This window comes from Pirellulales bacterium (genome assembly GCA_019694435.1).
In the GTDB taxonomy this organism is placed as follows: Bacteria; Planctomycetota; Planctomycetia; order Pirellulales; family JAEUIK01; genus JAIBBZ01.
This window is the reverse complement of sequence record JAIBBZ010000009.1, coordinates 115,343-173,013: the sequence shown is the minus strand read 5'-3', so window position 1 is coordinate 173,013 and position 57,671 is coordinate 115,343. Positions and strand designations below refer to the sequence as shown.

Below are 57,671 nucleotides of genomic sequence, written 5' to 3'. Positions count from 1 at the left end.
CGGCGATCGGCTCGAAGCGGCCGTCCATGCGGAAACGGAAATCTTGTCCGCGAATTGATTGCGCAGCCTCGGGCGGCTGATCGGGGCGGCGCACGGCACCGTCGCTGCGGCCGTTCGCACCATAAATCCAGTTATCCAGGCCCCAGGTCAACCCGTTGGCGCGAAGCTGTTGATTGCCCTCGGCGAACCCGGTGAACACGACGCGGCGCTCTTCAGCGACGCCGTCGTCGTCGCGATCGGCGAACCAGAGCAGATCGGGAGCCGCCGTCACGAGCAGACCGTCTTGCACGGCCAGCAAGCCGTTGGGAAAGGCGAGGCCCTCGGCGAACACGCCGGCGTCTTCGTAGCGACCATCGCCATCGCGATCGGCGAGCCGGCGAATGCGACCGGCCGCCGGCCCCAGCGGGTAATCGCGCATTTCGGCCACGAACATTCGGCCCCGCGCGTCCCAGCAGATGGCCACAGGGCTGTCGACGTCCGGCTCCGCGGCCACCAGGTCGATCGCCAGCGTCGGGTCGGCCAGTTCGAACGTCGCCCGCTCTTCATCCGGTGTTAGCGGGCCCGCCGGCAAAACCGCTGGGCAGAGCAACGCTACGGCGCAGCCCAGCAGCCAACTAACGCCTTGCTTGGCCCCACTCATCGAGACGCCGCCAGCGATTGAAGCATGGCCACCACTTCGTCGACCATTCGCTCGCCGGTGCCCGGCTCGGCATAGCTGTGGTGTCCCATCCACGTCTGATACCCGCCCAGCTGGTAGGCCTCGCGGTCGGGAATGTAGCCAATCCAGTCGTTGGCCAACTCAGCGACGTAGGTGTGCTCAAACGGCGAGCGATTCTTGATATCGACACCCAGCACGGTGAAGAATTCGGCCGGCACACCCACCAGCGCCACGTCGCCGATCAAGATCACCTGCAACCAGGTCGCACGGTCCTGGCCCATCAGCGGTTTCAACTCTTTGCGCTGCGTACGAAAGACCTCGATCACTTCCTCGGCATTTGCCGGAATGCGCTTGCGGCAGTAGGTGGCCACCTTCGCATCTTCGACTTCCTCGTCGACCGTGCGAATCTTGAAAGTGAAGGGCCGCATGGCGGCGCGGATGTGATCGACCTGGACCGGCTGCGCGGTGGCCAGTGTCTGCCGCACGGCCTGCTTCATACGCTCGACGGCCTCGGCCGTAGTGACGGTGCCCAGGTTGTGCGTCGAACCGGATGCCCCCTCCAGAAAACTGACCGGACAGTGCAGCTCCTCTTCGAGCTGCTGTGCGGCCAGACCGTAGAACGACGGCGAACGCACCAGACCCTTGATCGTGCCGATCGTGTGGGTCGAGTGATTGTAGATCAACGCCAGGGGCCGCCCATCGGCTCGCGTGAATTGCCACACGGGCAACTCGGGATCGAAGGGTCCCGTGGGCCGAACCACATCGTCGTGCGGGCCGACCCAGAAAATCGAACCATCGCTCAGCAGCAGCCGGCTGTTCTGTCCGACCGACTTTTCCTCACCCTGGACAAACGCAAACCGGCAATCGTCGCGAAGATTGTTCACTCCCGCCTCGACGGCCGCGACAATGCCGGCGGTGACGCGCTCGACAAACACCGGCTCCGGCCCATAGCCGTGCACTCGCACCGTACTGGGAGCCGAATGCGTGTGCGTGGCATTGATCAGGATCTGCGCCGCGGGAATGCCCAGCCGCGACTCGATCGCCGTCTTGGCCTTCGTCACCATCTCGCCGGTAACAAACAGCACGTCGCACGCCACGATGGCAAAGCGACCATCGCCGGGCCGCTCGAGCACGACCGCGACTGCACGGAGCAGTCCCTCTTGGCCCATGGGCTTCCAGGGGCCAATACCGCCGGCAATGACCATCGAGTCGTCGGCCTCGAATTCGGCTACGCCGGCCCCCACGCGCAAAGCCTCTGCCTGGGCCTCGGCCAGCGGCATCCACCAGGTGACCGCAACCACCCAGGCAATCCACCGCACTCGCCCCGGTCGTGATTCTACCGTCGCCGTTGGCATGGCCGTTTCCTCCCGCAAAGTCGTGGCGATTGTAAGAGGGCCCACGGCACAGGGCAAAAACTTCGCCCGGCACGACGGCCCATCGCGCGGGCCGACGGTTAGTTTGCGGCGTTCTTCGCAGACAACTATAGTCAGGACATGTCTTCCTCCAGTCCGCAGTTGGCCGCGCCGGCGGTGGGGCAGGCGGCTGATCATCAGGCCACCGAGCGCACTTTGGAGCTTGCTCGGAATGGCATCTCTTCGACCGCGGCGGGCCGCCTTCGCCCGGTGCGCCCCTGGGTCGAGTCCGCGTGGTACCCGCGACCCCTGCAGGTTGCCGCCGCGTTGCTGGCCATTGCTGCCGGGTTCTACTTTGTCGGCACCCAGTCGATTTACCTGGCCTTTGGCGTCTTTATCCTGCTGCCTGCCGAACGCGTGTTTCAGCGCCATGCGGCGCCGATCTTGTGACCGGGAATCGTGACCGACATGATGCACGTGTGGGTCTCGCCGCTGTTGGCGATGGCCGTGATCACCGTGCTGAACAGGCTGTTGGCCCCCTACCGCATCGAATTTGTATCGAGCTGGGTGGCCGGCCTGCCGGGGCTCGTGCAGATCGCGCTGGCGTTTTGCTGCCTCGACCTGAGCGACTACTGGACGCACCGCATTAGCCACACGGTTCCCTGGCTGTGGCGATTCCACGCGGTACACCATTCGAGCCGCCATTTGGACTGGTTGGCCAGCCGCCGTGGACACCCCATCGACATCACTTTCGCCACCGCCGTGTCGTCGACGCTGGCCACGCTCTTCGGACTCGATGCCATCGAGATGGGCATCGCGATCCTGCTCATCGAGTACTGGGGATTTGTCATTCACGCCAACGTGAGTTGGCGCCTGAAGTGGCTCGATCGGCTCTGGGTCACGCCGGAGTATCACCACTGGCACCACGTGCGCGACCGCGCCGCATACGACAAGAACTTCGGCAATACGCTGGTCCTGTGGGACCTGCTGTTCGGCTCGTATTACATGCCGCAAGATCGCCGCCCAGCCGACTACGGCATCGACTACGACCTGCCGACCGACTATTTCGGCCAGATCGTCGATCCATTCCTGCCACGGCGCAAGGCCGCCGCACCAACGCGCGAGAACGAGCCAACCTCGGCGGGATCGGAAACTTCTGCGACACCCCCCCCGACCGAGGCAGAGGCCTTTCAGCGGCAGCCAGTCGCAGCGGGGCGCTCGGCCTGACTCACAGCGGGCCCGTTTGCGCCGTCCCAAGCGTCCCGTGGGGCTGGGCGCTGCAAATGCGGTAGGAACTGTCCCTGCGGCAACTGTGCGGTGACATTCCAGCGCCCGGCGCGTGATAATTCAAACAGGAACCGAGCCTGGAACGTAGAGGTGCCGTAGGTGCACCGGCGGTTTGCTCGGCCAGCTCGCCCGACCGGCAAACCTGTCCCGACCACGACCCTGGCGAGTTCGCAGAAAAGGAGCCCTCACGATGTCACGCCGCATTGGGCCGCTCGCATTGATCGCACTGGTTGCCGTCCTGCCGTCGTGCGTTTCCGAGTTCGAACAACCGTTGGTCGACCCGGCCCAGGCGCAGCTCGACACGCTGCTGTCGGGCAATTGGACGGTCAAACAAGCCAACGGCAGCGTGCAAACGCTGATGATTGGAATTGAGCCCAACGCGCCGATCACCCCCGGTGCCGAGGCGGTCGAACCCGGGACAGCAAAATTCGTGATGGTTTCGCGCGAACCCGACAACAAGCTCGGCGACCCGCTGACGATGCGATTCGTCAGTACCACCATCGGGAATCAATCGTATGCCAGCCTGGTCGTGCCGGCCGATCCGGAGCACGGCAAGTCGCAGCGCTATTGGCTGGTCAAATACCGCGTCAGCGGCGATCAACTCACCACCTGGTACTGCGACTTCGAGGCCACGGGCCGGATGATCGAGGCCGGAAGACTGCGGGGCAAGGCCGTCCGCGAGGGCGCCAACCTGAAGAGCGTCTGGGTGACTGACTCGGCCGATTCGCTGGCCAAATTCCTGCAAGACGGCGGCGATGCGATCTTGTTCCCAGAAGCGGGCAAAGTCGTCTATCAGCGGATGCACTAGTCGCCTGAGCCGCCAGGGGGCGGCTTTGATTCGCTGTCCACGCGAGGCGCCGCCGAAAGGGGCGCCTTGCGTGCGGTCCCTCGCGCGGGTAGAAGGCCGATCGGTTTTCATCAAGACCGCGCCGATCGGCACGGTACCAGTCGGCCTTCCGAGGGATTCAACATGACGGTCAGTTTGCAGGGGAGAGTCGCCCTCGTGACGGGCGCATCGCGTGGCCTGGGGGCGGAGATCGCCAAGAAGCTCGCCGAACGAGGCGCCCAGGTCGGGGTCAACTACTTCGCCAGCCCCGCGAAAACGGAGCGGCTGGTGGAAGCCATTCGCGAGGCCGGGGGCACGGCCGAAGGCTGGCAGGCCGACGTCCGCGACCCGGAGCAAGTGGCCTGGCTCTGCGCTCAGGTCAAGCAGAAATTCGGACCCATCGACATTCTGGTGATCAACGCGACAGGGCCACAGCCCTTCATTCCGATCGAGGAGCTGACCTGGGAAGCATGCCTCGATCAGCTCGAGTTTTTCGTGAAGAGCCCGATGCTGTTGGTCCAGCAGGTCGTGGGCGAAATGAAATCGCGACGCTCGGGGCGGATCATCAATATCGGCTCCGAAGTTTTCGAGCGCGGCGTGCCTAAGTTCTCCAATTACGTTTCGGCCAAGGGAGCCCAACTCGGGCTGACGCGTAGCTGGGCCCTGGAATTGGCTCCCTGGCAAATCACGGTCAACCATGTGGCCCCCGGCTGGATCCCCACCGAGCGGCACGCCAACGACCCACAGACGGAAAAGGACGCCTACGCACAGGCCGTCCCGATGGGCCATATGGGGCTGCCGGTCGATGTCGCCGAAGCCGTGGCGTTTCTCGCTTCGGACGCGGCCGGCTTCATCACGGGTCAGAAGATCTCGGTCAACGGCGGCAACACGCTCGAATAATTGATCGCAGCTTCCGGCACGTCGGGCACAGCCGGAAAACTACGCGAACAAAAAAAACGGCCGTCCTTCGACAAGAAGGACGGCCGTCTGCGTTGATCCAGGGAGCGTTTTCGGCTCGCTAGAAAATCTACTTGCGGCGAATCCGGGCGACGATCAGGCCCAGGATGCCCATGCCGGCCAGCACGATCGTGCTGGGCTCGGGCACCGCGTTGTATTCATAGGTCACCGTCAGCAGGCCGTCGGTCAAACCCGGGACCGGGTTGATCGGGCCGAAACCGCCGGAGGTCGACAGCGAAGTCGCGATGTCCGGATCGACGCTCGTATTGAACGTCTCGCCCAGGAACGACGCGATGAACAGCGCCAACACGGCGGGAGCCGTGCTCATGTCGCTGTCGCTGTCGAAACCCGAACCACCCGTGACCGAGATCGCGTCGGTGCCGACAAAGTCCGGAGCGCCGTCGGTGTCACCCGACACGACTCCCGCATTGCTCTGCAACGGCACAGCCGTCACGGCAAGCGTACCAGGACCGGTGGCAACGACCGAGGCACCGACTTTCAACGTGACGCTGGTCGAACCAGCGGCTTCGTTGTCGAAGTCCATCGAGCCGGCGTTGGTGTTGGCGTCCAAAGTCAGAGTGACCTTGGTCAGGGTGCCCAGAGCGGGGTCAAACTTCGGCAGGGGTACGTTCAGCGTAGGTCCACCGACGGACGACGGCCCGTACGTGTTGTTGTACGAGACGCTTGCGGCCTGCGCTACTCCTGCTCCCAACAGAGGAAGCACTAACAAGAGTGCACGAACGGGGGATGTTGCCATTAGCTTCCCTTTCAAAGATGCAGCCGAATCAATTGGATCTAATCAGTTCAAAGTTGTTGCTGGTGGTTGGTTGCGGCCGCGCTTCCCAGCTCACGCACCGCCTCCTCTCGCACAGACTACCCAAAACGGGTTGTCGCGCGAGACTCGCCACACAATTGGAGGATGGTAGAGACACCCCCCAGACAATTCAAGCAAATTTTTTGGCAGCTAGCGATTTTTCCTAAAAAAGCCTTGAATCATTGCCAATTGCGGTCAGCCCAACAAACCATATTAGCCGCCAGAACTGCGACATTTCCCGGACAATCACGGAAACATCGGCCGCAAGCCGCTCAAAAATCGGGTAACAAAGCATATAGCCAATTTCCGCCAGATGGTTCGCAGTTCATGCCCCCAGATCACCCTTAGGGCAACCCCCCGGCATCCTCCAACAGAAAAGTGAACAGGTCGACTACCTCTTGCTCCGACAGCTGCTTTTCGATGCCTTCGGGCATCAGCGACAGGGGGCTGATCTCGACTTGCTCAACCTCTTCGCGCGCGATCGATTCGAGTTTGCCGCCTTGCAGCTTGAGCACGACGCGCTGTGGATTGTCTTCCACCGCCAATCCGGTGATGGCGCGGCCATCGGTCGTGATGACCGTGCGCGCCTGGTATGCCGCGCCGATCACCAGGCTGGGATCAAACACGTTTGACAAAAGCTGGTCGAACGAGCCGCGGCCGTTGGACGTTAGATCCGGGCCGACTTCCTGACCTTCGCCTCGGAACTTGTGGCACTGCGCGCACAGCTTTCGATAAACCGTTGCGCCGCGCTCGACATTGCCCGAGGCGTTCTCCATCAGCCGGCGCATCGAGACGAGCACCTGCTCGCGCGCGGGGTCACGGCCAGGACGCACGGTCCCCCAATGAGCGGCGATCAGTTCCGACAGTTGCCGATTGTCGAAGATCAACAACCGGCGCACCTGCGTCGAGCTGAGCGATTGAGACGGTACCGTGCCGGTGGCGATCGCCTCGAGAAGCTCGAGCGCTCGGTCGGCACGTTGCGTTAACAACTCGATTGCCGCAGGCTGGACATCGGGTGAAAGCTGCGCATAGACCGCCAACACCTTGGCCGCCAGCGCAGGATCGTTGAGGCCGCCGAGTCGCGCTAAGACGCCACGGACGAGGTTCTTGTCCGTCGAATCCAGCAGGGCGAGCCCCGTATCGCGCGCCAGCGCCGTGTCGCCCGCCGCGAGTGCAGCGAGGGCCTCTAAGCGCACCGCCACATCCTGGCCGGCATCGGCAACGATGTCTTGGGTCATACCCAGCGAACGTCGATCTCCCCAAGAGGCCGACAGCCAGGTCGCTTCCCGGGTCAGCATGCTTGTCGGTTCGCGGTCGATCAAGGCGTTCAACTCCTGCGAAAGCCGCCCGCGCAATTCTTTGTGCCAGGCTGCGGTGGAATCCGTCGGTGGCTCGAGCATCCGCATGGCGAAGAGCGCGTGCTGAGCCGGGCCCTCGACAAACGGATCGCCCAGCAGCGGCTTGAGAACATCGACCAGGCTGGCCGGCGCGACCTGTGCACGCGCCAACCGATCGACCACACGCCCCGTGAGATCGCCGACACCCCGCGAATGCCGAACGGGCTCTTGTTGCAGTCGGCGCGCAATCTCGTCGACGCGCTCGACCAGTCTGGGCTGAAGCTGGCCCCAGACAACGGCCAACAGCACCTCTTCGGTTTGCGCGTGCTGGAGCACGTTCCACAGCACGTCGTCGACGGACAGACCAGATACTTTGCGCGCCGCGATCGCAACCTGCAGTTGCACGCCTGGTCGATCATCTTTCGCGAGCGTCGCCACCTGGGCCGCTACCGCAGGCGATACCGCCGCTTGGTTTCCCGCGGCGCGCACGCCCCAGGCACACAAATCGGCATCGGCATGCGCCAACAGCCCAAGGTAGAACGCGTCGGAAAGCGGTCCCATGGACACCCTGGCGAACAGCGCGTGCATCCGGGTCTTGCGTGGCTGGGTCTCGTCGAACACGAGCGATTCGAGGCGCAGGGCCGTCGCGGCGTCGCCGCGCTCGGCCAGCAATCGCTGGGCCAGATCGCGATAGAACACGTTCGGATTCGCGAGACGGCCGATCAATTGCTCATCGGTCTCGACAGCTAAGTCGAACGCGGAAGCGCGCGGCACATCTTGATAGCGAACGCGGTACAGCCGGCCGCGTCCGCGGTCGAGTCCGTCGGGATCGCGGCGCGCGTCCTGATAGCAGTGGTAACGATCGTACCAATCGAGGATGTAGAGGCAGCCGTCCGGGCCGGTCTTTTGCACGATGGGCATGAACCAGGCGTCGTGGGCCGTAAGAAAATCGGGCTCGGCAGAGGCCCGATAGGTCGCGCCTCGATCGACAAGGCGATCCACATTGATGCAGCCGCCATGAATGTTGCCCATGTAGAGGCGCTCGCGATAGGCCTCGGGATACGCATCGCTGTCGAAGAAATGGAGCCCGCAATAGGCGGCCTTCTGGTGGGCGTGATCGACGATCGATTGAATTTCCCAGGTATAGGGCGGGTAGGCGCCCGCCTGGCGGTGATAGTAGCCCGTTTCGACCAGGTGCCAGAGGTGATCGATGACACAGGCGCTGACGAACGCGCTGCCGCGGGTGTCCCACGCGATGCCCCAGGGATTGCTGGTTCCCTCGGCGAACAGCTCGAAGCGGCGCGTCCGGGGATGCAACCGCCACATCGCGCAATTGAACTTGTGTTCCACGCCTTGATGCACGACGCGGCTGTGATTGAACACGCCATTGAGGCCGTAGAGCCAGCCATCGGGGCCCCAGGTCAGCGAATTGGGCAGTTCGTGGGTGTCGCTCCGTCCGAAACCGGTGAGCACGACTTCGCGTGCATCGGCGCGCAAGTCGCCGTCCTGGTCGCGCAGCAGCAGAATATCCGGGCTGTTCGCAACCCAGACGCCGCCATAGCCCACGGCGATTCCCGAGGGAATGTTCAATCCCTCGGCAAAGATGGTCGTTTGATCGACGCGGCCGTCGTGGTCGGTGTCTTCGAGCACCTTCACGCGATCGCGCCCCTCGCCGGGCGACGAGCGTGGGTACTCGACGCTCTCGGTCACCCAGATCCGGCCCCGCTCGTCGAACGTCATGCTCGTCGGATTGATCAGGTCAGGCTCGGCAGCGACGACTTCAACCTTGAAGCCTTCGGGCACGGTCATGCGCGCGGCTGCCTCTGCCGGCGAAAGGGCCGGCCCAGGCGCAGCGTCCTGGTTGTGGGGGACCAGCTCGGGCGCACGGTCGGCCGCACGCACCAATGGGCTGCCCCCCAGGACCGTAGCCAGCACGACGACCATCACAGTTCGGTTTTCCACGAGGACCCTCGCGACGACTTGTTTGGTTCGACTCGGTGTGTATTGTGGGCGGAGCCGGATTGGGGAACAACGTGGCGACCGTCCCACCGCTCCATGGGGAGTTGGTCCTAGACGAATGCCCGGTAGCCTCGATCCTGACCTCTTGGCAACCTCACGAAGCGTCACCATGCCGCGGCATTTCAGTTGGACCCTGACCTTTGCGACTTTGGCGATAACGCAATTCACCGCTTCGCGAAGCGGCGCGGCCGAGTTGACCGCGATGACTTACAACCTGCGCTATGCGTCACCCACGGGTGAGAATGCCTGGCCCAAGCGGCGCCCCGCCGCCAAGGCACTCATCGACGCCGAAGCGCCCGACGTGATCGGCACCCAGGAAGGGCTCTACGGGCAGCTACGCGACCTCGAGGCCGACCTGCCCGACTATGCCTGGGTGGGCCTGGGCCGCGAAGGGGGCAGCCGCGGCGAGTTCATGGCCGTGTTCTATCGCCGGTCGCGACTGCAGCCGCTGGAATACGATCATTACTGGCTGTCCGACACGCCCGAGACGATTGGATCGGCCTCCTGGGGCAATCGCGTGCGCCGGATGGTCACCTGGATTCGCTTTGTCGATCTGCAAACCGATCGCGAGTTCTACTTCATCAACACCCACTTCGATCATGAATCGCAGCCATCACGGGAAAAAAGCGCGGCGCTGCTGCTGGAACGCGCACGGCAACTCAATGCCCGGCTGCCCGTAATCCTGGTTGGCGATTTCAACTCGGCGGCCGGGGCGAACCTCGTGTATGACGCACTCGTCGGCGAAGGACGATTTGCCGACACCTGGTCCACTGCGCAGCGGCGAGGCGAGCAGATCGGCACGTTTCACAACTACCAGGGGCCACAGGCCGGCGGCGCACGGATCGACTGGATCCTGACGCGCGGAGAGGTCGCTTGCCTGGAAACGCACGTGGCCACGGCCTCGCTTTCCGGGCAATATCCCAGCGACCATTTCCCGGTCGTGGCCCGGCTCGATCTGCCCTAAGCGCTCAGCCGGCCGTCAGCACGCTGCCGTCGCCGAACAAAGAGCGCCCGACGGCGGCGGCGAACGACGGGCGCACGACACCGGGGAAGTGCCGCTCAAAACGGCTCGAATCGAGCGCTGTATCGCGCGGCCTTGGCTCCGGACCGCCCACCGTCAGCCGCGACGTCGCCTCGAGCAAAGCCCGGCTCGCGCCGCACGCATCTGCAATCTGCTGGCCCATCTCCAGCCGACTCAAACGTTCCCGGCCACCCAACAACAAGATGCCGCGCACGTCGCTCTGGGCCGCGGCAAGAATGCCGGCCGCGGCGCTGTCGAGATCGAGCGGCGTGCGCCATTCGTCGTCGAACAGTCGCAGCGTGCGCCCCTCGCGCAGGGCGGCTACTTGATGATCGAAAAACGTGGGACGGTCGATCAACGTCGGACCGAACAACAAGCTCACGCGGATCACCAGGCCCTGCGCATCGTCAAGCACGACCGGTTCCGCCAGCAGCTTGGTCCGGCCGTAGATCGACAACGGCCGCGGAGGTGTCGTCTCGCGGCAGGGGCTTTCCTCGCCGTCGAACACGAGGTCGGTCGAGATATAGACCAGTCGCGCGCGGCGAGCCGCAGCCAATTCGGCCAACAGGCACGTACCGGCAGTGTTCACCGCATGTGCCCGATCGGGATCGGCCAGGACGTCGGCAATGGCCGACATGGCGGCGGTGTGAATGACGACGTCGGGTGCGGCATCGTCAAACGCCGCGCGGACTGCCGCTTGATCCGCCAGATCGATCGAGCACAACGGCGTCTGGAACAGCGTGCCGGTGCCGCGTCCGCTCCAAGCGACGGTCGCTACGCCACGACGCGTCAATGCGCGGAGCAGATACGCTCCGAGTTGGCCGCTGGCACCGGTTAGCAGGACGTGCATGTTGCCCAATTCATGGCTCGACAAACTCCTGGTCAGGGCACGAAGGTCCTGGCACGCTCGGCCGCTTCGCGCCTGCCTTGCTCGGTACGGCGAAACGCGGCCATGTCGACGTACTTGCCCGCCGCCCACAACGGCATCAGGTCGTCGTAGTGCGGGCTGGTTGGATCCTCGCTTTGGCCGCCCGGGTACACGCCCAGACTTGCGTCCGGCTGGCTGAAATCGACCAGCATCCGCCACGATGCTCCGCCGCCGACATGGCCGACGTTGCTGCCTGGATTGAGCGTAAAGGCCGTGCCGGGAACAGGACCACCCTCGCGGGCCAACTCGGGCTGCTCGGTCAACGAGCCGATTCGCAAGATGTTGATCTTGCCCCAAACCCACTGGTTGACATCGTCGCCAAATTGCATTTTCAGTTTGCCGACGGCGCGCCCAAACGCCGCGCGCGCCACGTCGTCGCGGGTTTCTTGCGCGGCGGTGTCGGCAACGTCGAACCACGGCGAATTTGGCTGCTCGAGCGTCAGGAACTCCAGCACTTCGAGCATCGGCTCGCGGCGATTGTTGCCGCTGTACCCCCAGGAGCCGCCGGGCTGCTCGATACCGCGCCGCGCCCATTCGTCCCGCCACACGCCGTCGCGGTACTCCTCGAACCAGCGCAGCCAGATGGCCGGCGCAATCGCCTCCGGATCGGCGACGAAATCCCAATCGGCCAGGGCTGCGCGGGCGGCCTTGGCGAGTGGATCCGTCATCTCGGCGCCCGTCAGCGACGCCAACAAGACCGGCAAAAACCGCTCAGCGCACTTGTCGTGCGTGTCGTACTGCAATTTCTGCATGTCGGCGATCGTGACTTTGTTGGCTGTTTGCAAAACGTCGTGCATCCGCCGGGTGCGATAGCTGTCGTCCCACATCCAGCCGAGATAATAGGGATAGCCCTGCGGCGAAGGTCGGCCATTCGCACTGCCGACGTAGCCTTCCGGCGGATTGACCGACAGCGGCAGCCGGTTGCTCGGGATCATGCCCTGCCAGTCGTAATCGCCCGAAGCGCCGTCCATGGGCACGCGCCCCTGCCCCGGCAACCGGACAGGGAGCGAACCGCAAGGATGGATGGCGATGTTGCCCTCGACGTCGGCATAACAGATGTTCAGGTTCGGCACCTTGATCAAGTCGAGCGCGTCGAGAAAACCCTCGAGCGTTTCCACGCGCTGTCCCTTCCAGAATGCCAGCGCGTCGCTGGTTGGCTGCGTACCCGGCCAGGCGAGCGTGACGACGCGGCCCCCTTCGCGGCTCACGACGGGGCCATGAACCGTCGACTCGACTTGCAGTTCGACTTCGCCCTGCCCCTGAACGGCAATCTTCTCTGTGACGACATCCATCGTCTTCCACTGGCCGCGGTGCAGGTATTGTCGGGCATCGTCGTCCTTGACCGTCTCGACGTAGTAGTCGACTGCATCGGCCTGCATGTTCGTGATCCCCCACGCGTGATGATCGGTGTGGCCAATCACCACCGTGTGATTGCCGGGAAACATCACGCCGGTCACGTTCTTCCCGCGCACGGAAACGTGCGCGGCATACCACAGCGACGGCAACCGGAAACCTAGATGCGGGTCGCTGGCCAGAATCGGTTTGCCCGAGGCGGTCTTACTGCCGGCGACGGCCCAATTGTTGCTGCCGAAACTGTCGCTGCGCGGATGCAGCCGCGACGCCGCCAGGCGGGCAAATGTCCGCTCGTAAAGCGCGGCCAAGCCCGCTGGCAGGCCGCTGGCGACTCCGGCCTGCGTCCCAGGCGCTGGAAGCCGCTGCCGCTCGACCTGTCGCGAAACGATCGGCAATTCATACGGACGGTCCAGGGGCCACAGCTCGTTGCAAACGTCGGCACCGAGCTTTTCGATCATGGTGCCAAACCAGAGATCATCCTCGGTGCCTGATTGATCCCAGCCCATATACTTGGTCATCACCAGACAGTCGACCGGCTCCCAAAGTGTCGGTCGATAGCCGAGCGCTTGAAACGTCAGCGGCAGCTTGTCCGGCGTGAGTTCGACGATCCGTTGATTGACGCCGGCACAGTAGGCTTCGATCTCGGCTCGATACTCGGCCGGCACGGCGTCCGATTTCCAGAACGCCTCGCAGGTCCGGCGCACGCCCAGCAGCCGCATCAGCTTGTCCGATTCCAGTGCGCCGGCGCCCATGAGCTCTGCCAGGCGACCTGAAGCTTGCCGCCGGAAGATGTCCATCTGCCCAAGCCGTGCTGAGGCATGCAGATAACCCACGGCCCGGGCCGCATCGACCCACGATTCGGCATAGACGTGAGGGATATCGTAGGTATCGAAATACACCGTTACCTTTTGTGCGAGGCCTTGGAGCCGGGTTGGCGATTCTGCCGCGTACGCGTTGCGGCTCAGTAGCGCCGCACAGACGGCTAGGAAAGCAACCAGCGACCGCAGGCGAAGTCTTGTCCTGGAATTCATCGGAGGCAGGGCCTGTTGAGACAAAGTGCGGGTCATCGGCTTCGCGGGTCGCTTCCCGTGCGTCCCGCTTGCGCTCGGATATTAGTTGAGCCGACCAGTGCGCTCAATCAACGGCTCCCCCGCGGCCCGGGCGACCGCTATGATCGGGCCTCGCCCCCTTAACCCTCGCACCCTTCGTACGATCTGCCGATGTTGACCCGCGAACAGTTTCTGCAAATGGCGTCCGATTTTCCTTTTTTCCGACTGATCGGCCTGGAAATCCTCGACATGCAGCCCGGCTGGTCGAAAACCCAGGTGACGTATCGGCCCGATCTCTGTCAGCCGGCCGGCATCATGCACGGCGGCGTGATCGCCTCGCTGATCGATACGGGAATCGCCCACGCGTTGCTGCTGACCGATGCCTTTCGAGAGGTGGCCGCCGTCGGTGGTGCGATCGTGTCCGTCGACTTGCGGGTCAAATATCTGCGCCCGGTGTCCGAGGGGATCATCATTTGCGAATCGAAAATCCCGCGGATCGGCCGGCAACTGTTTCACGCCGAGAGCGTGGTCGTGAACGCCGAGGGCAAAGAAGTGGCCCGTGGCGACAGCATCTACATGGCCGTGCGACCAGAAAAGCTCGTCAAGCAGAGCGAGCCGAGTTAGACGGCGAGCGCCTGTGCCACTGGTTGGTCATGCTGACCGCAGCGTGCCGTCGAAACTCGGGGCGGACGGCGCGGGAGAAAAGTGCCCGGGAGAGGAGTCGAACCTCCACCTCATTACTGAGACAAGAACCTGAATCTTGCGCGTCTGCCAATTCCGCCACCCGGGCAGGGTGAGAGTGCGGGCCTTTGCGGCCGCAAGCGAGCAAAGCCGTTTATAGGTCATCGCCGGGAGGCTGACAAGGACGGTCAGCCGCGCCACCATGCCGATCATGCAAGCCATGCCTGCGGGCGGCGTCGCCGTTCGGGCCAGGCTCGGCGTAAGTCGATCGACCGCAATCAGGCAAGCGCATGCGACTAATAGCGAACCATGCCCGGCTCGATCTCGACGGCCCATTGATCGATCCCGCCGGCCATGCTTTGCGCGTGAGCATAGCCTTCGCGGCGCAGCCACAAAGCCACCTGCATGCTCCGCCCGCCGTGATGGCAGTGCACGACGATCCGAGTGCCCTGATCGGCCGGTAATTCACCGGTTCGGCTGGCCAGTTCGGACATCGGCAGCAACTTTGTGCCGGCGATGCTGACGAGCCGGCTTTCGTCCACTTCGCGGCAATCGATCAAGCACACGGGCTCGCCAGAGTCCAAGAGGGCCTTGGTCTCGCGGCAAGAGATCTCCATCGGGCGCGTTCCCGCAGGATCGGACATGGGGTTGCTTCCGGGCAAGTGATCGGTACGGGACCAAGAAAAAACGCTGCCTCCGCGCCGAGGCGCGGAGGCAGCGAGGATCGAACGAGCTTCGCCAGGCAACCTTAGTTGGTGCTGACGCTGCCGACGGTACCGGTTTCACGTCCGGCCATCGTCGTCGAATCGTAGTAGACTTCGGTGTCGATGTTATCGTTCAGGAACTTCACGCCGCCGTCGGCCATCAGGTGATGGGCGCCGCCTTCGTGATCGCTGCTCGGCCCCCAGAGGATACCGGGGGTACGCGGATCATAGTACGCCATCAGGTCACCGCTGGTGTCGACGTACGGCAGAAAGATCTGCTTCTTGCCATTCTGCCCCGGCCGGTTATCGATCTTTTGACCGCCGCCAAAGTTGAGCCCCTTGACGACGCCAACGGCAGGGACCGTATAGGGCTTGGGGTTACCTGACGTGTTCGCGCCAACCAACTCACTCGCGGGCCCGGTGTCACCTTTCTTGAACGCAAGCGCCCAGATCGACGCGACGCTACCGTCCCACCAAGCGCTCCAGTTGGCTTCCTTCGACTCGCAGCACAGGAATGTGTTCGAGGTGCCGTCGAGGACGTCGGCGAATCGCTTACCCGCTTTGTAGAAAGGATTCGGGTAACCGAGGATCGCGTCGGGGTCCGGTGGCTGAGTGCTCGAACCAACCGTCTGCCATGTGCAGTGAAACACCGTGCTACCACCGAAGCCGCGATAATTCGCGATCGCCAGATTGAAGAAATACTGAGCAGCGCCGCCTACGGTCACATTCGTAACCCCGGGCGAACGGCTTGCTAAGTCGTTGTACAACAGACCGCTCGAGATGCGCGGCCCGGAGTACGAGGGACAAATGAATCCAGCAAACTGCTGGCGGGCGAACAAGGCATTGCCCGGCAGATTACCGCCCGGCGGTTGCTTGTTCGAACCGGCCGACGTGGTGTTATTCGGCGTGGCGTCGAAGGTTCGGCGATTGAAGTTGATGTTCTGAGAGATACCGCCGCCACCTTCCATATACGACAAAACGAGGGCATGCCAACTATAGCAGTGGCCCGTGGGGTATCCCGGTCCGGCCGTCGACCAGTTCGGGTCGTTGCGATTCGTGGCGGGGTAGATCTCAAGGACCGTGTCCGACGTATACGCCGCCGGGCCCATCCACGGCCCCGTCGATGCCGGCGGGAAGCTGCCCAGCGCCGTGGCATAGTTGTGCATCGCCAGGCCGATCTGCTTCATGTTGTTCTGGCACTGACTCCGCTGAGCCGCGCGCCGAGCCGCTTGCACGGCCGGCAACAACAAGGCAATCAAGATCGCGATGATCGCGATCACCACGAGCAGTTCGACGAGGGTGAATCCCCGCCGCTGCTGCGCCGAACACGCAGTAGACATAAGAACGCCTCCTCCAAAACAACAAACCAAATAAAGAAAATAAGAACGTCGCAAACACTCAGGCAAAATTGCTGCCCTCGCGCGACCTGCGCCTGCCCGAACGGGCTAGCTGAGGTCGGCCCCCAGAGAATTCGCATCGCGGCACGCATCGAACCCTAGCCAACTCTTCAGAGCTCGCTAGCTGCCCGCCAAGGCGGCTCGTTTGATGCAACACCGGGCGATACCTGGACCTGCGATTCCTGTGGCGAGTCTATCGCGAACCTAACTCCCAAGTCAAACAAGAAGTTGGGTAAATTACTCCGATTCGCCGGCCATCGCTCGGAGGGGGCGAATTCGCCTGAATCCGCGCGACGAATTCTGCACAACCAGTTCCCCTTGCGAGGTGAAATCAGTGATAATCTGTCCACCTCCTGCCGACGTCGCCGGATCGTCCGCTCAGCGCCGTCCGGACAGACGATTCGCACCTCACGGACGATGTCCATGCCCTCAGCTCGCGTTGCGGTGATCGCCGGCTTGCCGCGCTCGGGAAAGACCGAGCTCCTGCTGAGCCGCTATCGCTCCCGGCTGGCCGAGCTGCCCGTCGGAAGCTGCCTCTGGCTTTCCCCCAGCCAGAGGAGTAGCGACGTCGTCCGCCAGGGCCTGCTGGGCCAAGGGCAGCGGGCCATGCTGGCCCCTGGGATCCTGACCTTTGACCAATTCGCCCAACAGATCGTTGCGGCCAGCGGCGAGCCCGTGCGGCGGATCTCGCCCACCATGAAGCGACATCTGCTGCGGCGCTCAGTCGACACCTTGCACGCCGCGGGGCGACTTCCGGTGCTGGGCCCGATTGCCGCGACGCCGGGGCTGGTCGAAGAACTTGCTCATTGGATCGCGGAGCTCAAACGGCACGAAATCTGGCCTGAAGACTTTGCGGGGGCGATCGAGCAGGCAAAGTTGGGGCCCAAGGAGCGCGAGCTGTGGGCCCTTTACGACTGCTATCAGTCCCTGCTGCTCGAGCATCGCCTGTACGACGCCGAAGGCCAGTTCTGGCTTGCCCGCAAGTTGATTGCCGAGGGCTCTCGAGCACCGTTCTCGTCGATCAAGCACCTGGTGGTCGATGGGTTTTCGGATTTGACCCGACCACAGCACGAAATCCTCGCATTGCTCGCCGGGCAACTCGACGAACTGTGGATCTCGCTCCCATGGGATAGCGACTCACAAGTCCCCCGCCCGGAGTTGTTTCGCAAGACGAGCGCCACGTTGGCCGAGCTGCGCCGGCGGCACAAGTCGCTCGTGGTTCACGAGCAGCGCCGCAGCACCGCCGCATGGCCGGCCTTACAGGCGATCGTCGCCGAGCTCTTCGCCGATCCGCGGCGAGGCGCGGTCGACGTTGCGCCGGAAGGCATCGAAGTCCTCGCCGCGGGTCGCCCCCTGCGCGAGATCGAGCGCGTGGCACGCAAGATCAAGGAGCTGCTGCTCGGTGGAACTCGCCCCGGCGAAATCGCCGTGGTGTTTCGCCGGCTGCCCGAAGCGGCACCGCTGGTACGAGAAGTCTTTGCCGAATACGGCATCCCGACAGCCATCGAGACGGGCCGTCCCCTGCGCGACGCGCCGTTGCTGGCCGCAGTGACGGCCCTGTTGCGTTTGGCGGTCGAGGACTGGTCCTTTGCCGGGATGCTGACGGCGATTGGCAACAGTTACTTTCAGCCGCAACAGGCGCAACTCGATGCGATGCGCGCTAGTGCCGAATGGATCGTGCGCGATTTCCAGCTTCCAAGGGGGCGCAAGCGACTCGGCGAGCGCCTGGCCCGATTGGCCGCTCAAGCCGCGCCGCAGAACGCGTCGCCCGACGATCACCAGGCACGCCAGCGTGGCCATGCACGCCGGGCAATGGCCTATTTCGGCTGGCTCGGCCGTCTGCTCGATACCCTGCCGGCCGAAGCAACGCTCGAAGCCTGGTGCGACACGCTGAGTCAATTGATCGACGGCACCTTGGCCGTGGGCCACGAAGCGAGCCTGGCGCCGCCTCAGCTCGAACCGATCGATCGTCGCGCCTGGGCCCGCTTGAGCGAAACGCTGCGCACGCTGGGGCAGCTCCGCGACCAAGTCGATCCCGAGGGGCGCGTCAGTTGCGCAGGAATTCTCCAGGCCATCGCCGATATTGCCAGCCATGAGCAACTGCCCGCCGATCACGACGAAACGGGGCGCGTACGCGTCCTATCCGCGGCGAGCGTACGCGCGCTCGCGGTCCCGCATTTGTTTGTCGCCGGCCTGACCGAACGGAGCTTCCCCGCGCCCTTGCGCGAGAACCATCTGTGCGGCCAGCGCGAGCATCGCCGATTGATCGACGCAGGGTTGCCACTGGCCCCGCATGCAGAATACGCCAGCGAAGAAATGCTGTTGTTCTACGAAGTGGTCACGCGCGCCACGCGCCGCCTGTACTTAAGCTACCCGGCCTGGGACGAATCGGGCCAACCGTTGTTGCCAAGCCCCTACGTCGAAGAAGTTCGCCGCGTCTTCGGGTCCGAGCGTCTGGTACCGACCGACGCCCCCGACCTGAGCCCGCTGCCGGGGGCCGACGAAACGGCGTATGGCCCAGCCGAATGGCGGCTGCGCGGCGCGGTGGATGCTCTCGACGGAAAGTCCGACGGCCTGCATCAACTGGTCGCGGCGACCGCTTCGCGACCGATGGCCCTGAACGTGCTCGCGGCCTGGACCGCGATCGACGAGCGCCGCGACATCGAACGCTTTAGCGCGTTCGAAGGCATCCTGAGCACGCCGGCGGCGCGCGAGGCCTGCGCCGCGCGGTTCGGGCCGGCCTATACCTGGAGCGCAACCGAGCTGGAGTTGCTGGCGGCCTGCCCTTACAAGTTCCTGGCCGAGCGATTACTTGGTCTCGACGAGATGCCTGCCCTGGTTCTGGAAACCGACTATCGCCGGCGCGGCGTGGTGGTCCACGAGGTACTTGCCCAATTGCACCGCCGGATCAACGACGAGTTCCCCGGTCCGGCGGCGCTGGCCCAAGCAGGCATTGAGCAAGTCCATGCCTGGATTGGCGAGCTGCTCGCCGCCGACGCCCAAGAGCACGACCCGGAGTTCGGCTACGAAGCGATGCTGCGGTTGATCGATCGCGAGCGGCTGGCCCGTGACCTCGCGGCGTACCCTCAGGAACACCAAGCTTACGAAAAGGAACTCCAGACGGCCGTGCAGGCTGCGCATTTTGAAATCTCCTTTGGACTCGATCCGCCTTCGTCCGATCCGCGCTCGACCACGCAGCCGCTCGAACTTGCCACGGCCGCCGGCGTCATCAAGCTTGCCGGCCGCATCGACCGGGTCGACCTGCTAACCGCCGCGCGGCGCACGCTGGCCAGCGTAATCGATTACAAAACCGGCTCGTTGCCCGCGAAAAAGCTCGCCGAAGTGATCAAACGCGACGTCCTGCAATTGCCGATCTATGCCCGGGCCGTTGAAGAAGTCTTGTTGGTCGAACAACAAGTGCAAGCAGGGTCCATCGGGTTCTGGCGACCGACGGGCAACAAAGATCGCGGGTACCATCGCGTGGCCGAGCTGTCGGCCGACGGCGAGCCGCGCGAGGAATGGCAAACCCTGCAAAGCTGGATCGCCGAGCGCGTCGGGCAACTCGTGCTCGCCGCACGCGCCGGTCAGTTTCCGGTCTATGCCCGTGATCCTGAATGTACGCGCCACTGCGGCTTTCACACGATCTGTCGTGTGAGCCATGTTCGCGCCTTGGAAAAGACATGGACGCCCCCCGACGGACCCCCGGCCTGACCGACGAGCAGCAACGAGCGCTGGCGACGCGTCACGTGAGTGTGGCGCTGGCGGCCGGTGCCGGCTGCGGCAAGACGCATGTGCTCACCGAGCGCTTTCTTGCGCATATCGAGCCGGGGCCCGGGATGGTCGATCTCAGCGAGATCGTGGCGATTACGTTCACCGAACGCGCCGCCCGCGAGATGCGCGACCGGATTCGCAAGGCCGTCGAACGGCGGCTGACCGCGGCGCGACAAGACGCCGAACATTGGCTGCAACTGGTGCGCCGTATGGACGCCGCGCGGATCAGCACGATTCACGCGTTTTGTGCCGCGTTGCTCCGTGCCCATGCGGTCGAGGCCCGGCTCGATCCGCAGTTTCGCGTGCTGCAAGAGGCCGAAGCGGCAAACTTATTGGCCGAAACGACTGATGACGTGCTGCGATTGCTGCTGGCGCGCCGCGACGAAAATTTGCGGGGTGTGCTCGCCGTCGGCGAATTGCGCTCGCTGCGCGAGGATTTGACCGCGCTGGTGAGAAGCCGACATCGTCAGGCGATGGGGATATGGCTCGAGCGCACGCCGGAAGAGATTGCCTCTGGCTGGGAGAGCTATTTTCGCGAGGTCTACCAACCCGCTCGGCTGAACTCGCTGCTCGCATGCCCCGATTATGTGTTGCTCACCGAGCTGGTGGGCTCCGTCGAACCGCCGCCGGGCAATATGGCCGAACGGTTCGCCGGCATTCGAGCCTGCCAGCAGGAGCTGCGGACGCAACCCTTGCAAGCCCGGGTACTGATCGATTTGGCCCAGCATGCGCGCGTCCAGCATGCCAAGCCCAAGAACTGGGCCGAACCCGAACAGATGCAAGCGTTTCGTCAAGCGGCCGAAGTCATCCGCGAGCGGGCAAAAGACCTGAGCAAGACGCTCGATTTCGATCCGGTCGGCGCCATACCGGCCGCAACCTACTGCCGGCAATTGCTGGCCATCAGCCAGGAGCTGGCCGCCGCCTACCAGCAGCGCAAAGACGCTCTGCAGGCCCTCGATTTCGACGACTTGCTGTTGGGCGCGCGCGAACTACTGCACGGCCCCGAGGCCGCGGCCGTGCGCCGCGAGGTGTCGCAGCACATCAAGGTGTTGCTGATCGACGAGTTCCAGGACACCGACGCGGCCCAAGTCGACCTGGTTAACGCGATCTGCAACGACGTGCTCGACGACGGCAAGCTGTTCTTCGTCGGCGACCACAAGCAGTCGATCTACCGCTTCCGCGGCGCCGAGCCCGAAGTGTTTCATCAACTGCGCGCACGGATTCCGCCGGAAGGCCAGTTGCCCCTGTCGCGCAACTTTCGCAGCCAGCCGGCCATTCTCGACTTTGTCAACGCCATCTTCACCGGCGAGTTTGCCGAGTATCAGCCGCTCGTTGCGGCCCGCCCACAGGTCACGCGCCTGCCGGCGATCGAGTTCATTTGGGCCGAAATGCCCGAGGAACCTGACGAGCCGGAAGGCCCCGCCGATCAGCCGGCGCGTCGGCGCCGCAAGCTCGAGGCCGATTGGATCGCGCGCCGACTGCGCCAACTGATCGATTCGCGCGAACCGCTTGTCTGGGATGCCGAGGCAGCGCAAAACGATCGGCCCGCTGCCCGTCCCGCCCGGCAAGGGGACGTCGCGCTGTTGTTTCGCGCCATGAGCGATGCCTATCTCTACGAAGACGCCTTGCGCCGCTGGGGATTCGACTACTACGTCGTCGGGGGCCAGGCCTTCTACGCCCAGCAGGAAATCTACGATGTGCTCAACCTGTTGCGGGCGGTTGCCAGTCCCGCGGACGCTTTGAGCCTGGTGGGAGCGCTCCGCAGCCCGATTTTTGCACTGGCCGACGACACGATCTTCTGGCTGGCCCAACACCCCGAGGGAATTCGCGCTGGCCTGTTCGCGGCGCCCGTCGCGGGCATTGCCGGCGAGCAGGCCGCGCGCGTCCGGTTCGCCGGAAAGGTCCTGGGCGAGCTCACCGCGCTGCGCGATCGCCGTCCGGTGGCCGAGCTGTTGACCACGGCGCTCGCCCGCACGGGCTACGATGCCGCGTTGCTGGCCGATTTCCTCGGCGAGCGCCAGGTGGCCAATCTCCATAAACTGATCGATCAGGCGCGCCAGTTCGATGCCTCGGGCACATTGACGCTGACCGATTTCATCCGCCAGTTGGCCGAGTTTGTCGTTCGCCAGCCGCGCGAGCCACTGGCCGCGACGCAACCGGAATCGCAGGACGTGGTGCGGCTGATGTCGATCCACCAGGCCAAGGGACTCGAATTCCCCATCGTCGTGCTGCCCGACCTGGAGCGCAAGCGTCGCGGCGGAGGCAGGAGTCCCGCGGCGTTTCACCCGGTGCTGGGTCCGCTCGCAGCACCGCCAGAAAAGCTGCCGTCGATCGGTGGTTGGGAGATGTACCAGGCGCTGGAAAAAGAAGCCGAGGAGGCCGAGCACGCGCGGTTGTTCTACGTCGCGACCACGCGCGCCGCCGACATGCTCCTGCTGGCGGCGGCCTGCGATCAGATCGATAAGCCATCACACCCCTGGCGGCAGATGCTGGCCAAGCATTTCGACCTGAGAACCGGCGAATACCACGGACCCCGCCCCGCCGGCCGTGGCGTTCCGGTGGTACAGGTGATTACCGAGCCGCCTGAGGTTCTCGACTCGCCGCAGGGCAAGCCGCGGTCGGCCAACCTGAGCCGCCTGATTGCCGACGCGCGACAGCGCGACGATCGCACCGCGGACGTCCCCGGCCACGTCGGCGCCGTGCCGGTCGATCACGCGGCGCGGCGCAGCTTTTCCTTCTCGCGCCTCGGCGGAGTGCTCCGGGCCCAGCACCTGGGCGACGATGTCGAAATCGAAGAGGAGGACCTGCTCGCGATCGACACGATTGACGCACCGGCCGACGGTCGCGCGCTGGGGATCCTCGTGCACGCGGCGCTCGCCGCATGGGTACGTGGCCGCAGCGATGCATCCGGTACTGCCGAATCGCGCGCCGCCCGTTGGGTCGAGCAGTTCGCTGCGCAACACGGCTCGCTGGCGCCGCGCGACGTGGCCACGGCAACCGCCCTGGTCGCGCGGTTCCTGGCCAGCGCTCGGGCCGCAGCGATTGCCGCTGCGGCTACGGTGCAATCCGAACTCGAATTCCTGCTGGCCTGGCCCCACGACGGTCAGACGCTCCAGATCCGCGGTATTATCGATTGCCTCTACCAGGACCGCGCCGGGGCTTGGCACCTGGTCGATTACAAGTCGGAGGCTGCGGCGAACACGGCTCGGGCTGCAGCGCCCTATCGACTGCAGGCGTTGGTGTATGCGCTGGCGGTCGAGGCCTCGCTGGGTGCAGCGCCGCAGGAAATCGTCTTGCACTTTCTCCGCGGCGGCGGCGAGCAGCCATTCGTCCTCGACGACGAATCCCGGGCCTGGGCGGCCGCGGAGATCGATCGCCGCATCAAGGCCCTTTGGCAAGAGCCTGCCAGGACGTGAGTCGAATCGCTAGAATCCGCCTGCAGCCGGCACGAAGCCCGAATTGGAAGTGGACCCCGCGTGGCAGCAATCGAACCCTTGGCGCAGCGGCAGTTTGCCCTCGACGTCGTGCGCACGTTGCGCGACCGAGGCCATCTTGCCTATTGGGCCGGCGGCTGCGTGCGCGATCAGTTGCTCGGCCTGCTGCCGAAGGACTACGACGTCGCCACCGACGCGACGCCCCAATTGATCCGCGAGATCTTCGGCCGGCGCCGGACCTTGTTCGTCGGCGCCGCGTTCGGCGTCGTGACGGTCGTCGGCCCGAAGCGCGCTGGCCACGTCGAGGTGACCACTTTTCGTAGCGACGCCGCGTATAGCGACGGCCGGCACCCCGATTCGATCGCGTTCAGCACGCCGGAAGTCGACGCACAAAGGCGCGATTTCACGATCAACGGGTTGTTCTACGACCCGCTCCACGAAACCGTGATCGATTACGTCGGCGGGCAGGCCGACTTGCACACGGGGATCATCCGCGCGATCGGCGAGCCGCGTGCCCGCTTCGAGGAAGACAAGCTGCGCATGATCCGTGCCGTGCGTTTTACGGCGCGATTCGATTTCCGCCTCGATCCGGCCACTTTCGAGGCGGTGCGGCAAATGGCGCCGCAGCTCAAGGTCGTCAGCATCGAGCGCGTGATGCAGGAGCTGAAGGCCATTTTGACCGGGCCGCATCGACGGCGCGCCGTCGAATTGCTCGACGACACCGGGCTGCTCGCACAAATCCTACCCGAGGTGGCCAAATTGGCCCCTTCGGCGCAACCCGCCGGGGCTTCCGATCGCAGCGACTCTGCCTGGTCGCGCATGTTGGCTCTGCTCGAGTTGCTCGAACAGCCGAGTTTCAGCCAGTCGCTCGCCGTGCTGCTGGCCGAAACCAGTCCCGAGACAGTCGCGGCTGTTTGCCAGCGCCTGCGAACATCGACCAAAGAGCAGGAGCGCGCCGTCTGGCTGGTTCGCCACCGGGGTGCGCTGGCCGGAGCCGCCGAACGCCCCTGGTCCGAAATCCAGCCGGTCCTGGTCGCGCCGGGTGGCCGCGAACTGCTCGACGTCTACGATGCCGAGTTGCAGATCGCTGGCCGCGATCGCGCCGATTGGGAGTATTGCCGCCAGAAGCTCGAGCTCCCGCCCGAAGTTCTCGATCCGCCGCCGCTGCTGACCGGCGATCATCTGATCGCCAAAGGCGTGCCGCGCGGCAAGGTCTATAAACTATTGCTCGACCGAGCCCGCACAGCGCAGCTCGACGGTCAGACCAACAGCGAGGCCGACGCCTTGCAGTCGATCGACCGCTGGCTCGCCGAGCTCGACCCGCCCAAAACGTGAACTTCCCGTCAGACCTCTGGAAAGCCCCTTGCCATGCAAATCGTCGACCTGCTCATGCGTTGGCTGCACATTCTGGCCGCGATCACCGCGGTCGGCGGCACGCTGTTCATGACCGTGGCTCTGCATCCCGTCGTGGTGACGCTCGACGAAGCGACGCGCAAGACGATCCAGGGACAAATCCGCGGGCGCTGGGCCAAGTTTGTACACGCCGCGATTCTGGGTCTGCTCGTCAGCGGCCTCTACAACTTCTTCATGCTCGTGCGGAATTACCAGGTGCCAAGCTGGTATCACATGCTTTGGGGGATCAAGTTCCTGATCGCGCTGCTGATCTTCTTTATCGCCAGCTCGTTGCTGGGACGCAGCGCGCGGGCCGAGCGCATGCGTGCGCAAGCCGGCTTCTGGCTCGGAATGAATCTCTCCCTGGCCATCGCGGTCGTGCTGATCTCGGGCGTCCTACGACAAGCCCCCCGGACGCCCAAGGTGCCCGCACAACCCGCACCATCGGCAGTCCCCACGGCAAGTTTGGGGAGTGTTGCGACTCCGGCCCCGCGGATTTTGTCAACCGCCTCCGGCTCGATTAGGCTTGAGAGGAGTCACGCGTTCGCCGTGGTCCGGACGCGTCCTCCGCGTCTTCAGACGAGTTCTCGCCGATGGAAGATCGACGACGTGCTGTCGAAATCCTCACCGAGGCCCGCGACGCCCTGGCGCGCCGGTTGGTCGAACGTGTGATCGACTCGGAGTCGGACCTGCTCGACGAGGCCCGCGGCGAAAGCTACGGCGGCGAGATCGAGACGATCCACGATCAACTGGCAGCGCGGCTGGCCAACGTCAACTCCATGCTCGCGCAAATCCACGCGCTGCCCGAGCGAACCGCGGTGGCCGAAGGCGACGCGCTCGGCGACGTGCATCGCGTATCGACCGGCGGGGTGTCGTACGAAGTGCCCCTGCCCACTTCGACCGTCATTGCCGAGGCGCCGGCCACGATCGGCGCCGCGGTGGCCGATACGCGCACCATCGATCCGACAGCGCCGGCAGGCTTTGCCGAGTTTGCAAGGCTGATCCACGACGGCAACCAGACCGAGGCTGCCCTGACGCTCGCCGGCTTGCTCGACGTCGAACCGGCCCGTGCGGCGCGCTGTGCGGCTCATTTCAGCAATCGATACCACGCGACACCCGAGTTCCTGAAACAGGCCATGGGCCTGCGGCGCGAACTGGTCGCCGGCGGTGTCAATGGACCGCTGATGTTGCTTTGGGAATGCTTCGGGCTGCAAGGCCCCGAGGCGGTCGGCGCGCTGCAGGTCTTGCGAGCGAAACTCTCGCAGGGGATATTTCCTGCAAGCTCCTGACGCAGATTCTCAACGTCGAACCGGAAAACGCCCGTTATGGACACCAAGGCCAAGAAGCGAATCGACGTGATCCAGAAGAAGCTGCAAACCTTGCGGCAGCAGCTCAGCGGCGCCAAGAAGCAGATGGACGACCCGGAAGAAGTGCGGCGTCTCGAGCAGGAAATCGCCGGCCTCGACGCCGAGTTGGCCAAGCTCAAGGCATCGTAGGGGCCGCCCCTCAATCGCCCGCGCGTATAGGCCTGCCTCGGGGCGCCCGTGCCGGACGAATTCGCTTGACTGCACTGCGCGGGCCTGCGAAAACTGGTGCCGTCAACTGCGAATCCTCTCCCCATGCGAGTTGGCGCTGGTCGCCAGCGGAACTGCCAGTGAAGGACAACCCGCTTGGTTCTGATCGAGCCAGGTCGGCGTAAGCCATTCTTCGTCCTTCCATTTCTCCTGGGGTATCTGCCATGTGGTTCGCTGCGCGCTCGGTTCGCGTCCTATGCTCGTTGACGGTCGGTTTACTCTGTTGCTTGAACGGCATTTTCAGCCTGGGCGCTGGGCCCACCTTTCCGCTGATGAGCTATTGGGCGCCTGCCGACGGAGGCAACGGTCACGTCTACGAATATGTAAACACTCCGCTCAACTGGCAGGACGCCGCGTCAATCGCCGCGAGCCAGACGCGTTTCGGCGTCTCGGGTCACCTCGCGGTGATCGGGTCGGCCGAAGAAAACATGGTGGTACACGCCGTAGGTAGCGCCGATCCCATCTTTTCGCACGGCTGGATCGGGCTGAGTCAGCCACCCGGCAGCGGCGAGCCGACCGCCGATTTTGGCTGGATCACGGGGGAGCCACTCACCTACACCAACTGGAGCGGCGGCGAGCCCAACGACGCGGGCGACGAAGACTTTGGCACGCTTCAAACTTCCGGAACCTGGAACGACTTGAACGGCACGAATCATCCCAACGGCTACTTCGTGGAGTACGAAACAACCGACCAAGTATTCTCGTCGGACACCACGCTCAACACGTTTGGCACCAGCACGCTCGCCGTTCAAGCGTTGTTGGCAGGCGACCCGATATCGGCCCCGTTTACCTCCGAACTAACGGGGTGGCTCGATGCCCGCTTTCTCTATACGCCCGGGCCCTCTGGTCCGCAGCTCGTGGGCGTGTCGCTCCTCGACTCGCGCGCGGACGCTGACGATACACAAGGCGTCGTCGACCTGAGCCCCTTGGGCACCGTCGATTTCAGCCTCGTCGATGCGGCCGCGGCGTTGCGTCAGCCTTTCGCTCAACAGGGCGTGTTCGTGCCGATCTCACCCGACGGAAGTGCTCCGGTCGATGATTTAGTATTCCAATTCCTCGACGGTCATTTCGACTACGTGTCGCACGGCGGGTTGGCCACCTTGGTGGGGTCGGGCACCCTGGATCTGGTCGATGATTTCGTCGATTTCCGCATTGGCGATTTTTCGCCCGGCCTGCGCCTGCAGACCCAAGTGTTGCCCACGCCGGACCCGAGCCTGTGGGAAGTCGAGATGTTCGTGCCTGTCAGGTTTCGCGACCGAGTCTTTGAGGACAGCAATTTCCTCGAGATCGACGTGACGGCCGCGATCGAATTGCGCGGATTCATCCACGTGGTGCCGGAGCCCGCTGCGCACGTGCTGGCCGCCTGCGGGCTGTTGGGCCTGATCGCCGCGCGCACCTGGCGCCGGCCCCGTGCCGCGCGCAGACGCGGGTAACGGCCGAGAGACCCGAGACGGCAGACACACGCCGCCGCAAGGCCTATTGCTTGCGGATCAGCTTGTTGCCGCGATAGATGGCCACGTCGTCGACGCCATCGCCGTTGAAGTCGCCGACCACCGGCACGTCGCCCGCCTCGCCGAGTTCGATGACCAGATCGTTGGCGTCGATCTTGCCGTTGTGGTCCATGTCGATCATCCAGCGGCCGTTGCGATAGACGCCGATCTCGTCGATCCCGTCGCCGTCGAAGTCGCCGATGATCGGAATATCGCCAGGCTGGCCGAGCGAGACCAGCTCTTCCTCTATCTGCAATTGGCCGTCGCCGTTGATGTCGAGGAACCACTCGCCGCCGACGAATACGCCGATGTTGTCGATGCCGTCGCCGTTGAAGTCGCCGCTGACGGGAATGTCGCCCTTGGCGCCGTAGCGGAACACGTGGTCGATCAGGTCGCTGCGCACGTTGCCTTGCAGCGTGCGCTTCAGCGCGCGCCGACCGTCGGTGGCTTCTTCCGTCGCCGGCGGGACGTTCTTCTTGTGTCCCGTCCGCTGATTCTGAGCGTCGGGCAATCCTGGCTCGTGCCGCAGCGCTCGGGGATCGCCCTTCCAGGCCGGGCCGAAGATGCCGATGTCGGTCTTGCCGTCGCCGTCCCAATCGCCGGTCACCGGACGGTCTTCTTTGGAGCCGAGCTTGCCCCACATGTCGCCCTCGTCCCAATGGCCGTTGCCGTTGTAGTCGAGGAACCATTGGCCGTTGATGAACACGCCGATTTCACTGGTCCCGTCGCCGTCCCAGTCGCCGGTGACCGGCACCGCGCCCGCCTCGCCGAACAGGAACTCGACCGTGCTGCCCGAGGCGTCGCCCGGCAACACCCAAGTGGACTGCGTCATGTCGCGACCGACCCATTCGCCAGCGCCCATCCGCACGCTGCCCACCTGCACCAGCGCCGCGGCACCGGCGAACTCGCCGCGCGGGCTGCCGCCGTCGATGACGCTCAAGTGCCACGAGAAACCCTGCGTCGGCACGGGCAACCCGCCGCCAAACAGGAGGGTCTTCTCGAGCATGATGGTCGGCACCTGGCTGCCGATCGGCGGTCCGTTCGGCGCGGGGGCAAAGGGTGTGCCCGACACAAAGGGGGGAATCGTCGGATCAACGTCGGGGAAGAAACCTTGCGGGCGCGATTGGACGAGAACCTCGCTGAAGTTGTTCTCGACCGACTCGCCGCCGGCGGGCAGTATGATGTCCGTGATCGCGTCGAAGTTGTGATCGATGCCCTGTGGGATCAAATCGACCGGCGTCGTGGCGTTGATCGCCAACCCACCCAGACTGCCCGCGGTGTCGATGCTGTCCAGGTAACCCGAGGGCTGCGCTTCGAACACCGTATAGGTACCGGGCTTCAAGCCGGTGAATTTGTAGAAGCCGTTCGCGTCGGTCACCGCTTCAAGCGGGTTCCCGTCGGGACCGTTGATGACGATGCCCGAGGAATCGGCCAGCCGCAACACGACGCCTTGCAGCGGCCGATCGTCAGCCGTGCGTTGGCCATTGCGCTGCAGGCTCAAACCCTGCAAGCTCAAGCCGTCGGCGTTGTTCAGGTCGATCGTCGGCCCGTCCTGGAAGACGTAGCCCGAAATGGTGCCTTGCGGCATCTCGCAGAAGTTGTAGTCAAAGGCATTCGTTCCCGAGCCGAGCGGGACGAGCCCGAGGATGTTCTTCGAGACTTTCATGCCGCCGACGCTGCCGAGCGTGGCATCGCCGTCGAGATAGCCTTGCGGCTGTTCCTCTTCGACGCCGTAGGTACCGGGCAACAAATTGCTGAACGAGTAGGTCCCGTCGGCGGCCGTCAGCGTCTGGCTGATGCGATGGCCGGCCCCATCGAGCAGGTAAACCGTCACGCCGCCCAATGGGCTTTCGTTGGCATCGAGCACGCAATCGCCGTCGAGGTCGAGATACACCGTGCCGCTGATGCTGGCGGGGCGCAACTCGCCGAAGTTGTAGTTCGCGCCGGTCTGCCCCGGGCTGAGCATAGCGCCGGTGATCTTGTCGCCGGGATTGGTGGCCGTTCCGCCGGCCGTACCGGCCGCATCGACGCCGTCCCAAAACAGCAGCGGCTGATCTTCGGCCACGCCATATTTGCCCGGCGCCAGGTTCAGGAAGCAGTAGAAGCCATTGGCATCGGTGACCGTCGTCACGCCGGTCGGATTGCCCGCCGCGTCCAACAAGCGGAGCGTCACGCCGGCAATCGGCTCTTCGCCGGAGTCGAAGGTGCCGCTTTGATTGGCATCGACAAAGACGAAGCCCGCCAGCTTGGCCGGCAGGTTTTCGCAGAAATCGTAGCCGGTGGCCGCCACGCCGCCGCCCAGCACGATGTTGCGGATCGTGTCCGGCGCCTCGTGGACGCCGCCGGCCGTCCCGATCACGTCGCCGCCGTCGAAGTAGCCGCCGGGTTGATCTTCGCGGATCGAATAGACGCCGGGAGTCAGGTTCTCGAACTTGAATCGGCCGTCGGCATCGGTCAGCGTCGTCGCCACTTCGTTGCCGCCGGCATCGAGCAAATGAATCGTCACGTTGGCCAGCGGCGTTTCGCCGGCATCGAAGACACAGTCGCCGTCGAAGTCGGCGAATACGCGTCCCGCCACGCTCGCCGGCTCGAGTTCGCAGAAGTCGTAGCTCACCGCGTTGACGCCTGCGCCGAGCACGATCGACGAGATCGTATCGGGCGCGACCAGCGTCCCGCCGGCGCTGCCGACGTGATCGCCGCTGTCGAAATAGCCGGCCGGCTGCAATTCCTTGACTTGATACGTGCCCGGCGCCAGGTTCTCGAACTTGTACTGTCCCTGGGCGTCGGTCGTCGTCTCGGCGAGCTGGCTGCCCTGGGCATCGAGCAGCAGGACCGTCACGCCGGCCAGCAGCGGCTCGCCTTGATCGTAGACGCAGTCGCCATCGCGATCGGCATGCACGCGACCGGCAATGCTCGACGGCTCAACTTCGCAGAAGTCGTAATTGACGGCGTTGACGGCGGGCCCCAACGCGATCTCGGCAATCGTGTCGGGAGCCACGAGCGCACCCCCGGCGCTGCCGACGTGGTCGTCGCCGTCGAAATAGCCGGCCGGTTGTAGCTCCTTGACCTGGTACTCGCCCGGGGCGAGGTTCTCGAATTTGTATTGTCCCTGGGCGTTGGTGGTGGTCGAGGCGACCTGGTTGCCCTCGGCATCGAGCAACAAGATCGTCACGCCCGCCAACAGCGGCTCGCCGGGATCGTATTCACAGTCGCCATCGCGGTCGGCAATCACGCGGCCGGCAATGCTCGATGGCTCCAATTCGCAGAAGTCGTAATTCACCGCGTGGGTACCCGAGGTCAGCAGGACCTGGGTGATCTTGTCGTTTTGCAGGTTTCCACCGGCGCTGCCGGCGTGGTCGCCGCTGTCGAAGTAGCCGGCCGGCTGCACCTCTTCGACGCCATAGACGCCGGGGGCCAGGCCCGCGAATTCGTACCGGCCCTCGGAGTCGGTCGTGGTGCTGTCGATGCGGACGCCTTGCGAATCGAGCAGGTAGATCGTCACTCCGGCCAGCGTCGGCTCACCGGCGTCCAGTTCGCAATCGCCGTCACGGTCGGCATGCACGCGGCCGCTAATGCTGACCGGCAGCAACTCGCCGAAATCGTAGTTGATGCCGTTCTGCCCGCCGACCAGAGTGATCCCGGCAATCTGGTCTCCCGGCTGAGGATCGGCCGCACCGCCCGCCGAGCCCGGCGCGTCTTTGCCGTCGAAGTAGCCGGCCGGGTGCAATTCGCGAACGCGGTAGTTGCCCGGCATCAGGTTGCCGATGCTCCACGAGCCGTCGGCCAGCGTTTGCGTCGTGAGCGGCGCCGGCAGCGGGCCCGAATTGGGCAGCAGCTGCACCTCGATCGTGACGCCGGCAATCGGCTGCTCGCCGGGATCGCGGACCCCGTCGTCGTCGGCATCATGGTAGACATGGCCTGCGATCGAGGCGGGCAGCGTCTCGGCAAAATCGTTGTGGATGCTGTCGTCGCCGCCCAGGAGCTGGATATCGGTGACAACGTCGGTCGAGAAGACTGTGCCGCGGACGATGCCATCGACCGTGCCCGCCTTGGCACCGACGCTGAAATAGCCGACCGGCTGCGTTTCGACGACGCGATACTCGCCGGGCAGCAAACCGTCGAACTTATACTCGCCCTGGGCGTTGGTCTGCGTGGTCTTGCCGGTCGCCACCCACGAGTTGCCGTCGCGCTGCAGCAGCGCGATGGTCACGCCGGCGATGCCGCTGTCGCCGCCGTCGAGGTTGTTGTTGGCGTTCAGGTCGTTGAACACCTTGCCGGCGATCGTAATCGGCAGCGGCGTCATTTCGCCTTGCCAATGCGTGCCGGCGGTGCGCACTTCCTGGCCTTCTGTTTCCGGCGGCACATAGTTGTCCGGCGGCAGGTTGAGCCCCGTGCCCGACAAGTTGTAGAAGTCGAAAAACGTCGAGGTGTCGGTCAGGTCGAAGTAGTGCGGGGCGGCAAAGGTCGCGGTAAGTTTGCTGCCTTCAAACTCCTCACCTTCGACGACGGCGCTGGCGCTGTCGTTGAAGAAGCCCTGCTCGTCGAAATCGAGGCTGATGATCAGTTTTTCGCCGGCGTCAAAGCCGGTGAAATCGAAGATCAACTTCTGGCCGCCGTCGGACAGTTGCGCGTTGACGCTGCCGATACCGGTCTGCGAGACAACCTGGAAGCCGATCGCGGCAAATACGCCCTTGCCGCCGGCAGAGATATCAATGAACGGATCGCCCTGCGTCAGACCGTCGCCAGCCTTGTCGGTGTCGATCACCAGGTGCGTCAGTTGTGCACCGGCCGGGCCACCGTTGAAGGTGATCTCGATCCGATCGGAAGCCAGGTCTTGGCCGCTCGCCTCCTCGTAGTAGACCGCACCCACGTGCAGGTCGGCCGCCATGAGCGCGCGCGTCTCGAGACTTTCGATCCCGCACCAGCGGAGCAACCGCCGCTTCAGGCTGAGCTTGGGCGCCGGCGCTGAGCGGTGTGCCGAGTCGCGACGGTAACGCTTACGTGCGTGGGCCACGATGTACCTCCGTGATAACGCTGTCCAGCAGGGCGTACCCCTGCACGCCGTCAAGCCGCTTGGGCGGCGCTTGAGCAGCGCGAGGCCCTTGGTGCTATTGGGTGTCGCGGCGAGCGCCTGGCTTCCGAGCCGTGGCTGCAGCGCCGCCGGTAAGATTCCAGATCCGTAATGTGGTGTCGTAGCTGCCCGAGACGAGGGCACCTTGATCGACGTTGCAGGCGAGCGCCGCGACGGTGCCGTCGTGACCGACCAGGCGGGCCACTTCTCGGCGGCTGTCGAGGTCCCAAAGCTGAATCCGATTGTCGGTGCCGCCGGTCGCGATCTGGCGCGGCCCACACCAGGCGAGCGAGCGCACCTGACCGGGCAAGTGCACCAACTCGGCGACCTCGGCGCCGTTGTCGACGCGCGAGATGCGAATCACCTCGTCGGCGCCGGCGCTGACTAACTCCTGACCGTCGGCCGAGAAGCTCAGCACGTGAATCCGCCGATCGTGCGCGGCAAAATCGCGCAGCGGCGACCCGGCCACGGCGTCGAACAGCGCGATCCGCCCGTCACGGCCGCCCGCCGCGAGCGTCCGGCCGTCGGGCGCGAAGGCTAGCGTGCGGACGTCGGGGCACGTCGCGGTCAATTCGTTGATCATTTCGCCCGTCAGCGGTTTGTAGAGGCGGATGGCCTCCTCGAAGCCCGCCGCGGCCACGATCTGGCCGTCGCGACTCAACGCCAGGGCATAGATCACCTGCGGATGGCGCGGCAGCGCGCGAATCATGTCCCCGCTGGCCAGGTCCCAGACGCGGATGCGCCGGTCGTCGCCCGCGGTCAGCAAGTGTTTCTGATCTGGATGAAACACGGCGGCGCGGACCCAGTCGGTATGTCCGCGCAGGATTTGTTGGACGCTCCCGTCGCTCGTCCGCCAGATGCGCACCAGGTGATCGTCGCCCGCCGTCGCGGCCAGCTGCGCATTGGCCGAAATGGCCACGGCCGACACCACGGGGGCCGTGTTGCGATCGGCCGCGGTCGGCATGCGGAGCACCCGCGCGGCTTCGATTGTCGGGGGCGATTGCGCCCCCGCGGGCGTCGCGAGACCCAAGGCCAGAACCACTCCAGCGATCAGCGTCCTGACGGCAAGCTTCACGTTAGGCATCCTTCCCGCTGTGCGCACTTGTCGTGGCATGGCCCGCCTTGAAACTGCCCATTTACGCCGGTGCTATCACACCCAGCGCAGCAACAGGCGCAACGAGGGCCATCCTGCTTCCTGTATCGGACAGGCCCGGGCGAAGCCCGAAGCGGAATTGCCACTCAACGCGAGAATAGGCGTGACAGGGCTTATGCCGAAGCAAGCGAATGACGAAGCTGCCGCGACCAGTGAAACTGCGCAAGCTCACTGGCGCGCCGCACCGGCCTCGGGCAGACTGCAGACGCGTGCGCGCCGCGCGGTGGCGGGCCACGCAAGGGCGCGATCTACGACGACATCACGCGCACCTGGATGCCGAGCGTTTGGGCTAGCGCCACCATCTCGCCAAAGATGTCGCCGTAGGCCACGGCGATATGGTTGCTTTGGTAATGGGCCATGACGGTCTCCATCGAGCAACCCAGATCGGCCGCCATGAAAGGCCATTGGCGGGTGGTGCCATTCCACCAGGCATCGCGCACCTTCGGCGGCAGCTTGACGACTTCGCCGCGGCCAATGTCCATCCAGAGCTTGTCCTGCTTGAGATAGACGCGCGTCCAGGTCATGTCGCCGGGCAGGCTTTCGCCGGCAAACGTGCCGCCGGGCACGGGGAAATAGCCCTTCGGCTGGCGATAGCTGTGCACGCCGGCCAGCGACTTCGGATCGTGGTTGAAGGCATACGCACCGCACGAGCCGCTGTTGAGCAGCACCCAGAGGAATCGCCCCTTGTGCACCGCGCCCCAGCGCACGTCGTGAAACATCACGCCCGGGTGCAAGCACTTCTTCTTCAAGACGCGCTTCATCAACTCCATGGGCACGAGGTTGCCCTGGTCGGCCTCGGTCGAGGTGGCCACGACGTCGCCATTGCCTTCGGGGCGGGCCGTGCTGTTGAGCAGCCCCTCGCAGAAATCGCTCGGCGGTAGCAACGGCAACAGGCCCAGTTGATACTGCCAGCCGACGCAATCGGCCGCGAACTCGTCGACCAGATCGAGCACGGTAAGATACATCCGCAACTGCTCGCGGGTCGCCTCGGGCGTGAAATCCTCGGCGCCGGCCTCGCGCCAGTGGAATTTCACTCCCTTCTCGATGACGAACTTGTAGGCGTCCTCGATGCGCCGCTCGGCAATGAACTTGCCGCGGCTGATCAGCCAGGCCTGGTCGACCTTGTGCTCGGTGAAGCCGATGCGGTTGAGCAATCGCGGTCCGAAATAGCCGTTGATCATGCCCATCGAGGTATCGCCGAGCATCAGCGCCAAGATGCGCCGTTCGCGAATCTCGCGCGCCACTTCGTCGGCAATCTTGGCCGCCTCGGCGGAGACCGGGGCGCTATAGTGCAGCTCGTCTTCGCCGTAGACCACGCGGCCGCTGGAGCACCACTCGTCCAGACGCTGCATGAACCGCTTGTCCTTGGTCCAGTCCGGGGCATCGGTCCAGATGCGCGAATGCGCCCGGTTGACGCTCTCCAGGCAAGCGCTCGTGTTGAGCAGCGCGACGAGGCCGGGCCATTGGCCGGAGAAATTCGACGCCAACAGCAGCGGGTTTTCCTTGCCAACCACGCCGTCGCAGGTGTGGGGGCCATAAGTCCAATGGCAGAAGACGCCAACCAACGGGTCGTCGATCGGACCCAGCTTGGTGATGGCTTCATGCGGCTTGCGCAGGAATCCCTTCACGACGTAGGGCTTGCGGCCCAGCTTGCGCAATGCCGCCGCGAGCTGCTCGGTGGTTTCTTTCACCTGCGGCAGGGCGAGCTGATTCGGTTCGGCGCGATAATCGCCGGGCCAGAAAATGGCGACGCTTTTCGACATGGAGGATTCACCCAACGAGTCCGGATCTATAGAGGGCAGACGGCCGATGGCCGATTGCGCGGTCGCGCAATGGGCAATCGGAAACCTGCCGCGATCGGGTGAAGCCTCGACCGGACGTTCGGCGAGATTCTAACGCCGGGGCGGCCGGTTGTCGAAGGCCTCCGCCGCGCGGAACGCCAAGGCCACCGCGCGGCAGCCGCCCGGCATCGGGCCCGACTACCGCTTCTCGATCGGCAAGAAATCGCGCGTGACAGGGCCGGTGTAAATCTGTCGCGGGCGACAGATCTTCTTGCCCGGCGAGGCGTGCATCTCCAGCCAATGGGCGATCCAGCCCGGCAGGCGTCCGATGGCGAACAAGACCGTGAACATTTGCACGGGGATGCCCATCGCACGGTAGATCACGCCCGAGTAGAAATCGACGTTCGGGTAGAGTTTGCGTTCGATGAAATAAGGATCGCTGAGCGCGACTTCCTCGAGTTCCTTGGCGATGTCGAAGATCGGATCGTGCGTATGCAGCTTGCTCAGCAGGCGGTCGCACGTCCGCTTGATGATCGTGGCGCGGGGATCGTAGTTCTTGTACACGCGGTGGCCAAAACCCATCAACCGGAACGAGCTGTTGCGGTCCTTGGCCATGTCGATGTACTTGCCGACGTTGCCGCCGTCGGCCTGAATGGCCTCGAGCATCTCGACGCAGGCCTGGTTCGCCCCGCCGTGCAGGGGCCCCCATAGGGCGCAAATGCCGGCGGAAATCGAGGCGAACAGGTTGGCGTCGCTCGAGCCGACCATGCGCACCGTTGACGTGCTGCAGTTCTGCTCGTGATCGGCATGCACGATCAACAACAAGTTGAGCGCGTCGACAAAATCCGGGTCGATTTTGTAGGGCTCCGTCGGCACCGCGAACATCATCTGCAAGAAGTTTTCGCAGTAATCGAGGCTGTTCATCGGGTAGATGAACGGCTGGCCGATCGATTTCTTGTAGCTGAACGCGGCGATCGTCGGCAGCTTGGCCATCAGGCGATAGATCGAGGTCTCAACCTGTCGTGGATCGCGCGGATTCAGAAAGTCCTGGTAGAAGGTCGACAGCGCCGCCACGACCGAGCCCAGGATCGCCATGGGATGGGCATCGCGGGGAAAGCCGTTGTAGAACGAGCGCATGTCCTCGTGCAGCATCGTGTGCCGCTTGAGCGATTCGCGGAACTTGTCCAACTGCTCCACCGTCGGCAACTCGCCGTACATCAGCAGGTAGCTGACTTCGAGAAAGTCGCACTGCTCGGCCAGCACCTCGATCGGATAGCCGCGATAACGCAGGATGCCCTGCTCGCCGTCGAGAAAGGTGATATTGCTCGTTGTCGCCCCGGTGTTGACGTAGCCTTCGTCGAGGGTGATGTAACCGGTTTGGCCCCGCAGCTTCGAGACGTCGACCGCCATCTCCCCCTCGGAGCCTTTGAGGACGGGGAGTTCGACTTCTCGTTGACCAAGTTTCAGTACCGCGGCCTCGCCCATCGAGGTCTCCCTTTCAGCGACCGACGCCATGTTCCCGGCTCTCCTGCGCACCACTGCCGCGACAGCCCGGCGTAAAGCTCGCAGTGTAGCGAGCGTACCTTAGCTCGACAAATCATAGGCTTTTCATACCGACCAGTGAGAAGTGCGCCGCTGCCGGTACGTCGAGCGCCGCCGCCCCCGGGGGGCATCGGCGCTACTCGGCCGCATGCCGCGGCCGGCGCCGCCGCTACGACTGGCACGATCGGCTGGCTTCCCGCAGCAGATCGCTGTACGAGGCGGCGACCTGCTGTCGTGACGTCAACTGAAATCGCTCGGAGAGCAGCGCAACCTGCCGCAGTCCGGCCTCGATCGGCTCGTCCGGCTGCAAAACGGCCTCGAATTCCAAGAAGCTCCCCAGGCCGCGCACTTCGTCAAGGTGAATCCGCACCTGCTCGAATAGGAACACCTCGCGTTGCTTATCGACCTCGACCAATACGCCGCACGCCTCGGCAAGTGCTGCGCGCAGTCCCGCACAGTCGCACACCTCGACGAGTCGGTATTCGCTCGTCTTTGCCGCTGTTTGGTCGGGACGCGAGTACCAGATCAACTGACCAGTCGCCTGGTCGATCTCGCGCAGCTTGAGCCGCCCTTGGGCCACGCGAAAGTACGTATCCACCTGGCGCTGCGTGCCGAGAAGCTGGGTCGCCAGTTCGCAGGCGATTCGGCGAGCAGCTGCCAGGTCGTCGAGTCGCGCTTTGAGCTCGACGTTGCGCCGCACAGGAGCCAAGTCGGACGGCGTCGACATCGCGCACCCGTGTCGTTCTTAACGCTCGTTCAGGAAACCACGCCGAGGATGGCACGACAAAAATCGGGCAAGTCGTCGGGCTTGCGGCTCGACACGAAGTGCCGGTCGACCACCACGGGAGCGTCCTCCCAATGCGCGCCGGCATTGATCAAATCGTCTTTAATCCCCAGGGAGCCGGTCACCCGGACTCCTCGATAAACCCCCGCCGAGATGGCGATCCAACCACCGTGGCAAATGGCGGCGACCAGTTTGGCGGCCTGGTCCATCGAGCGGACGATATTCAGCACCTGGGCGTCGCGTCGCAGCTTGTCGGGCATGAACCCGCCGGGCAACACCACGCCGTGAAAGTCGCCGGCTTCCATATCGGCGATCGCGGCGTCGGCGACGCAAGGGTAGCCGTGTTTGCCCAAGTACTTGTGGCCCGCCTTGGGGCCCGCGACCGTGATGGCCGCACCGGCCTCGATCAGTCTCAGCCGCGGATACCACAACTCCAGGTCTTCGTAGACCTCGTCGACAAAGAACAGGAAGCGTTTTCCCGCCAAGGGCAGCGGTACCATCTTGCTCGGCTCCCGGTTAAAGACTTTGCAGGTACTCAATCAAATCGGCGCGCTCCTCGGGGGTCAAGGCGCGCTGACCGCCTACCTGCTCGGGAGCATGAGGGCCCGTTAGCAGCTCTTGGAGCGATCTTGCCCGGCCGTCGTGCAACCAACGCGCACGCTGGGCCACGCCGATGAGGACCGGCGTGTTGAAGCCCTGGTACTTGTCGCCCGGCGATCCCGTGCCCACGTCGTGCACCTCCTCGTCAGACAGGTACGGACCTCGATGACATTGGGCACAGCCCGCGACTTCGCCGGCAAAAATTGCCTGGCCGCGCGCCGCGGCGGGAGTCAGGCGGCCTTCCGCGTCGAGCGCGCCGCTGGGCGGGGCCGGCCGGAGTGTTTCGAGGTAGGCGGCCAGCGCGGTCACGTCCTCGTCGGTGGGCTGCGGCCCGAGCATGGTGTCGTCGAGCGACTTGCGCAGCGCCGCCGGGAAGTCATGCTGCCAGCCGTGCCAGGTCCAGGGCCCGGTTCTTGTCACGTCGAACAGCGGCTTGACCGTCTTGAAGGTGCCATGGAACTGTCCGTCGTTGGTCGTGTCCATCGTGAGGAGGTTTGTACCTCCTTCATAGTGACAGGTATGACAGCTATACCACTGATCGAGACTGCGGCGGCCATCGAAGAAAATCGCTTCGCCGAGCCGAGCCAGGCTCGGCTCGGTGGGACCTCCCAAGCGAATCTCGCGCACGACGCGCCGCTCGACCAGGTCGACCTCTTGCAATGCGTCGAGCAAGGCATTGGCCACCCACGCGCGGCGGCCATCGGCCGCGACGCGTACTGCCAGGGGGCGGCCACCGAGCTCGACTCGCGCGAAACGCTCGCCATCGGCCAACAGCTCGGGATCGATGTGATCGCCCGGTCCGCCGTAGTCCTTCCAGGGCAGTCCTTCGGCCCGGTAGATCAGCAATTCGTGCGACCCCGAAGCTGTGGCGACGATCCACTGCTCATCGGGAGTCAGATCGATGCCGAACGGGTCGGCGACGGCGCGACCAGGCGGATCGAGCGAAAGGGCCTCGCGACGATGATGTTCGTCGAGCCTGACGCGGGCAATTCGGCTCGCCAGCACCCAGCCCAAACGAATGTTGGATTGCGTGATGGGATTATTGCGATAGACCACCCACGGAAAGTAGACATGGCGGCCATCGTGCGACGCGCGCATGTGGCCGAAGTTGAGCCCCAGGAAGTTCTCGCGAAACAGCACTTGTTGCGTGGCCACGTCGACGACGGCGATGCCCCCTTCGCCCGACAGTCCCACGGCCAGCCGATCGCCGTCGGGATTCATCGCCAGGTAGCGTGGCCAGCGACCGACCGGAATCTGGCCGGTCCGCGCCATGGTGGCGGTATCGATCACCGCGATCTGAGCGGCTGCCACCTGGGCGACGTAGGCTGTCTTGCCGTCCGGGCTGAATGCCAGTCCATGGGGCTCGCCGCCAATCGAGACACGGGCTTGCACGGCGAGGCGAAGTCCATCGCATGTGAGCCGGATCACTTCACCGCCATGGGCCGTCGTCACCCACGGCTCGCCGGCGGGCGACAGCATGATGGCGGAGGGCCGGCGGCCAACCGAACATTCGTCGAGCACCGTGCCGGTACCGAGAGCGACGAGCGATACGCTGTTTGAGGATTGATTGACCACGACGGCCAGGCGGCCTTGATCGAGCAATTGGAGATCGACGGGTGAACGAAACCGTTGGGTGGCATCATCTCCGACTACATTCGCAGGAAAGGTGAAACACAAGACATATACAATGAGCCTGGTAGGAAAAGGCTTGCCCAAGCCGGTCTTGCGATTTGCAGGTTTTGCAATCGAGTCGCATAATGCCGCGTCCGAGGCTTGGGGGCTCTGCCAGGGGCGGGGCTTCAAGGCTGGAGGTTGCGGACTGCGATGGGCTCGGCTCTTTGCTCGCTCGGTGCCGCCTGGGCACGTGACCTCAACCGGCGTAACCGCACACAGGGTTGTTGGCGGATTAGGCTGGAAGTCTGACAATTCCTCCCCGCGAACGGCCTGGCCATCGCGAGTGCCCGAATCGTGCGGGGGGTAACTCTGTCCATGCCTGGTCGTTCGGGCGAGCGTGGGTTCAGGAATCGGTCGAAGGAATCGCGGCGAATGGATGACGGGATTCATAGACGTGACGAGGGCCTGGCCAGTTGGCTGCTGCCGACCTTGGTGGCTTGGCTGCTGACCTTTGTCGCCTTTGGGTTCGTTTGGGCGGAGCACGATCGCGAGACGCGCGCACAGCTCGAAATGCTGCGCAACGATCTGGCTTGGGTCCACAACACGCTTGTCGATGGACTCGAGGCCCACGAGGCGTTCGTAGACATTGTAGCCGACCGCATTCTCGACCTGGGCGACGGCGCACCGGGCCTCGTCGCGCAATGCGAAAAGTACGTCCAGGCTCATCCCGCGCTGCTGCGGCTTCAATGGCATGATGCGCAGGGTCTCCGCCGCAGGATCGTGCCCCAGCAAGGGTCCGAAAGTCTGCTGGACCGGCCGCTCGAATCGGCGGTCGCCCTCGCAGCCATGCGCCAATCGCAGCAATCGCGGATGGCAACATTCTCCCCGATTGTCGGGCTGGCGACCGGCGAAACGGGCTTCTATCTCTTCCGGCCCGTGTTCCGTGGCGAAGAGCTGCACGGCACACTGGCCGCCATATTTTCCCTGAACACCCAGATCGCGGACACGGTGCCGAGCAGCACGCTCGATCGGCGGGGGCTGCGCTTTGTGCAAGGCAACGAAGTCGTGTTCCAAACGGCCGCGGCGGTCGCGCCCCCCAACATCTTTGGCTTGAGCCTGCGCGACGCCGGTTTGCCCAGCGAGGTGCTGATTGTTGACCGCCAACCGAGTTCGACCGGCCTGAGCAACGGCCAATGGGGCACCATCGCCGTGTTGTCGATGGGTGCTGGATTGGTGACCTGGATGGCCCAACGCGCCACTACCTTGAGACGACAGCACCTGCGCACGCTGCGAGTCAATTTCGCCGCCGTCGAGCAATCGCACGAAGCCGTGCTGATCACCCGCCGACGGCCGCACCAGGACGGAGCGGCGATCGATTATTTGAACCCTGCATTTACCGCGCTCACCGGCTTCACTGCCCAAGATCTCGACGGCCGGCCTTTACGAGATCTGGCCAGGTCGCTTGGCCAAGAGTTCCTGGCCGCCGCGCAGCGGGCGCTCGCGACCGGTCGCGGGGCGTATTGCGAGATTACCGGCACTCGGAAAGACGGAGCGCCCTTGCTGGCTGACGCAAGTGTATCTCCCGTGCGCGTGGCTGGGACTAATGTAACTCATTTAATTGTCAGCTTGCGCGATATACGGTCGCGCCGCGCGGCCGAGGCCGCGCTGCGGCAAGCCGGCGAACGCATACGTGATCTCTACGACCAGGCCCCCTGTGGTTACCATTCGCTCGACGAAAACGGAACGATCGTCGAGATTAATCGGACGGCTCTGGAATGGCTCGGTTATTCGCGCGACGAAGTCGTGGGCCGCATGCACATCAGCCAGATCGCGGCGGAGCCCGCGGAACGGGTCCGTGAACGGTTTGAGCGCATGAAACAGCAAGGCTACCTCAAGGACGTCGAGATCGACCTTCGCCGCCGCGATGGCACGACGTTTCCCGCGTTGCTCAATGTCGCGGCGACCTACAACGATCAGGGCAAGTTTGTCATGACGCGATCGACATATGTCGATCTCAGCGAACGCAAAGCGGCGGAAATGAAGCTCCGTCAGTCCGACCGCCTGGTGGCCCTCGGCACGCTGGCCGCCGGCATCGCCCACGAAATCAACAACCCGGTCGGCACGATTCAGCTCGCCGCCGAGCTGGCCTTGGGCGCATCGAACGAGTTGATCGAGACCCCGCGGTTGCAGCAGGCCTTGGAACAAATCGTGCAAGATGCCAAGCGCTGCGGCCGGATCGTGCGCGGGTTGCTGCGATTTGCGCGCGAAGGCAACCTCCAACCTCGCCCGGCCGAATGCAACGAGTTGGTGCGTTCGGCCGTCGGGCTGGTCCGCGAATACGGGGCCAGCCGTGGCGTGCTGATCGTGGCCGAGCTGGCCGAGAACCTGCCACCTGTGCGGGTCCAAGAGACCGAGATGGAGCAGGTGCTGGTCAATTTGCTCCGCAATGCGATCGAGGCCAGCCCGCGCGAATCGCAGGTCACCGTCCGGACGCGCGCCGACAAAGATGCGGTGGTGCTGGCCGTTTGCGATCGCGGTCGCGGTATGAACGACGAGCAGCGCAACAGGATCTTCGACCCGTTCTATTCGACCCGCAGCCACGAAGGCGGCACCGGCTTGGGACTCAGCCTGGTGCACGGCATCGTACTCGCCCATGGCGGCAGCATCGGCGTGCAGTCGGCGCCGGGCGAAGGCACCACGATCGAAGTTTGCTTGCCCCGCGAGATGGAACACGACACGGGGACCCAGCCGGAGGGCTCAAAATGAAACGCATCCTGGTCGTGGACGATGAAGAGGGATATTGCCGTCATCTGCAGCAGGCCTTGGCCGAGAGCGGATATACCGTGCAGATCGCGCACAACGGCAGTGAGGCGCTGAAGATCGACGCGCGCCTGCTCGACGTGCTGGTGACCGACTGGCGGCTGGGTGTGGGGCCCGACGGACTCGATGTCGCGCGTCAGATGCAGTCGATCAACCCCCAGTTGCGCGTCGTGATCATGACCGGTTATTCGGCCCACGACATGAACCCTGAGCTGGCGGTCTTGAAAACGCTGAAGATTCTTGAGAAACCATTCTCGTTGACGGACCTGGCGCAAGCGCTGCAATGAGGATCGGCGGCGAGCGCCTGTGGCCCGCCGCTGCAGACTGCTACCGCTCGACGAGCCCGGCCCGCTGGCCCGGCGTCGGAACTCGAACCCTCGCCCTATCGCGTGCCCGAACCCGGTTTCCTGATGTTGACGTGCCAGCGCGGCGCCGAGGGCGCCGTCAAGCACGAATTGGCCGCGCGCTATCCGCACTTGCGATTGTCGTTCTCGCGGCCCGGGTTTCTGACCTTCAAGCTGCCGGCTGAGCACTCGCTGCCCGACGATTTTGCCCTGGCAAGCGTGTTTGCACGCACCAACGTCTTCTCGCTCGGGCGCGCCGAAGGCGACGACGACCAGCTGCGCGCCGCGACGGCCTGGGCCAAGGTGGCCGACCTGGAAATTGCCGCCGTGCACGTGTGGCAACGCGATCTGGCCGAGCCGGGCGCTCAGGGCTACGAACCGGCACCGACCGAGTTGGCCGACGCGGTGCATCGCCAGTTGCTCTCCGCCCGCCCACCAGGCGCGCGCGGCACGGAACCGCCTGCCGATCAGCACGAGCCGCTGGCCAAAGGCATGCTCGTGCTCGACTGTATCCTGGTCGAACCCGCCGAATGGTGGTGCGGTTTTCATCGCACGGGACGGGGCGCGTCGCGCACCCCGGGCGGTCTGCGGCGTTATGAATTGCCGCCCACGGCTGTGTCGCGCGCCTACCTCAAAATGGTCGAAGGGTTGCGCTGGTCGCGGCTGCCGGTGCGCTCCGGCCAGGTGGTCGTAGAGATCGGCAGCGCACCGGGCGGGTCGAGCCAGGCCTTGCTCGACCGCGGGCTGCGGGTGATCGGTGTCGATCCGGCCGCCATGCACCCCGACGTGCTTGCGCAGCCGAATTTTCGGCATCTGCAACTGCGCGGGGCGGAAATCCCCAAGCGCGAGCTGCGCGAAGTCCGCTGGCTGACGGCCGACCTGAACGTCGCCCCGCAATACACGCTCGACACCGTCGAGTCGATCGTCACCAATGCCCGCGTCAACATTCGCGGGCTGTTGCTGACGCTCAAGTTGCTCGACTGGTCGCTGGCCGCCGAGCTACCGGCTTACCTCGAGCGCATTCGCGGTTGGGGATTTGCCGACGTCCGCGCGCGGCAGTTGCAGATGAATCGCCAAGAGGTCTGCGTGGCGGCCTTGCGCCGCGCCCCGCGCGACTACAGCCGTCGTAGTGCACCGGCATAAAAGGAGCGCAAACCCGCGGGCGTGGCCAAGACCAACGCGCCATCCAGGGCGACGCCGCGGCACACGCCCGTCACCGTGCCCTGGCCGAGTTCCAGCGTCACCACCTCGCCATGCTGCAAGCACAGCTCGTCGCATTGTCGGCCCAGTGCCGCGGGGTCCCGAGCCAATTGTTCGTAGCGTCGTTGGCACGCCTGCAAGACCTGGATCAGCAGCTCCACACGATCGAATTCGCGGCCGGCCAGGTCGCACATCGTGGCGACGATCGCCTGGAGCTCCTGCGGGGCGTCGCCGGAGCGGTTGTTCACGTTCAGCCCGAACCCGGCGATTTGTCGTCCGTCGGGCAGGCCCTCGAGCAAGATGCCGGCGATCTTGCGGCCCGCCGCATAGACGTCGTTGGGCCAGTGTAAGCCGACGAGCTGCCCCGGCAACTGAGCGGAGACCACGTCGACCAGCGCCACGCCGGTCGCCAGCGACAGCCGCGGGTGCAGTTCGCGCGCCAGGCCGAATCGGGCCGGGTCGAACAACAAGCTCGCTGCCAGCGCGCCGCGGCCAGTCCACCACCGATTCCCGCCGCGGCCCCGTCCTTGGGTCTGCTGATCGGCCACGATGAGCACGGGCTCACCAAGGGCTGAGACCGACGAGGCCCATTGGCGCGCACGGTCGTTGGTCGAGCCGATTTCGTCGTGCCATTCGACATGCGCCACGAACGATTCGGCCAGGAGGCGCTGCGCCGCTTCCTGGTCAAGCATCGCGCGGCTGCTTGTCGGGGTGCAGATAGATAAAACTCTTGCCGAGCCGGCCGCCATAGTTCCCGGCCGAGATGCGGACCAGCCCCGGCGTCTCGACGCTGGCGCGCAGCGCGGCTTGCGTCGCGGCGACGATCGTGGGCAAGTCGCGGCCGTTGATGATGATCTCCATGATCGAACCGACGCCCGGCGGCACGCGGGAATCGTCGCCCAATTGCTCGCGCAGCGTCGGGCAGTAGTTGTGATAGGTGCTGGCGATCGAAAACGAGTAGCGGCTGCCGGCCTTCGAGCCGCTCGCGGCGATCCCGCCAGGAAACGGCATGATGACTCCCGGCGTGTCTGCGACCGCCGCAACGCCGCGTTCGGCGGCTGCCAAGGCTGCGTCCAGACTTTGACCCAGGTACCAGATATTGCCGCCCATCAGTCCGTCGCGAAACCCGAACCGCCGGTCGAGAATGAACTCGCCTCCGAGGATCGGGATGACCCACACTTTGCGGCCGTGCCGCTGGTCACGGTATTGATAGCCGTCGCCGAAGAACGCGATCTTCCGCCCCAGCTTGAAATAGGGCTCGGTGTCGAGCAGGTTGAAGCAGCTCGCCGTCGGGCACGTGAGCACGTTCTGGCTCAGCCGCACCAGCAGCAACCGCTCGAGATGCTCGACGCGGTCCTTGCGAAATCGCGGCACGTGAAACTGCACGATGGCCCCCGGCCGGCCGTCGGGCGTGGCGAACGCAGGATCGCCGCCGGGGCCCACGTAGCGGTCGAGCCCCGCCTCGCAGTCGCAGAGGATCGTGCTCGAGGCATTGCCCGTGGCTGCCCGCACGGCCTCGTCCAGCCAGCGCCGATCGCGGGCCGTGATCAGCACTTCGGCAAAGATGCTGCGAAACGCTTCCGCGTAGGTATCGTCGATTTCGGCGCGCTGAGCGACGCTCATGCTCGTCCCCGGCCGGCGTACTCAGCCGCTTCGGTCAGGATGAGATCCATGAAGACGTCATGGGAAGCAGTCGGAATCTCGTCGAACAACTGGCATTCGAACGCCAGTGCTACCAGCGGCGCATCGGGGCGGGCGTGTTCGAGCAGCTTGTCGTAGTACCCTTTGCCGTGGCCCATCCGCGCCCCTCGCCGGTCGAAGGCCACGCCGGGCACCATCACGATGTCGAGCTCTTCGATCGGCACCTGTTTTTCCGGCAGCGAGCGCAATTCGGCCCGCGGCTCGAGGATCTTGTACATCCCGACCGCCAGCTCGTTCATGTCGGTCAGGTGGAACAGCTCCAACTCCCCCTGGTCGTTGCACCAAGGGACCACGATCCGCTTGCCGTGGGTCAGCGCGGCGGGCAGGTGCTGCCGCGTGCGGACCTCGGTCCGCACGTCGACGTAGAACATCGCGGTCCGTGCCCGCTGATAGGCCGGCAAGGCCAGGAATCGCTCGCAGATGACTGCGCTCAGCTCGTCTTTGTTCTCTTGCTCGCGGCGACGGGCGTGCGCCTGCTCGCGAATGGCCGTCTTGCGGGCCTGAACGTCGCTCACATCCGGTGTGTTCATCGGGGCCTCGACTCCAGAAAGCGCCGGCGAACGCCGCACGCTGGCACAAGGCCGCTATCGTACCGAATCGCGCCTGGAAGACAACGAGCCGTGGCTCGACAGTCGCCGCGCGAGCGCGTTGCTGGCGCCCCAACGGGCCGATCGACCTTGACCCATTTTCCGGCCCCGGATAAGAACCTTCGCCCGGAACCCTCCAGGTGCCTTGATGCAGTTGCTAGCGGCGTGGCGTTCAAAGAGCTCGGTACGCCTTCGGGCCGGATTCTTCGCGGCTTGGAGTTGTGTGGCATTGTCGCCCTGCGCGAATGCCCAACGCGTGACGTTTCCCTCGCCCGTGGCCGAGGCGCCGGGCACCCCGGCACCCTACGCGCCGCCTTACGCGCAGCAATACGCGCCGCCCGGAACACCGCAGTATCTGCCGCCAGGCACCCCGCCGACCTATACGCCGCCCGGAGCGACGCTCCCGGGCACGATCCAGGCACCGACGCCGCAGTGGGACATCTACGGCGACCCGGCGCTGCAACCGCCGACCTTGGCGCCGCAGCAGAACTATTTCACGCAGCCCAGTAGCTGGCTGCCGGCCAGCGCGACGAAGTTCCTGCAAGAAATTCGCATCCAGCAGACCTATATCTACGGCAACGGCGGTCTCGACGTCGAAATGAACGACACGGACCTGGCCGCCACGTTTGCGGTTCCGCTGTTCGGCGCACCGCAGCCGTTCTTGATTACGCCCGGCTTTTCACTCCACCTTTGGGACGGCCCGGAAACGCCGCCCGGCGGTGGTCCCGACCTGCCTGCGCAGATCTACGACGCCTACCTCGATACGGCCTGGCGGCCGCAGTTCAGTCCCACCGTCGGCGCCGATCTGGGCTTTCGCATCGGGGCCTATACCGACTTCTCCTATTTCGACAATCACAGCATGCGATTCCTGGGCCGGGGCCTCGGCGTGCTCACGCTCAACCAGGCCTGGCAGCTGACGGCCGGTATCGTCTACCTCGATCGCAACAACGTCAAACTCCTGCCGGCCGGCGGCGTGATCTGGACACCCGACCCTGACACGCGCTACGAGCTGGTGTTCCCCTATCCCAAGCTCTCCGAACGCCTCACCACCGTCGGCAACACCGATCTCTGGCTCTACCTGGCCGGCGAATACGGGGGCGGCTCGTGGACCATCACCCGTGCCTCGGGCACCAAGGACTCGTTCGACTTGAACGATATCCGCATTCGCCTGGGCATCGAGTGGCTGCGTTTTCAGGGTCCGCGCGGCTGGGCTGAAATCGGTTATGTGTTCAACCGCGAGATCAAGTACGAGGTCGACCCGACCGATTTCGATCCCGGCGATACGTTCATGATTCGCGCGGGCGTGGCGTTCTGATGCGCCGCCTCATTTCCCAGGCCCGCGCCGCCGGAGCCACGCCAGCGCGGTGGTTGATCGCCTGTCTGGCGATCGGCATGCCCCACGCCGCTGCGCAGCAGTTCCCCGCGGCCACGCCGCCGTCGCTCTTTGCGCCGCCTCCTGCGGCGGTCGCGTTGCCTCAGCAAATGCCGCTCGCTCAGGCCGGGCAGACGTCCGTGGCGGCCTCGGGCATCGAGCGCGTCAGCGGCATGGCGCCCCAGCAAGAGTGGCTCGGTCCAGAGCCGGTCGAGCCGCCGGTTTACGCCGGGCCGGCGCCGGCCGCGCCGAATGCCCTGACCCAAAGTCGCCTCACTCCGCCGGGCGCTAAAGAAGGCATGCTGCAGCGGGCGAGCTTTACCGGCACGTGGCTCGCGGGAGGCGGTTCCGAGGGGCTCGGCATTTCGACGCTCGATGCACGCGCCACACTGGCGGTGCCAATTCCCGGCGTGTGGCCGCCGTTTCTGGTGTCGCCTGGCTTCGCGGTGCACTATCTCGACGGCCCGACCGTCAGCGATCTGCCCGCACGGCTGTACGACACCGGCGTCGAGTTTCGCTGGCTGACTCCCATTAACGAGCGTTGGACGGCCGACCTGGCCATCGCACCGTGGCTCTATAGCGACTTCCAATCGGGCGATTCTCGCGGACTGCGGATTCAGGGCCGCGGCATCGGCATCTATAACTGGTCCGAAACGACCAAGTTCCTGCTCGGTGTGGTCTATCTCGATCGCGAGGACGTGAGCCTGCTGCCGGCGGCCGGCTTCATGTGGAACAGTCCCGACGGCATGACCAAGGTCGAGCTGCTCTTCCCGCGCCCGCGCGTGGCCTGGGCGCTGGGGCCCCCCGGCGACGCGCAGTGGTGGTGGTACGTGGGCACCGAATTCGGCGGCGGCTCGTATGCGATTCTGCGGGCCAATGGAACCGAAGACGTCGCCACGCTGCGTGATTATCGACTGCTGCTGGGCCTGGAGCGCCAGGTTACGACGGGCCTGTCCACGCGGACCGAAATTGGTTACGTGTTCGGCCGCGAGGTCGAATATCTCAGCGACGCCGGCAACTTTTCGCCGGACGACACCCTGCTGTTGCGCGGCGGGCTGATCTACTAGCCGCCGCCGGCCCTGCCCCGGCGTCATTCGGCTGGCCCGAGAGTATTGCGCACCCGGGCGAGCAATTCGGCTGCGGCGAACCTATAATCGCCCGCAATCGCGTCCGTTGTCCTCGTACTCTAAGGTGTGCATCATGCGGCGAATCGTCACGCTGAGCTTGCTCTTCGTTGTTTCAACTTCCTTGGTTTCGATGGCATCGCTCGCGCACGCCGAGTTTAAGGCCGGCGTCGGCAAGGCGATCATCACGCCCGACCCGCTGTTGCCGATCTCCGGCGGTGTCGGCCCGGGCAAACCGTCCAAGTCGAAACAAGGCGATCTGACGGCCCGGGCCATCGTGTTCGAACAGGGCGACACCCGCGTGGCGTTCGTGCAGCTCGATCTGCTCGGGTTCCCCTCGGTGCTGTGTGCGCGGGTGCACAAGCAGGTGCCGCGAATCCCGGCCGAGAACATCCTGATCGGCTCGACGCACACGCACAGCGCACCGGACTGCTACGGGTTTCCCGGTTTCGACGGCAAAGTGTCGGGCAACCTCGAATACATGGACTTCGTCTGCAACCAGGCGGCCAAAGCGATCAACGAGGCGCTCGATCACCTGCAGCCGGCCGAGTTGAAGATTGCCACGGGCGAGGCTCAAGGGAAGATCGCCTACAACTATTACGCTCCCGAGTTGTACGACCCGCGAATGAGCGTCATTCAAGCGGTCGCGTCCGACGGTAAGTCGATCGGCACGCTGGTCAACTACGCGATTCATCCCGAAGTGCTCGGCAACGAGCTGGGCGTGCTCAGCCCCGACCTGGTCGGCCCGTTGTGCGATCAACTCGAAGCCGATCTCGGTGGCATGGGGCTGTTCTTCAACGGTGCGCAAGGGGGCATGATCACGGCCGACAACCGGCTGCTCGACCAGCCGTCGGACCCGGCCAAGGCGCGTTGGCACGATGCGCGGACCTGGGAGGAGTGCCTGCGGATCGGCAAGCTGATGGCGTCCGAGGCCGAGCGGATCGTGAAAGATGCCAAGCCGCAGGCCGATCCGCCCTTGGCCTGCTATGCGCTCGCAGCCAAGTTCCCGGTCGAGTCGCGGCTGATGTGGCTGATCATTCAGGGTTCGCCGCTCAAGTATCCGCACAACGACGACAAGTCGATCACCACGCGGATGAACCTCGTAAACGTGGGCAACGCGCAGATCCTGACGATCCCGGGCGAGGCGCTTCCCAACATCGGCTTCTATCTCAAGCGGCAGATGAAGGGCGAACACAATTTGCTGTTCGGCCTGACGAACGACGCCTTCGGCTACATCCTCACCAAGGTCGACTTCAAAAGCTTCGAGCGCTACGACTACATCTCGCAGACTTCGCTGGGCGAGATGACCGGCGAATTGCTGATCGAGCACGCGATGAAGCTGATTACCGATTCGCCGCGTCCGGGAGCCGCCGGCGGCAAATAGGCCCACTGGCAGCGTTCTGCGCCAGCACCTCCGTACGCATGGCGAAGACGGCCGGCGGATCGCCGGATAGCCGTTTAGGTAGCTCGTTGCGCGCGGGCGGAGCGGTGCGCCGAGGACGTCGGCGCGTTGTCGCCCGGCGATGCGGCATGGGCTAACATGTGCCTTTCCTCGGCTTTCGATCCCACTTCTCGGCCCTGGTGATTTGCATGAAGAGTATCTGCCTGGCTGCCGTGCTGGCGATGACCGCGATGGCAATCGCCAGGGCCGATGGACCGGCCGACAACAACGCAGGCACGGTGCGGCCGGTACCTCCGGCGGGCATCGCGGTCGCGCCCGAAGACGCCGAGCGATTGCAGGGAGCGCTGGCCCACCTCGACTCCCAGCTCGCCGCCTTGCGCGATCAAGGGCGCGAGCACCCCGAGCTGGTCGCCCAGTTGCCGGATGTCGAAATCTATGCCAAGGCGGTGCGCTACGCGCTGCAGTACGGCGAATTCTTCCAGCCTCGCGAGATCGAGGTCGCCGACAGACTACTCGCGCGCGGCGAGGAGCTGGCAAGCCTGCTCGCCAAGGGAGAGCGGCTCGATGACGGGAAAGCGATTGCGACGCAGGCCGTGCGAGTGCACGCCTACGTCTCGAAGATCGACGGTTCGATTCAGCCCTACCGGATCGTGATTCCGCCGGGTTATGACCCCGCGAGCGAACGTGCGCATCGGCTCGATTTCTGGTGCCATGGCCGAGGCGAGACGCTCAGCGAGCTGAACTTTATCGCGGACTCGTCCCCGGGCCAGTTCACGCCCCCCGACGCGTTCGTCGTGCATCTTTACGGCCGCTATTGCAACGCCAACAAATTCGCCGGCGAGATCGATCTCTTCGAAGCGCTCGCAGACGTCAAGCGGCGCTACCCGATCGACGACAATCGCGTCGTGATTCGCGGCTTTTCGATGGGCGGCGCCGCTTGCTGGCAGTTCGCCGTGCACTACCCGGGTCGGTTCGCGGCCGCAGCGCCGGGAGCCGGTTTCGCCGAGACGCGCGAGTTCCTGCGGGTGTTTCAAAGCGAACAGGTGGCCCCGCCCTGGTACGAGCAAACGCTTTGGCAGCTCTACGATTGCACCGACTATGCGGCGAACCTGTTCAACTGTCCGACCGTGGCGTACAGCGGGGAAGTCGATCGGCAAAAGCAGGCCGCCGACATCATGGCTACCGCCCTGCGTGCCGAGGGCATGGAACTGACACACGTGATCGGGCCCAACACGGCCCATTCGTATCACCCGCAAGCCAAGGAAGAGATCAACCGCCGCATCGATGCGATCGTGGCCCGCGGTCGAAACCCGGTGCCGCAGCGGGTGCGGTTTACGACGTTCACGCTCCGTTATCCCGAGTGTCTCTGGATCCGCCTCGAGGGCCTTGAGGAACACTGGAAGCGTGCCCGCGTCGACGCCGAGATCATCGACGCGCATACGGTGAAGGTGGCAACCGGGAACGTATCGGCGCTGCGGATATCGATGCCCAGCGGCGGCTGCCCCCTGGACAACACCCAGCATCCGACAGTGCAGATCGACGGCTACGCGCTCGAAGCGCCCGCCGTGCAAACCGACCGTTCCTGGGTGGCCGACTTTCACAAGTCGGCCGACGGTTGGCGCGTCGGTCCGCCGGGGGGCGACGATCCGCTGCGCAAGATCCCCGGCCTGCAGGGGCCGATTGACGATGCGTTCCTCGATTCGTTCGTCATGGTGCGCCCGACGGGCTCGACGCCGCACGAGCGGACGGCCGCCTGGGTCGATGCCGAAATGAAGCACGCGATCGAGCATTGGCGGAAGCAATTCCGCGGCGACGCGCGCGTGAAGGACGACACGGCCCTGACGGATGCCGACATTGCCGACAGCAACCTGGTCCTCTGGGGCGACCCGCAAAGCAATCGCGTGCTGGCCCGGATCGCCGATCAGCTTCCTATTCGCTGGGAGCAAGAACAGTTGCATGTCGGGCAGCAAAGCTATGCGGTCGAGGCCGTGATGCCGGTCTTGATTTACCCCAATCCGCTGAACCCGCGACGCTACGTCGTGCTGAACAGCGGCTTCACCTTTCGCGAGTACGACTATTTGAGCAACGCGCGACAAGTGCCCAAGCTCCCCGATTGGGCGTTGGTCGATACGCGCGTCCCTGCGACGAGCCGGGGGCCCGGCGAAATCGTCGCCGCCGGGTTTTTCGACGAGCACTGGCGGCTCGTCGATCGACCCTAGCATCCCGTTGAAGAATTCAAGGGGCTGCTAGATTGCAGGGACGCAATCCCAAAATGACGACGTATTGCATGGCGGTCGCAGTGCCTCCGGGCGGCATTCGCGTGCGACGGAGTCCGTCGCGACAGAGATCATCGCGACTTTGCGGAGAGGAGTTTGACGTCATGCGAGTGTTGTTGGCGGCCGGGATGGTGTTGGTTGTTGCGAGCAGCGCATGGGCCGACGAGCCGTCGACGGCCGACAACAGCCTCAGGGTCCTGTCCAACAACGCCGGCATTTTTCCGCAGCAGGTCCTCGCGCTCTATCCCGAGAAGCTCAAGGAGAAGAAGCAGGAGATTCTGGCCGACGAAACCGAGCGGGCGGCAAGGTTGGCGCAGGCCCTGATCGAGCTCGAGGACGATCCCGACGTCGTGCTGTTGCAGGAGATCTGGTCGGTCAAGGCACGCGATCGGCTGATCCAGGACCTGGCCGCAAAGTATCCTCACGTCAAGCACGCGCCGGACCTCGGCGCCGGCGTGGCCGTGATGCAGGCCTCGGGGTTGATGGTGTTCAGTCAACTGCCGCTCGAGGATTTCGCCTACCAGGAATTCACCCGCGGGATCGGCGCCGACAAGCTGGCTCGCAAAGGGATCGTCGGCGTCCGGCTGACGAAGCACGGCCGCAGCGTGGCGGTGTTCACGACGCACCTGCAGGCGGGCGGCAAGCGCGATCCGTCGGTCCAGCCCGATCAGCTCCGCGAATGCCGCGAGTTCATCCGTAAATTCGTCGGCGACCGGCGGGACGAGATGGCCGTCCTGGCCGGCGACTTCAACATCCGCTCGACCGACGCGGCGGCCTACGAGGTGATTTTCAAACAGCTCGACGGCGCCCGCGACACCTATCAGCAGCGGCCCGGCGCACTCACCACGACGACTCGCAACGACCAGCAGCCAAACAAGCGGATCGACTACCTCCTGACGTTCGGCGACGTGCGGGCCGAATCGACGATCCTCGACCTCGCCGGCCCCCAAATCACCGACCACCTGGCAGTGCTCGGGACGATCCGGCTCGATTGAGCGGCGACGGGCGGATGGTCATGCAGCAGAGAACGTTGACGAGCTGGCACTCGTGTCGCGCTGCTCGTATTTCGTTGTGAGTTGCAGGGCATTTTGCTCCGCGCAAGACCGCCAGAGATTCACCCTGTTTTGCACAACTTGCGAAGCAGAATCGGATAGTCGTGTTTGCTGCGGCCTTCTTGTCCTGGCACATTCAGCCTAGGACGGTTCGTCCTTAAGCAATGAGCACCGCGACTTCACTCCATCGAAATCAAGGAACTTCGACGTTACAACTTGCGTGAGTCGCAATGTTGGCCGGATGCGATACAGGTCTACCTATCGGCCACGAGGACGTACGCACCACGATGGTTTTCACCCCAAAAACGAGGAGAATGCGGCCTTCGCAGCCCCGCTGACGTTCTCGCTCGACAAGGCGATGCGCGTCAGGCGGAAACAGCCTGTCACTCAGCGAGAAACTGATATAGGCGCAAATTGCGACTTCCGAGGTTCGGCCGCCTGCAGATGGGCTGACATCCTTGTATGCTACAGGTGTTACGTTGGTTATCCTATAAACAAGTTCGGGCCGGAACTAGGGAGCATGCAATAACAATGTCAGGTAAAGAGCGGAATTTGTGGCGCATCCGCACCTTGGTCTCCAGCGGCGGCCTACTCATCGCCATCATTGGAGCCTTTAAAGCCTATGGGTCTCCGACTAGTGAGTTCTGGCGCATGCTAAATGCGATCGTGTGGACATTCGGCCCACCGATTTGGTTTATTGTTGAGTATTCCTACCTTTACCCGTGGCTCGACGGTAACCCGGCGCACAAAGAGGACTTGAAGCACGGACAGGGCTTGGCCGCCGCATTCTGGGCCGGTATTGGCGTATTGCTTCTTACGATTTATCAAACGCAGTCTCCGCAAACCGAAGTTGATGAACTGAAGCAAATCCAGACACAAATACAGGAAATCCGGCGGGAAATGTCGGCCTCTCTCCAGCGGCCACGAGTTGCGCAACAACAAGCCGAACCAGCGCATGCACCGGAGCCGGCTACTGGGTCGGCTACCGACGAAAAGCTGGCACCGTTGGCCCGATGATTTGGATCGCTCGGCGGCGTGACAGACACCGGCTACCATTGTGCATGCTCAGGAGGGCGTGTCCTGAGCGCACAGACGGCCGCTTCCAGGCTGCCCGATCCGAGACCCAGGTTCACTCGGTCCTCACCGAAAATCTCGCGATTGGCTCGGAATGCCCGGTAGTTTTCGGGTCAGGTCTTCGAGCTTCGACACGATTACGTGAATCACCTCGTCGCGGCGTTCGAGGCGCCCCTGGGCCAGCATCACCGTCGCCGTGCGGCCGGCGCGGTAGTGGCGCTGCCACGTGCTCGGATGAATCACCAGGTTCGCCACGCCCGTCTCGTCTTCGAGCGTGATGAAGATGATGCCCTTGGCGGTCGACGGATGCTGCCGCACGAGCACCAGGCCCGCCACACTTACCGGCCGGTCGGTCGGCCAGGTCGCCAGCCGTTCGGCCGGCAGCACGTACAGACGGTCGAGCTCGCGGCGGTAGAACGACAACGGGTGCGAGCGTAGCGACAGCCCGACCGTGCGATAGTCGGCCGCTACCTCGGCCGGCGGCGAAAGTCCGGGGAGCACGACGTCGGGCCCCTCGTCGTCGGGCAACTCGTCCAAGAGCGGCATCGTGCCGGTTTTTTTGGCCTGTCCCAGCGCGCGCCACAGGGCCTGTCTGCGGTCGCCGGCCAGCGCGCGCAAAGCGTCGGCCTCGGCCAAGCGCTCGAGCGCCGGCCGCGGCAGCCGCGCGCGGCGCACCAGGTCGTCGAGCGACGCAAAGGCCTGCCGTCGCCGGGCCGTCTCGATCGCGCGAGCCTGCTTTTCGGAAAGTCCCGCCACGAGCCGCAGCCCCAACCGCAGGGCCCACGGCGAAGCGGCGCGCTGGCCTTCGTGGGCATCGTCGGTCGACGCCCGATCGGCCGGCTCTTGATCGACAGCTCCCGGCTCGAGCGTGCAGTCCCAATCGCTGGCCGTGACGTCGACCGGCCGGACCTCGACGCCATGGGCACGGGCATCGCGCACCAGTTGGGCCGGCGCATAAAAACCCATCGGCTGGCTGTTGATCACCGCCGCGGCAAAGGCGGCCGGGTAGTAATGCTTCAACCACGCTGAGGCATAAACGAGCAAGGCAAAGCTCGTGGCGTGCGACTCGGGAAAGCCGTATTCGCCGAAGCCGCGAATCTGCCGGAACACGACCTCGGCAAATTCCTGCGTCAGTCCGTTGGCCCGCATCCCGTCGATCAGCCGCCGCTGAAACTGTTCGATCAAGCCGGGCCGGCGCCAGGCGGCCATCGCGCGGCGCAACTGATCGGCCTCGCCGGGCGTGAACCCCGCCGCGACGACGGCCAGCCGCATGGCCTGCTCCTGGAACAGGGGCACGCCGAGCGTTTTTTCAAGCACCTGCCGCAGGGCGTCGCTCGGATAGCTCACGGCCTCTTCGCCCGCGCGGCGGCGCAGATACGGATGCACCATGTTGCCCTGAATCGGCCCCGGGCGAACGATGGCCACCTCGATTACCAGGTCGTAAAAACACCGCGGGCGCAGCCGGGGGAGCATGCTCATCTGGGCCCGGCTTTCGATCTGAAACACGCCGACCGTGTCGGCCCGGCAGATCATGTCGTAAACGCGCTGATCGCCCTCGGGCAATTCGGCCAGCGACAGCCGGCGACCGGCGTGCCGCTCGACCAGGGCAAAACATTTGCGCAGGGCCGTGAGCATGCCCAGCGCCAGGCAATCGACCTTCAAGATGCCCAGCTCGTCGAGATCGTCCTTGTTCCACTGGATCACGGTGCGTCCTTCCATGGCCGCGTTCTCGATCGGCACCAGCTCGCACAACGGCCCCTGCGTGAGCACCATGCCCCCGACGTGCTGGGACAGGTGCCGGGGAAAACCGGCCAGCTCGTCGACCAGCGCCAACAGTTGCCGGGCGACGGTCGACTGCGGATCGAGCCCGGCCATTTGCAGGCGCCGCGGCAGCTCGGGATCGTGGCGATGGCCGTCGAGATGCCGGGCCAGGACGTCGAGCCGATCGAGCGACAGGCCGAGCGCCTTGCCCACGTCGCGCACGGCCGAGCGGACACAGTAGGTGATCACCTCGGCCGTCATGCCGGCCCGCTCGCGGCCGTACTTTTCATAGAGATACTGCAGCACCTCTTCGCGGCGCTCGTGCTCGAAGTCGACGTCAATATCGGGCGGCTCGTTGCGCTCGCGGCT

General features: G+C 64.6%; 41 protein-coding genes and 1 tRNA gene (2 of these 42 running past the window's edge). 22 read left to right on the top strand and 20 right to left on the bottom strand.

Annotated features, from left to right (window positions below):
• Positions 1–640: the beginning of a c-type cytochrome gene (locus tag K1X74_09920; protein ID MBX7166650.1), read on the bottom strand. 2,246 nt of this gene lie to the left of the window's left edge; the window shows 640 of its 2,886 coding nt (coding positions 1–640); it begins with the start codon at positions 638–640; the stop codon falls past the left edge of the window.
• Positions 637–2,013 (bottom strand): hypothetical protein, encoded by a 1,377-nt coding sequence (locus tag K1X74_09915; GenBank protein ID MBX7166649.1) that lies wholly within the window; start codon positions 2,011–2,013, stop codon positions 637–639. Before K1X74_09915 ends, K1X74_09920 begins: the two co-directional genes overlap by 4 nt.
• Before the next feature lie 138 nt (positions 2,014–2,151).
• Between K1X74_09915 and K1X74_09910 the strand changes: the two genes are divergently transcribed.
• From K1X74_09910 to K1X74_09895, 4 genes are all read left to right on the top strand, one after another.
• On the top strand, positions 2,152–2,460 hold the full coding sequence (locus K1X74_09910; protein ID MBX7166648.1) for a hypothetical protein: 309 nt from the start codon (positions 2,152–2,154) through the stop codon (positions 2,458–2,460).
• An 18-nt stretch (positions 2,461–2,478) separates the two neighbouring features.
• On the top strand, positions 2,479–3,237 hold the full coding sequence (locus K1X74_09905) for a sterol desaturase family protein (GenBank protein ID MBX7166647.1): 759 nt from the start codon (positions 2,479–2,481) through the stop codon (positions 3,235–3,237).
• A gap of 250 nt (positions 3,238–3,487) precedes the next feature.
• Complete coding sequence (locus tag K1X74_09900) at positions 3,488–4,105, top strand: hypothetical protein (GenBank protein ID MBX7166646.1); 618 nt, start codon at positions 3,488–3,490, stop codon at positions 4,103–4,105.
• Between the two features lie 162 nt (positions 4,106–4,267).
• Positions 4,268–5,023 carry an SDR family oxidoreductase gene (locus tag K1X74_09895; GenBank protein MBX7166645.1) on the top strand — a complete coding sequence of 252 codons (756 nt, stop codon included), beginning with the start codon at positions 4,268–4,270 and terminating at the stop codon, positions 5,021–5,023.
• Positions 5,024–5,150: 127 nt separating this feature from the next.
• On the opposite strand, the gene K1X74_09890 is transcribed toward K1X74_09895, so the two are convergent.
• The gene (locus K1X74_09890) at positions 5,151–5,810 is read right to left on the bottom strand and encodes a PEP-CTERM sorting domain-containing protein (protein ID MBX7166644.1); all 660 of its coding nucleotides are present in this window, start codon (positions 5,808–5,810) and stop codon (positions 5,151–5,153) included.
• A gap of 428 nt (positions 5,811–6,238) precedes the next feature.
• Positions 6,239–9,193: a c-type cytochrome gene (locus tag K1X74_09885; GenBank protein MBX7166643.1), complete on the bottom strand. Its 2,955-nt coding sequence runs from the start codon at positions 9,191–9,193 to the stop codon at positions 6,239–6,241.
• 166 nt (positions 9,194–9,359) lie between these two features.
• Here K1X74_09885 and K1X74_09880 point away from each other — a divergent pair, with 166 nt between their 5' ends.
• Positions 9,360–10,214, top strand: a complete 855-nt coding sequence (locus K1X74_09880) for an endonuclease/exonuclease/phosphatase family protein (protein ID MBX7166642.1) — start codon at positions 9,360–9,362, stop codon at positions 10,212–10,214.
• Between the two features lie 4 nt (positions 10,215–10,218).
• On the opposite strand, the gene K1X74_09875 is transcribed toward K1X74_09880, so the two are convergent.
• A complete protein-coding gene (locus K1X74_09875; GenBank protein MBX7166641.1) occupies positions 10,219–11,121 on the bottom strand; it encodes an SDR family oxidoreductase in 903 nt (300 codons plus the stop codon).
• Between the two features lie 32 nt (positions 11,122–11,153).
• The gene (locus K1X74_09870) at positions 11,154–13,451 is read right to left on the bottom strand and encodes a penicillin acylase family protein (protein MBX7166640.1); all 2,298 of its coding nucleotides are present in this window, start codon (positions 13,449–13,451) and stop codon (positions 11,154–11,156) included.
• Between the two features lie 321 nt (positions 13,452–13,772).
• Here K1X74_09870 and K1X74_09865 point away from each other — a divergent pair, with 321 nt between their 5' ends.
• On the top strand, positions 13,773–14,225 hold the full coding sequence (locus tag K1X74_09865) for a PaaI family thioesterase (protein MBX7166639.1): 453 nt from the start codon (positions 13,773–13,775) through the stop codon (positions 14,223–14,225).
• Between the two features lie 82 nt (positions 14,226–14,307).
• Here the strand turns inward: K1X74_09865 and K1X74_09860 are convergent.
• From K1X74_09860 to K1X74_09850, 3 genes are all read right to left on the bottom strand, one after another.
• A tRNA-Leu gene (locus tag K1X74_09860) sits at positions 14,308–14,391 on the bottom strand.
• 187 nt (positions 14,392–14,578) lie between these two features.
• Positions 14,579–14,926, bottom strand: a complete 348-nt coding sequence (locus tag K1X74_09855; GenBank protein MBX7166638.1) for a rhodanese — start codon at positions 14,924–14,926, stop codon at positions 14,579–14,581.
• 104 nt (positions 14,927–15,030) lie between these two features.
• Positions 15,031–16,326 carry a DUF1559 domain-containing protein gene (locus tag K1X74_09850; GenBank protein MBX7166637.1) on the bottom strand — a complete coding sequence of 432 codons (1,296 nt, stop codon included), beginning with the start codon at positions 16,324–16,326 and terminating at the stop codon, positions 15,031–15,033.
• 480 nt (positions 16,327–16,806) lie between these two features.
• Between K1X74_09850 and K1X74_09845 the strand changes: the two genes are divergently transcribed.
• From K1X74_09845 to K1X74_09815, 7 genes are all read left to right on the top strand, one after another.
• Positions 16,807–20,094 (top strand): exodeoxyribonuclease V subunit gamma, encoded by a 3,288-nt coding sequence (locus tag K1X74_09845; GenBank protein ID MBX7166636.1) that lies wholly within the window; start codon positions 16,807–16,809, stop codon positions 20,092–20,094.
• Positions 20,064–23,570 carry a UvrD-helicase domain-containing protein gene (locus K1X74_09840; protein ID MBX7166635.1) on the top strand — a complete coding sequence of 1,169 codons (3,507 nt, stop codon included), beginning with the start codon at positions 20,064–20,066 and terminating at the stop codon, positions 23,568–23,570. The genes K1X74_09845 and K1X74_09840 overlap by 31 nt, the downstream gene beginning before the upstream one ends.
• Positions 23,571–23,630: 60 nt before the next feature.
• The gene (locus K1X74_09835) at positions 23,631–24,923 is read left to right on the top strand and encodes a CCA tRNA nucleotidyltransferase (protein ID MBX7166634.1); all 1,293 of its coding nucleotides are present in this window, start codon (positions 23,631–23,633) and stop codon (positions 24,921–24,923) included.
• Between the two features lie 54 nt (positions 24,924–24,977).
• A complete protein-coding gene (locus K1X74_09830) occupies positions 24,978–25,652 on the top strand; it encodes a hypothetical protein (protein ID MBX7166633.1) in 675 nt (224 codons plus the stop codon).
• Positions 25,574–26,269 (top strand): hypothetical protein, encoded by a 696-nt coding sequence (locus K1X74_09825; protein ID MBX7166632.1) that lies wholly within the window; start codon positions 25,574–25,576, stop codon positions 26,267–26,269. The genes K1X74_09830 and K1X74_09825 overlap by 79 nt, the downstream gene beginning before the upstream one ends.
• Before the next feature lie 36 nt (positions 26,270–26,305).
• Complete coding sequence (locus tag K1X74_09820) at positions 26,306–26,476, top strand: hypothetical protein (GenBank protein MBX7166631.1); 171 nt, start codon at positions 26,306–26,308, stop codon at positions 26,474–26,476.
• Between the two features lie 305 nt (positions 26,477–26,781).
• Entirely contained in the window at positions 26,782–27,987 is a 1,206-nt protein-coding gene (locus tag K1X74_09815) for a hypothetical protein (GenBank protein ID MBX7166630.1), read from the top strand.
• Positions 27,988–28,030: 43 nt separating this feature from the next.
• Here K1X74_09815 and K1X74_09810 read toward each other — a convergent pair whose 3' ends face one another.
• The 7 genes from K1X74_09810 to K1X74_09780 all read right to left on the bottom strand — a co-directional run bounded on the left by K1X74_09810 (position 28,031) and on the right by K1X74_09780 (position 40,577).
• Positions 28,031–33,058: a carboxypeptidase regulatory-like domain-containing protein gene (locus K1X74_09810; protein ID MBX7166629.1), complete on the bottom strand. Its 5,028-nt coding sequence runs from the start codon at positions 33,056–33,058 to the stop codon at positions 28,031–28,033.
• 94 nt (positions 33,059–33,152) lie between these two features.
• Entirely contained in the window at positions 33,153–34,190 is a 1,038-nt protein-coding gene (locus K1X74_09805) for a WD40 repeat domain-containing protein (protein ID MBX7166628.1), read from the bottom strand.
• Between the two features lie 326 nt (positions 34,191–34,516).
• The gene (locus tag K1X74_09800) at positions 34,517–36,031 is read right to left on the bottom strand and encodes a hypothetical protein (protein MBX7166627.1); all 1,515 of its coding nucleotides are present in this window, start codon (positions 36,029–36,031) and stop codon (positions 34,517–34,519) included.
• A 216-nt stretch (positions 36,032–36,247) separates the two neighbouring features.
• Positions 36,248–37,534 carry a citrate synthase gene (locus tag K1X74_09795; GenBank protein ID MBX7166626.1) on the bottom strand — a complete coding sequence of 429 codons (1,287 nt, stop codon included), beginning with the start codon at positions 37,532–37,534 and terminating at the stop codon, positions 36,248–36,250.
• Positions 37,535–37,760: 226 nt separating this feature from the next.
• The gene (locus tag K1X74_09790; protein MBX7166625.1) at positions 37,761–38,318 is read right to left on the bottom strand and encodes a class IV adenylate cyclase; all 558 of its coding nucleotides are present in this window, start codon (positions 38,316–38,318) and stop codon (positions 37,761–37,763) included.
• Positions 38,319–38,347: 29 nt separating this feature from the next.
• Positions 38,348–38,875, bottom strand: a complete 528-nt coding sequence (locus tag K1X74_09785; protein MBX7166624.1) for a type 1 glutamine amidotransferase — start codon at positions 38,873–38,875, stop codon at positions 38,348–38,350.
• Positions 38,876–38,891: 16 nt separating this feature from the next.
• A complete protein-coding gene (locus K1X74_09780; protein MBX7166623.1) occupies positions 38,892–40,577 on the bottom strand; it encodes a c-type cytochrome in 1,686 nt (561 codons plus the stop codon).
• A 444-nt stretch (positions 40,578–41,021) separates the two neighbouring features.
• On the opposite strand from K1X74_09780, the gene K1X74_09775 reads away from it, so the two are divergent.
• The 3 genes from K1X74_09775 to K1X74_09765 all read left to right on the top strand — a co-directional run bounded on the left by K1X74_09775 (position 41,022) and on the right by K1X74_09765 (position 44,896).
• Positions 41,022–43,355 (top strand): PAS domain S-box protein, encoded by a 2,334-nt coding sequence (locus K1X74_09775; GenBank protein ID MBX7166622.1) that lies wholly within the window; start codon positions 41,022–41,024, stop codon positions 43,353–43,355.
• Complete coding sequence (locus K1X74_09770) at positions 43,352–43,696, top strand: response regulator (protein MBX7166621.1); 345 nt, start codon at positions 43,352–43,354, stop codon at positions 43,694–43,696. Before K1X74_09775 ends, K1X74_09770 begins: the two co-directional genes overlap by 4 nt.
• A 123-nt stretch (positions 43,697–43,819) precedes the next feature.
• The gene (locus tag K1X74_09765; GenBank protein ID MBX7166620.1) at positions 43,820–44,896 is read left to right on the top strand and encodes a hypothetical protein; all 1,077 of its coding nucleotides are present in this window, start codon (positions 43,820–43,822) and stop codon (positions 44,894–44,896) included.
• Here K1X74_09765 and K1X74_09760 read toward each other — a convergent pair.
• From K1X74_09760 to K1X74_09750, 3 genes are read right to left on the bottom strand one after another with little or no spacing between them, the layout of a single operon-like run.
• The gene (locus K1X74_09760; GenBank protein ID MBX7166619.1) at positions 44,869–45,645 is read right to left on the bottom strand and encodes a biotin--[acetyl-CoA-carboxylase] ligase; all 777 of its coding nucleotides are present in this window, start codon (positions 45,643–45,645) and stop codon (positions 44,869–44,871) included. The two genes, K1X74_09765 and K1X74_09760, sit on opposite strands and share 28 nt — an antisense overlap.
• On the bottom strand, positions 45,638–46,576 hold the full coding sequence (fhcD, locus tag K1X74_09755) for a formylmethanofuran--tetrahydromethanopterin N-formyltransferase (GenBank protein ID MBX7166618.1): 939 nt from the start codon (positions 46,574–46,576) through the stop codon (positions 45,638–45,640). The genes K1X74_09760 and fhcD overlap by 8 nt, the downstream gene beginning before the upstream one ends.
• Positions 46,573–47,184 (bottom strand): 5-formyltetrahydrofolate cyclo-ligase, encoded by a 612-nt coding sequence (locus tag K1X74_09750; GenBank protein ID MBX7166617.1) that lies wholly within the window; start codon positions 47,182–47,184, stop codon positions 46,573–46,575. Before K1X74_09750 ends, fhcD begins: the two co-directional genes overlap by 4 nt.
• A 280-nt stretch (positions 47,185–47,464) precedes the next feature.
• Here K1X74_09750 and K1X74_09745 point away from each other — a divergent pair, with 280 nt between their 5' ends.
• The 6 genes from K1X74_09745 to K1X74_09720 all read left to right on the top strand — a co-directional run bounded on the left by K1X74_09745 (position 47,465) and on the right by K1X74_09720 (position 55,484).
• Positions 47,465–48,556 carry a hypothetical protein gene (locus K1X74_09745; protein MBX7166616.1) on the top strand — a complete coding sequence of 364 codons (1,092 nt, stop codon included), beginning with the start codon at positions 47,465–47,467 and terminating at the stop codon, positions 48,554–48,556.
• Positions 48,556–49,680 carry a hypothetical protein gene (locus K1X74_09740; GenBank protein MBX7166615.1) on the top strand — a complete coding sequence of 375 codons (1,125 nt, stop codon included), beginning with the start codon at positions 48,556–48,558 and terminating at the stop codon, positions 49,678–49,680. The genes K1X74_09745 and K1X74_09740 overlap by 1 nt, the downstream gene beginning before the upstream one ends.
• A gap of 133 nt (positions 49,681–49,813) precedes the next feature.
• Entirely contained in the window at positions 49,814–51,121 is a 1,308-nt protein-coding gene (locus K1X74_09735; GenBank protein ID MBX7166614.1) for a hypothetical protein, read from the top strand.
• 206 nt (positions 51,122–51,327) lie between these two features.
• A complete protein-coding gene (locus tag K1X74_09730; protein ID MBX7166613.1) occupies positions 51,328–53,358 on the top strand; it encodes a prolyl oligopeptidase family serine peptidase in 2,031 nt (676 codons plus the stop codon).
• 161 nt (positions 53,359–53,519) lie between these two features.
• Entirely contained in the window at positions 53,520–54,410 is an 891-nt protein-coding gene (locus tag K1X74_09725) for an endonuclease/exonuclease/phosphatase family protein (protein MBX7166612.1), read from the top strand.
• A 588-nt stretch (positions 54,411–54,998) separates the two neighbouring features.
• Entirely contained in the window at positions 54,999–55,484 is a 486-nt protein-coding gene (locus K1X74_09720; GenBank protein MBX7166611.1) for a hypothetical protein, read from the top strand.
• Between the two features lie 123 nt (positions 55,485–55,607).
• On the opposite strand, the gene K1X74_09715 is transcribed toward K1X74_09720, so the two are convergent.
• On the bottom strand, positions 55,608–57,671 hold the 3' portion of the coding sequence (locus K1X74_09715; protein ID MBX7166610.1) for an error-prone DNA polymerase. The gene runs 1,230 nt beyond the window's last position; the window shows 2,064 of its 3,294 coding nt (coding positions 1,231–3,294); the start codon falls outside the window, past its right edge — the gene reads right to left on this strand; its stop codon occupies positions 55,608–55,610.

Excerpts from the sequence above, each read along its gene's own strand:
- K1X74_09915 (MBX7166649.1), bottom strand. The coding sequence starts at position 2,013 with ATGCCAACGGCGACGGTAGAATCACGACCGGGGCGAGTGCGGTGGATT.
- K1X74_09910 (MBX7166648.1), top strand. The coding sequence starts at position 2,152 with ATGTCTTCCTCCAGTCCGCAGTTGGCCGCGCCGGCGGTGGGGCAGGCG.
- K1X74_09905 (MBX7166647.1), top strand. The coding sequence starts at position 2,479 with ATGATGCACGTGTGGGTCTCGCCGCTGTTGGCGATGGCCGTGATCACC.
- K1X74_09900 (MBX7166646.1), top strand. The coding sequence starts at position 3,488 with ATGTCACGCCGCATTGGGCCGCTCGCATTGATCGCACTGGTTGCCGTC.
- K1X74_09895 (MBX7166645.1), top strand. The coding sequence starts at position 4,268 with ATGACGGTCAGTTTGCAGGGGAGAGTCGCCCTCGTGACGGGCGCATCG.
- K1X74_09880 (MBX7166642.1), top strand. The coding sequence starts at position 9,360 with ATGCCGCGGCATTTCAGTTGGACCCTGACCTTTGCGACTTTGGCGATA.
- K1X74_09875 (MBX7166641.1), bottom strand. The coding sequence starts at position 11,121 with ATGCACGTCCTGCTAACCGGTGCCAGCGGCCAACTCGGAGCGTATCTG.
- K1X74_09865 (MBX7166639.1), top strand. The coding sequence starts at position 13,773 with ATGTTGACCCGCGAACAGTTTCTGCAAATGGCGTCCGATTTTCCTTTT.
- K1X74_09855 (MBX7166638.1), bottom strand. The coding sequence starts at position 14,926 with ATGTCCGATCCTGCGGGAACGCGCCCGATGGAGATCTCTTGCCGCGAG.
- K1X74_09850 (MBX7166637.1), bottom strand. The coding sequence starts at position 16,326 with ATGTCTACTGCGTGTTCGGCGCAGCAGCGGCGGGGATTCACCCTCGTC.
- K1X74_09845 (MBX7166636.1), top strand. The coding sequence starts at position 16,807 with ATGCCCTCAGCTCGCGTTGCGGTGATCGCCGGCTTGCCGCGCTCGGGA.
- K1X74_09840 (MBX7166635.1), top strand. The coding sequence starts at position 20,064 with ATGGACGCCCCCCGACGGACCCCCGGCCTGACCGACGAGCAGCAACGA.
- K1X74_09830 (MBX7166633.1), top strand. The coding sequence starts at position 24,978 with ATGCGTTGGCTGCACATTCTGGCCGCGATCACCGCGGTCGGCGGCACG.
- K1X74_09825 (MBX7166632.1), top strand. The coding sequence starts at position 25,574 with ATGGAAGATCGACGACGTGCTGTCGAAATCCTCACCGAGGCCCGCGAC.
- K1X74_09820 (MBX7166631.1), top strand. The coding sequence starts at position 26,306 with ATGGACACCAAGGCCAAGAAGCGAATCGACGTGATCCAGAAGAAGCTG.
- K1X74_09800 (MBX7166627.1), bottom strand. The coding sequence starts at position 36,031 with ATGTCGAAAAGCGTCGCCATTTTCTGGCCCGGCGATTATCGCGCCGAA.
- K1X74_09795 (MBX7166626.1), bottom strand. The coding sequence starts at position 37,534 with ATGGGCGAGGCCGCGGTACTGAAACTTGGTCAACGAGAAGTCGAACTC.
- K1X74_09790 (MBX7166625.1), bottom strand. The coding sequence starts at position 38,318 with ATGTCGACGCCGTCCGACTTGGCTCCTGTGCGGCGCAACGTCGAGCTC.
- K1X74_09785 (MBX7166624.1), bottom strand. The coding sequence starts at position 38,875 with ATGGTACCGCTGCCCTTGGCGGGAAAACGCTTCCTGTTCTTTGTCGAC.
- K1X74_09775 (MBX7166622.1), top strand. The coding sequence starts at position 41,022 with ATGGATGACGGGATTCATAGACGTGACGAGGGCCTGGCCAGTTGGCTG.
- K1X74_09770 (MBX7166621.1), top strand. The coding sequence starts at position 43,352 with ATGAAACGCATCCTGGTCGTGGACGATGAAGAGGGATATTGCCGTCAT.
- K1X74_09765 (MBX7166620.1), top strand. The coding sequence starts at position 43,820 with ATGTTGACGTGCCAGCGCGGCGCCGAGGGCGCCGTCAAGCACGAATTG.
- K1X74_09760 (MBX7166619.1), bottom strand. The coding sequence starts at position 45,645 with ATGCTTGACCAGGAAGCGGCGCAGCGCCTCCTGGCCGAATCGTTCGTG.
- fhcD (MBX7166618.1), bottom strand. The coding sequence starts at position 46,576 with ATGAGCGTCGCTCAGCGCGCCGAAATCGACGATACCTACGCGGAAGCG.
- K1X74_09750 (MBX7166617.1), bottom strand. The coding sequence starts at position 47,184 with ATGAACACACCGGATGTGAGCGACGTTCAGGCCCGCAAGACGGCCATT.
- K1X74_09740 (MBX7166615.1), top strand. The coding sequence starts at position 48,556 with ATGCGCCGCCTCATTTCCCAGGCCCGCGCCGCCGGAGCCACGCCAGCG.
- K1X74_09735 (MBX7166614.1), top strand. The coding sequence starts at position 49,814 with ATGCGGCGAATCGTCACGCTGAGCTTGCTCTTCGTTGTTTCAACTTCC.
- K1X74_09730 (MBX7166613.1), top strand. The coding sequence starts at position 51,328 with ATGAAGAGTATCTGCCTGGCTGCCGTGCTGGCGATGACCGCGATGGCA.
- K1X74_09725 (MBX7166612.1), top strand. The coding sequence starts at position 53,520 with ATGCGAGTGTTGTTGGCGGCCGGGATGGTGTTGGTTGTTGCGAGCAGC.
- K1X74_09720 (MBX7166611.1), top strand. The coding sequence starts at position 54,999 with ATGTCAGGTAAAGAGCGGAATTTGTGGCGCATCCGCACCTTGGTCTCC.